General features: G+C 30.1%; 51 protein-coding genes and 2 pseudogenes (2 of these 53 running past the window's edge). 30 read left to right on the top strand and 23 right to left on the bottom strand.

Annotated elements, in window-relative coordinates; all coding sequences use genetic code 11:
• Both N456_RS13580 and N456_RS25415 read right to left on the bottom strand, forming a co-directional pair.
• Positions 1-2,333: the 5' portion of a M14 family zinc carboxypeptidase gene (locus N456_RS13580; protein ID WP_062058118.1), read on the bottom strand. It extends 919 nt beyond the left edge of the window; 2,333 of the gene's 3,252 nt are visible here — the first part of the coding sequence; it begins with the start codon at positions 2,331-2,333; its stop codon lies off the left edge, out of view.
• Positions 2,334-2,465: 132 nt separating this feature from the next.
• Positions 2,466-3,201 (bottom strand): annotated as a pseudogene (locus N456_RS25415) (sterol desaturase family protein).
• A 195-nt stretch (positions 3,202-3,396) separates the two neighbouring features.
• Between N456_RS25415 and N456_RS13570 the strand changes: the two are divergent.
• Positions 3,397-3,825: an SRPBCC family protein gene (locus N456_RS13570; RefSeq protein ID WP_062058114.1), complete on the top strand. Its 429-nt coding sequence runs from the start codon at positions 3,397-3,399 to the stop codon at positions 3,823-3,825.
• A complete protein-coding gene (locus N456_RS13565) occupies positions 3,815-4,138 on the top strand; it encodes an ArsR/SmtB family transcription factor (protein WP_062058111.1) in 324 nt (107 codons plus the stop codon). The genes N456_RS13570 and N456_RS13565 overlap by 11 nt, the downstream gene beginning before the upstream one ends.
• Before the next feature lie 91 nt (positions 4,139-4,229).
• On the opposite strand, the gene N456_RS13560 is transcribed toward N456_RS13565, so the two are convergent.
• Positions 4,230-5,762 carry a bifunctional ADP-dependent NAD(P)H-hydrate dehydratase/NAD(P)H-hydrate epimerase gene (locus tag N456_RS13560; RefSeq protein ID WP_062058108.1) on the bottom strand — a complete coding sequence of 511 codons (1,533 nt, stop codon included), beginning with the start codon at positions 5,760-5,762 and terminating at the stop codon, positions 4,230-4,232.
• A gap of 441 nt (positions 5,763-6,203) precedes the next feature.
• Here N456_RS13560 and thrA point away from each other — a divergent pair, with 441 nt between their 5' ends.
• Genes thrA through thrC form a run of 3 tightly spaced genes read left to right on the top strand, consistent with a single transcriptional unit; the run spans position 6,204 to position 10,926 of the window.
• Positions 6,204-8,648 (top strand): bifunctional aspartate kinase/homoserine dehydrogenase I, encoded by a 2,445-nt coding sequence (gene thrA / locus N456_RS13555; protein ID WP_062058105.1) that lies wholly within the window; start codon positions 6,204-6,206, stop codon positions 8,646-8,648.
• A gap of 54 nt (positions 8,649-8,702) precedes the next feature.
• The gene (locus tag N456_RS13550) at positions 8,703-9,632 is read left to right on the top strand and encodes a homoserine kinase (protein WP_062058102.1); all 930 of its coding nucleotides are present in this window, start codon (positions 8,703-8,705) and stop codon (positions 9,630-9,632) included.
• Between the two features lie 4 nt (positions 9,633-9,636).
• On the top strand, positions 9,637-10,926 hold the full coding sequence (gene thrC / locus N456_RS13545; protein ID WP_062058099.1) for a threonine synthase: 1,290 nt from the start codon (positions 9,637-9,639) through the stop codon (positions 10,924-10,926).
• A 110-nt stretch (positions 10,927-11,036) separates the two neighbouring features.
• On the opposite strand, the gene N456_RS13540 is transcribed toward thrC, so the two are convergent.
• On the bottom strand, positions 11,037-11,924 hold the full coding sequence (locus N456_RS13540) for a M28 family metallopeptidase (protein WP_062058096.1): 888 nt from the start codon (positions 11,922-11,924) through the stop codon (positions 11,037-11,039).
• Between the two features lie 100 nt (positions 11,925-12,024).
• Here N456_RS13540 and N456_RS13535 point away from each other — a divergent pair, with 100 nt between their 5' ends.
• Complete coding sequence (locus tag N456_RS13535; protein WP_062058093.1) at positions 12,025-12,612, top strand: hypothetical protein; 588 nt, start codon at positions 12,025-12,027, stop codon at positions 12,610-12,612.
• A gap of 61 nt (positions 12,613-12,673) precedes the next feature.
• Here N456_RS13535 and N456_RS13530 read toward each other — a convergent pair whose 3' ends face one another.
• The 3 genes from N456_RS13530 to N456_RS13520 form a co-directional block, all read right to left on the bottom strand.
• A complete protein-coding gene (locus tag N456_RS13530) occupies positions 12,674-13,261 on the bottom strand; it encodes an NUDIX domain-containing protein (RefSeq protein WP_062058090.1) in 588 nt (195 codons plus the stop codon).
• Between the two features lie 83 nt (positions 13,262-13,344).
• On the bottom strand, positions 13,345-14,739 hold the full coding sequence (locus N456_RS13525) for a RagB/SusD family nutrient uptake outer membrane protein (RefSeq protein ID WP_062058087.1): 1,395 nt from the start codon (positions 14,737-14,739) through the stop codon (positions 13,345-13,347).
• 10 nt (positions 14,740-14,749) lie between these two features.
• Positions 14,750-17,845 (bottom strand): SusC/RagA family TonB-linked outer membrane protein, encoded by a 3,096-nt coding sequence (locus N456_RS13520; protein WP_062058084.1) that lies wholly within the window; start codon positions 17,843-17,845, stop codon positions 14,750-14,752.
• Positions 17,846-18,149: 304 nt separating this feature from the next.
• On the opposite strand from N456_RS13520, the gene gcvT reads away from it, so the two are divergent.
• The 3 genes from gcvT (at position 18,150) to N456_RS13505 (ending at position 20,595) form a co-directional block, all read left to right on the top strand.
• Positions 18,150-19,232 carry a glycine cleavage system aminomethyltransferase GcvT gene (gene gcvT, locus N456_RS13515; RefSeq protein WP_062058081.1) on the top strand — a complete coding sequence of 361 codons (1,083 nt, stop codon included), beginning with the start codon at positions 18,150-18,152 and terminating at the stop codon, positions 19,230-19,232.
• Between the two features lie 76 nt (positions 19,233-19,308).
• The gene (locus tag N456_RS13510) at positions 19,309-20,124 is read left to right on the top strand and encodes a sugar nucleotide-binding protein (RefSeq protein ID WP_062058078.1); all 816 of its coding nucleotides are present in this window, start codon (positions 19,309-19,311) and stop codon (positions 20,122-20,124) included.
• 54 nt (positions 20,125-20,178) lie between these two features.
• On the top strand, positions 20,179-20,595 hold the full coding sequence (locus tag N456_RS13505; RefSeq protein WP_062058074.1) for a thiol-disulfide oxidoreductase DCC family protein: 417 nt from the start codon (positions 20,179-20,181) through the stop codon (positions 20,593-20,595).
• A gap of 19 nt (positions 20,596-20,614) precedes the next feature.
• Here the strand turns inward: N456_RS13505 and N456_RS24500 are convergent, their stop codons facing one another.
• Positions 20,615-20,788 (bottom strand): hypothetical protein, encoded by a 174-nt coding sequence (locus N456_RS24500; protein WP_158447891.1) that lies wholly within the window; start codon positions 20,786-20,788, stop codon positions 20,615-20,617.
• A gap of 133 nt (positions 20,789-20,921) precedes the next feature.
• On the bottom strand, positions 20,922-21,308 hold the full coding sequence (locus tag N456_RS13500) for a hypothetical protein (protein WP_148639326.1): 387 nt from the start codon (positions 21,306-21,308) through the stop codon (positions 20,922-20,924).
• A gap of 319 nt (positions 21,309-21,627) precedes the next feature.
• On the opposite strand from N456_RS13500, the gene N456_RS13495 reads away from it, so the two are divergent.
• Positions 21,628-22,473, top strand: coding sequence for a M57 family metalloprotease (locus tag N456_RS13495; protein ID WP_082422532.1), 846 nt, complete (start codon positions 21,628-21,630; stop codon positions 22,471-22,473).
• A gap of 74 nt (positions 22,474-22,547) precedes the next feature.
• Here N456_RS13495 and N456_RS13490 read toward each other — a convergent pair whose 3' ends face one another.
• The 5 genes from N456_RS13490 to menA form a co-directional block, all read right to left on the bottom strand.
• Positions 22,548-23,663, bottom strand: coding sequence for an AMP-binding protein (locus tag N456_RS13490; RefSeq protein WP_062058066.1), 1,116 nt, complete (start codon positions 23,661-23,663; stop codon positions 22,548-22,550).
• 55 nt (positions 23,664-23,718) lie between these two features.
• Positions 23,719-24,642, bottom strand: coding sequence for a CPBP family intramembrane glutamic endopeptidase (locus tag N456_RS13485; RefSeq protein ID WP_062058063.1), 924 nt, complete (start codon positions 24,640-24,642; stop codon positions 23,719-23,721).
• A 13-nt stretch (positions 24,643-24,655) separates the two neighbouring features.
• On the bottom strand, positions 24,656-25,696 hold the full coding sequence (locus N456_RS13480) for an o-succinylbenzoate synthase (RefSeq protein WP_062058060.1): 1,041 nt from the start codon (positions 25,694-25,696) through the stop codon (positions 24,656-24,658).
• Positions 25,696-26,376, bottom strand: coding sequence for a metal-dependent hydrolase (locus N456_RS13475; RefSeq protein WP_062058057.1), 681 nt, complete (start codon positions 26,374-26,376; stop codon positions 25,696-25,698). Before N456_RS13475 ends, N456_RS13480 begins: the two co-directional genes overlap by 1 nt.
• A gap of 189 nt (positions 26,377-26,565) precedes the next feature.
• Positions 26,566-27,465: a 1,4-dihydroxy-2-naphthoate octaprenyltransferase gene (gene menA, locus N456_RS13470; RefSeq protein WP_062058053.1), complete on the bottom strand. Its 900-nt coding sequence runs from the start codon at positions 27,463-27,465 to the stop codon at positions 26,566-26,568.
• Between the two features lie 198 nt (positions 27,466-27,663).
• Here menA and N456_RS13465 point away from each other — a divergent pair, with 198 nt between their 5' ends.
• Together N456_RS13465 and N456_RS13455 are read left to right on the top strand one after the other, a co-directional pair.
• Positions 27,664-29,364, top strand: coding sequence for an alpha-amylase family glycosyl hydrolase (locus N456_RS13465; RefSeq protein ID WP_062058050.1), 1,701 nt, complete (start codon positions 27,664-27,666; stop codon positions 29,362-29,364).
• Positions 29,365-30,257: 893 nt separating this feature from the next.
• On the top strand, positions 30,258-30,635 hold the full coding sequence (locus tag N456_RS13455; protein ID WP_062058045.1) for a hypothetical protein: 378 nt from the start codon (positions 30,258-30,260) through the stop codon (positions 30,633-30,635).
• A gap of 89 nt (positions 30,636-30,724) precedes the next feature.
• Here the strand turns inward: N456_RS13455 and N456_RS13450 are convergent, their stop codons facing one another.
• A complete protein-coding gene (locus N456_RS13450; RefSeq protein ID WP_062058042.1) occupies positions 30,725-31,360 on the bottom strand; it encodes an outer membrane beta-barrel protein in 636 nt (211 codons plus the stop codon).
• Between the two features lie 125 nt (positions 31,361-31,485).
• Positions 31,486-31,833: a 4Fe-4S dicluster domain-containing protein gene (locus N456_RS13445; RefSeq protein WP_062058038.1), complete on the bottom strand. Its 348-nt coding sequence runs from the start codon at positions 31,831-31,833 to the stop codon at positions 31,486-31,488.
• 66 nt (positions 31,834-31,899) lie between these two features.
• Here N456_RS13445 and N456_RS13440 point away from each other — a divergent pair, with 66 nt between their 5' ends.
• The 8 genes from N456_RS13440 (at position 31,900) to N456_RS13405 (ending at position 38,605) form a co-directional block, all read left to right on the top strand.
• Positions 31,900-32,961 carry an acyl-CoA reductase gene (locus N456_RS13440; RefSeq protein ID WP_062058035.1) on the top strand — a complete coding sequence of 354 codons (1,062 nt, stop codon included), beginning with the start codon at positions 31,900-31,902 and terminating at the stop codon, positions 32,959-32,961.
• Positions 32,962-33,190: 229 nt separating this feature from the next.
• A complete protein-coding gene (serC, locus tag N456_RS13435; protein ID WP_062058032.1) occupies positions 33,191-34,255 on the top strand; it encodes a 3-phosphoserine/phosphohydroxythreonine transaminase in 1,065 nt (354 codons plus the stop codon).
• A gap of 44 nt (positions 34,256-34,299) precedes the next feature.
• Positions 34,300-35,250: a D-2-hydroxyacid dehydrogenase gene (locus N456_RS13430; protein WP_062058029.1), complete on the top strand. Its 951-nt coding sequence runs from the start codon at positions 34,300-34,302 to the stop codon at positions 35,248-35,250.
• 200 nt (positions 35,251-35,450) lie between these two features.
• Entirely contained in the window at positions 35,451-36,086 is a 636-nt protein-coding gene (locus tag N456_RS13425) for a DUF937 domain-containing protein (protein WP_062058026.1), read from the top strand.
• A gap of 86 nt (positions 36,087-36,172) precedes the next feature.
• Positions 36,173-36,685, top strand: coding sequence for a hypothetical protein (locus N456_RS13420; protein ID WP_062058023.1), 513 nt, complete (start codon positions 36,173-36,175; stop codon positions 36,683-36,685).
• Positions 36,686-36,689: 4 nt separating this feature from the next.
• Positions 36,690-37,583 (top strand): arabinofuranosidase catalytic domain-containing protein, encoded by an 894-nt coding sequence (locus N456_RS13415; RefSeq protein WP_062058020.1) that lies wholly within the window; start codon positions 36,690-36,692, stop codon positions 37,581-37,583.
• A 46-nt stretch (positions 37,584-37,629) separates the two neighbouring features.
• A complete protein-coding gene (locus N456_RS13410; protein ID WP_062058017.1) occupies positions 37,630-38,058 on the top strand; it encodes a DUF6146 family protein in 429 nt (142 codons plus the stop codon).
• Between the two features lie 31 nt (positions 38,059-38,089).
• Positions 38,090-38,605 carry a DUF6787 family protein gene (locus tag N456_RS13405; protein ID WP_062058014.1) on the top strand — a complete coding sequence of 172 codons (516 nt, stop codon included), beginning with the start codon at positions 38,090-38,092 and terminating at the stop codon, positions 38,603-38,605.
• Here the strand turns inward: N456_RS13405 and N456_RS13400 are convergent.
• The 3 genes from N456_RS13400 to msrA all read right to left on the bottom strand — a co-directional run bounded on the left by N456_RS13400 (position 38,602) and on the right by msrA (position 40,128).
• Positions 38,602-38,901 (bottom strand): hypothetical protein, encoded by a 300-nt coding sequence (locus N456_RS13400; RefSeq protein WP_062058011.1) that lies wholly within the window; start codon positions 38,899-38,901, stop codon positions 38,602-38,604. The two genes, N456_RS13405 and N456_RS13400, sit on opposite strands and share 4 nt — an antisense overlap.
• A gap of 67 nt (positions 38,902-38,968) precedes the next feature.
• Positions 38,969-39,565 carry a GTP cyclohydrolase I FolE gene (folE, locus tag N456_RS13395; RefSeq protein WP_062058008.1) on the bottom strand — a complete coding sequence of 199 codons (597 nt, stop codon included), beginning with the start codon at positions 39,563-39,565 and terminating at the stop codon, positions 38,969-38,971.
• Between the two features lie 5 nt (positions 39,566-39,570).
• Complete coding sequence (gene msrA, locus N456_RS13390; protein WP_062058005.1) at positions 39,571-40,128, bottom strand: peptide-methionine (S)-S-oxide reductase MsrA; 558 nt, start codon at positions 40,126-40,128, stop codon at positions 39,571-39,573.
• Positions 40,129-40,413: 285 nt separating this feature from the next.
• Here msrA and N456_RS13385 point away from each other — a divergent pair, with 285 nt between their 5' ends.
• On the top strand, positions 40,414-41,076 hold the full coding sequence (locus tag N456_RS13385) for an ABC transporter ATP-binding protein (RefSeq protein WP_062058002.1): 663 nt from the start codon (positions 40,414-40,416) through the stop codon (positions 41,074-41,076).
• A 103-nt stretch (positions 41,077-41,179) separates the two neighbouring features.
• On the opposite strand, the gene N456_RS13380 is transcribed toward N456_RS13385, so the two are convergent.
• Together N456_RS13380 and N456_RS24495 are read right to left on the bottom strand one after the other, a co-directional pair.
• Positions 41,180-42,034 (bottom strand): M57 family metalloprotease, encoded by an 855-nt coding sequence (locus tag N456_RS13380; RefSeq protein ID WP_062057999.1) that lies wholly within the window; start codon positions 42,032-42,034, stop codon positions 41,180-41,182.
• Between the two features lie 452 nt (positions 42,035-42,486).
• Complete coding sequence (locus N456_RS24495; protein WP_158447890.1) at positions 42,487-42,876, bottom strand: helix-turn-helix domain-containing protein; 390 nt, start codon at positions 42,874-42,876, stop codon at positions 42,487-42,489.
• An 899-nt stretch (positions 42,877-43,775) separates the two neighbouring features.
• Here N456_RS24495 and N456_RS13370 point away from each other — a divergent pair.
• The 4 genes from N456_RS13370 to N456_RS13355 all read left to right on the top strand — a co-directional run bounded on the left by N456_RS13370 (position 43,776) and on the right by N456_RS13355 (position 49,508).
• The gene (locus tag N456_RS13370) at positions 43,776-44,549 is read left to right on the top strand and encodes a TIGR02757 family protein (protein WP_062057993.1); all 774 of its coding nucleotides are present in this window, start codon (positions 43,776-43,778) and stop codon (positions 44,547-44,549) included.
• Positions 44,550-44,696: 147 nt separating this feature from the next.
• The gene (locus N456_RS13365; RefSeq protein ID WP_062057991.1) at positions 44,697-46,163 is read left to right on the top strand and encodes a hypothetical protein; all 1,467 of its coding nucleotides are present in this window, start codon (positions 44,697-44,699) and stop codon (positions 46,161-46,163) included.
• A gap of 131 nt (positions 46,164-46,294) precedes the next feature.
• Complete coding sequence (locus N456_RS13360) at positions 46,295-47,971, top strand: cytochrome-c peroxidase (RefSeq protein WP_240315532.1); 1,677 nt, start codon at positions 46,295-46,297, stop codon at positions 47,969-47,971.
• Between the two features lie 334 nt (positions 47,972-48,305).
• Complete coding sequence (locus N456_RS13355; RefSeq protein ID WP_062057984.1) at positions 48,306-49,508, top strand: sensor histidine kinase; 1,203 nt, start codon at positions 48,306-48,308, stop codon at positions 49,506-49,508.
• A 53-nt stretch (positions 49,509-49,561) separates the two neighbouring features.
• On the opposite strand, the gene N456_RS13350 is transcribed toward N456_RS13355, so the two are convergent.
• Positions 49,562-51,118, bottom strand: coding sequence for an NAD(P)/FAD-dependent oxidoreductase (locus N456_RS13350; protein WP_062057981.1), 1,557 nt, complete (start codon positions 51,116-51,118; stop codon positions 49,562-49,564).
• A 170-nt stretch (positions 51,119-51,288) separates the two neighbouring features.
• Here N456_RS13350 and N456_RS13345 point away from each other — a divergent pair, with 170 nt between their 5' ends.
• Entirely contained in the window at positions 51,289-51,834 is a 546-nt protein-coding gene (locus N456_RS13345) for a porin family protein (RefSeq protein ID WP_062057979.1), read from the top strand.
• 63 nt (positions 51,835-51,897) lie between these two features.
• Here N456_RS13345 and N456_RS13340 read toward each other — a convergent pair.
• Positions 51,898-53,131, bottom strand: a pseudogene (locus N456_RS13340) (DEAD/DEAH box helicase).
• 854 nt (positions 53,132-53,985) lie between these two features.
• Here N456_RS13340 and N456_RS13335 point away from each other — a divergent pair.
• The 4 genes in view from N456_RS13335 to N456_RS13320 are tightly spaced (at most 33 nt apart) and all read left to right on the top strand, a layout consistent with a single transcriptional unit that may run on beyond the window.
• The gene (locus N456_RS13335; RefSeq protein WP_062057976.1) at positions 53,986-55,911 is read left to right on the top strand and encodes a vWA domain-containing protein; all 1,926 of its coding nucleotides are present in this window, start codon (positions 53,986-53,988) and stop codon (positions 55,909-55,911) included.
• Positions 55,908-57,161 (top strand): dihydroorotase, encoded by a 1,254-nt coding sequence (locus N456_RS13330; RefSeq protein WP_062057973.1) that lies wholly within the window; start codon positions 55,908-55,910, stop codon positions 57,159-57,161. Before N456_RS13335 ends, N456_RS13330 begins: the two co-directional genes overlap by 4 nt.
• Positions 57,162-57,194: 33 nt before the next feature.
• Positions 57,195-57,524, top strand: coding sequence for a DUF4870 domain-containing protein (locus N456_RS13325; protein ID WP_062057970.1), 330 nt, complete (start codon positions 57,195-57,197; stop codon positions 57,522-57,524).
• A 31-nt stretch (positions 57,525-57,555) separates the two neighbouring features.
• Positions 57,556-57,671: the start of a hypothetical protein gene (locus tag N456_RS13320; protein WP_148639325.1), read on the top strand. It continues 685 nt past the right edge of the window; the window shows 116 of its 801 coding nt (coding positions 1-116); its start codon is at positions 57,556-57,558; the stop codon falls past the right edge of the window.

The following is a 57,671-nucleotide window of genomic DNA, read 5'->3' as shown; positions in this document are numbered from 1 at the left end:
AGACTTGTTGAAGTAACTGATGCTATAGTAAGATTGGCTGGTATGGATGGAGCTTCAGTATCTGGAGTAACAGATTTTATTCTAATATTATCTATTGCCATATCACTTCTATAACTTGTTCCTGTAACTCCTTTAAACTGTAATTTGATTACAGTACCAGCATATGCTGTAAGATCAATAGTCTTTTGCTTCCAACTATTTCCAAGATTTCCACTCTTTGTCCATAATGAAGTATAACTGGCACCATCATCAGCACTTACTAAAACCTCCATTGTCCCCATATGAGATCCATACATATGATATCCAAATTTTAAAGAAACACCAGAAAGAGTTGTTAGATCAATACATGGGCTATTGAGAAGTGCTGTTTTATTAGGGCTCCCTGCAGGGGTTACATTCGTTGAAGCTTCTGTATAGAGGTAATAACTTCCTTTTTGCCCTGTTGAAGGACCTGTCGATGATGAAGGTGTTCCTCCAGAATCACGAGTCCAATCAATATTATCTCCAGCGGCATTAGTCCAAAGCCCTAAATTAGTCTCGAAACTTTCTTTATAAGGAAAACTAGTTATTCCTGTACACGCTTGGGGATCTGCTGTTGTAAAGTTTACTGATGTACTATACGGAGAACTTGCTGCTCCTATACAATTACTTCTTACCTGAGCTTCATATGCAGTAGCTGCTGTTAAACCTGTTACATTAATTGTATTAATATTCGAAGATACTGTAGTCCAATTTGTATCTCCAATCATACGATATCGAATATCATATGCAGTAGCAGAATTAGTATCCCAGTTTAAGGTTAGTGTTGTTGCTTTTATATCAGATGCTACTAGTCCAGAAGGTGCTATGCCTGTTATTGGATTTAATTGTACATTTTTAACTACAGATGTATAATCTGCAATAGTTACTCCTGTTAGTGTTACTGATTCATAACATTCTGCTTCGTATAAAATATCATAAGTCCCTGCCTTTATTGGTCTGTAATAATCTCCTTCTGGTAATTCTGTTGGAGTCCATGATTCATAACTCTCGCGACCAATAACAGTTATTTTAGCTTCTATAGGTGTATTTGTTATAGCATCAGTTACCACTCCTCTTATTCCATAATTTATTTGTTTTAAAAATGCAATTAGTGCATCTCTATTATAATCCCAAAAGTTCACTAATTGATTAGCAGCAGGTGTTTTATTAGTTGATAATTCTACTGTTACCTCTCTTCCTTTTTGGTTGTATATCTGGTAATCTTGTCGCCCTCCTTGTACTTCATACCATGCATAACCATTTGTGATTCCATTGTTTCTGTCATCAAAATATCCAGATGGGCTGTTTGCTTGGCACAAATCTCTATATTCTTCAGAGATATGAACAAAATAATCTTTATCAGGATGTGCCCCTGCGTATGTATCCCAAGGATAATTAATCAATTCAATTCCTCCATGGAAATTTGCTGATAATACAAAATGTTTAGAATCTGCAAAATTCATAAATGCAATTGTTTCTGTCTGGTATATATTACCATCAGGATGTGCTCCATCATCAGGATCGGGGTAGTTTCTATTTAAATCTACATTATTAGCATTTCCTCTTGTAGCATTAGCAACAGATGTATTATCTGCACTATTACGAAAAGTACCGTCTGGATTTGCTAATGGATTAATCCAAACTTCATTATTATCTAATAGATTCTTGATTTCGGCATGTTTTGGATGACTGGTAGTAGTATATGCTTTTAATAAGTAATCAATCAGATTAAGCATCATAGGATATCCTGCTATCTCATCTCCATGCATCGAAGATGTATACATTACTCTTGGTTCTTGTTCATTAAGATTAACGTTATCTGATAATTTCACAAACAGTATTGATTTATCCCCTTCGCCAGTAGTTCCTATATTTTCTACTTTACATAAAGATGGATTATTGGCTGCAAACGTATTCATCATAGATTCATAATCTGCGTATGTTGGATATGCAGTGAGAGGAAAAGTAGTGAGAGAAAGAGTTCCTGCTTTACTAGTTAAACCAGAGGTCATTTTTCTTTCTCCTACTATATTATCCTCTGGTAAAACAGTAAAAGGTTTTCCTTTTTTCAAAAAAGAAGAAAATTGAGATTTATTAGCCATTACTTTTACTTTTCGAGTAGTTTCATCGTAATGTACAATAGCCAGTTCTTTTGTAATACTTCCTAAATCAGATTTGTTTTTTATATTAAAACTGAATATTACTTCTCCTTTAAGATTTAAGTATTCATTAGCTAGTTTTTTACTTCTCTTTTGTCCAAAAAGAGAAATACTTATGGTGCATAGCACCAATAATAAGATTTTTTTTTTCATAGTTTTAAGAGTAATTTATAATCAAATTAATTATTAGGTTTTAACATATTATTAATAATATATATTAAATATATCACAATTTTTTGTATAAATAAACAATAATTAATATAAATTATTTTAATTATATAATTTTTAAATTATATGTTTTCTTGAATCAGGAATTTCACCTGTAGTTTTTTTGTATTTGTAAAAAAGAAGTTTTAACAACTTGATAATATGCGTATTACAATCTATATATGGATGTGTATCTAATCCATATTCTAAATTATTATTCTTAATTTTAGAAAAAGTACCAAAAGCTCTATCCCAAACAGAAAAGATATTTCCATAATTAGTGTCTGTATATGGTAACTTATAATGGTGATGTACTTTATGCATATCTGGTAAAACAATACCCCATCTTATTATATGATCTATATTTTTGGCAAAGAAATGTTAGCATGATTAAATTGAGAAAACACCACTGATAAAGATTGATATATCATCAGTATAGAAATTGGAGTACCCAAAATAAATACAGCCAATGTTGTAAATATAAAACGAATAACACTCTCTACTGGATGATGCCTATTTGCTGTAGTGGTATCTACATAATTATCTGTATTATCCTCATAGCTAATGGTATATTGAACCATTGTAGTATTCCAAATTTATTATATATCGCCCAATCACTTGTTCTAAGTAAAATTAATGCAAAAACAAAATTAATGCCAATGGTAGTTAGTGTTTAAAAAAATTAGGCAAAGTATGCTTTAACTTTTTATAGTTATATCTTAAATAGAGGTCTTGCATATTCTAATAACCAAAAAAAGGTAATCCCTCCTATCAAAATAATACTTCTGTGAGATGAAGGTATTGTTTCAAAAATAAATAAGTATACTTTCTGTAGTTTTAAACTATTTTATTTTTGATAATTAACTCCTAAATTTTTCTTAAAAAAACTGATAAGGAGGTTTTTTTTAAAAAAAAGCAACCAAATAGCTGCATATATAAATCAATATGTTTAAATTAGCAACCATAAAGTTGCATATTAATGTATATTGTTTAACATAAAACTATTAAAATGAAAAATGTAATTCGTAAAGAACAGGTATTAAATCATCCTATTGATACTATATGGAATGCCATTACTATACAAGAAGAAATCTCTACTTGGTTTATTAATGCTGATTTTAAGGCAGAAGTTGGGTATAAATATACTTTTACTGCTCCAAAAGAACAAAACTGCCCTCAAATCACTGGAGAAGTAAAAAAGGCCGATCCATATACTCTTATTTATACATGGATTGTTGCTAATACCAATGTAGAGACGGTAGTAAAATGGGAATTAGAAAAAACAGAAACAGGTACTAAGTTGTATTTAGAACACTCAGGAATTGCTAATTATTCTGGTGATACTGCTGTTTCTATGTTTACTAGTTTTAATAGCGGATGGGATAATTGTATATTAGGTCTATTAGAATACCTAAAAAATACAGTACATGCAAGATAGAATTACCAAAATATTAAAAGCTATAGCAGATCCTACCAGACGTGAAATTTTTCATGCGTTGGTAGTAGCTGCAACAGCTTTACCTATTACTCAAATATCAGGTCAGTTCGATATTAGTCGTCAGGGGGTTACTAAGCACCTAAAAAATTTAGAAGATGCTGGTTTAGTTAAAATAAATACTAAAGGAAGAGAGCGCTTTTGTTATGCTAATACTAACCCCCTAAAAGAAATTAACCAATGGCTAAAATTCTATGAACAATTCTGGGGTGATACTTTAGATAGTTTAAGTAATTATCTAGATAAAAATAAATAGAAATAAATCCATTTAGACTTTTGTTTTGAGTTAAAAGTCAGAGTTTAAATACAAAAGTCTAAATGAATTATATAATGGATTATTAATTTAATCACTTTTTGGGTTGTTCATTACTTGGTCTTTTAAATAACTCTAAAAATGAAGGTCCAATATGAGAAATAATCTCACTAGCTATTAGTCCCTCAAAACCAGTTTTTTGGATTGCTATATCTGCTGAGTTACCATGTAAAAAGACACCAAAAACAGCAGCATGTAAAGGAGGGTATCCTTGCGAAAGTAAAGCAGTAATCATTCCTGTGAGTACATCTCCGCTTCCTGCTGTTGCCATTCCTGGATTCCCTGTTGTATTTACATATAATTGATCTTCAAAAACAGTTATAGAGTTAGCTCCTTTAATAATTATAATACAGTTATGTTTTTTAGAAAACTCTTGTGTTTTTTTGATTTTATCAAAATCATCTTCCCACTCCCCTATTAATCGTTTTAATTCTTTAGGGTGTGGTGTAAGAATAGTCCTCTTAGGTATTATCTTTAGGAAATCAGGGTTTTTGGCAAGGATATTAATTCCGTCAGCATCTATTACAAGAGAAGACTCGTTTTCTTTGATAAACTCTCCAAAAGCTTTTACTGTTTTTTCGCTAGTTCCAATACCAATTCCTATTCCTATAGCTGCAGGTTTAAAATTAAGGGTAATTTCTTCTAACTCATCATCACTATCTGCTATTACCATAGCTTCGGGCACTGCTATTTGTACTACTTCATATCCACACTCTGGTATATATGCAGTCGCTAAACCTACCCCTGTTCTTAATGCCGCTTTAGTTGCCAAAACAACACTTCCGATTTTACCATAACTCCCCCCTATAATAACACAATGCCCATACGTTCCTTTATGACTAAACTTATGCCTAGGTCGATATAATGATACAATTTCATTTTTACTCATTAGGATACCAATACCTCTATTCTGAATTAAAAAATCACGGTCTAATCCTATATCAATAACTTCTAGGTCTTGAGTATATCCTCCTGTTTCTGGTAAAAAGAAAACCAATTTTGGTAATTGAAATGTAACTGTTACATCTGCAAAAATTACTCCCTCTGGATCATCAGGTCCTTTATCTGTATATAACCCCGAAGGGATATCAATAGAGAGTGTAAAACACCCCGTAGTATTAAGATGCTTAATTAATGAAACGACCCAAGGTACAATAGGTCTGTTAAGTCCTATACCAAAAATTGCATCAATAATCATATCTTCACGTTGCAATTGTGGAAAATCTTCTTCACATTTAAGCTGTGTAGGCCATTCACTAGCTATTTCTTTTAATCTGTCATAGTTAACAAGAAAATCTTTTGACCTATCATCGCTAAAATTTACAATATATGTCTTTACATTATATCCATGTTCTAATAATAATCGAGAGATTACTAAACCATCGCCTCCATTATTTCCTATACCACAAAAAACGTGTATTAAAATTGGAGACCCTTGTAGTCTTTCATGAATTAAATTAAAAATTTGTGAAGCTGCTCTTTCCATCAACTCTAATGATGTCATCTTTTCTGATAGCATAGTAGCTTCATCTGCCATACGCATCTGTTCTGCAGAAAATATTTTCATAAGTATATAGTTATTATAATAATCATCTAACAATAAATTAAACTAATGACCTTGTTTTAAAAATCGAGTTCAATATAATTAAATCAAACATCAATTATTTTTTTATATATTCATTTATGAATTTCGTAATTAAATAATTCTTAAAATATAGAATTAATAAAAGTTTAAGATTTCGATTAATTTAATTTTCTCTAAAAGTAAAAAAGTATACATTTGAGTTCACAAAGTAAAGCAAACAAAATGTTTCATACAGTTTTTATTTCGGCTTTATTACCTTCTCTAGGAATGATTATCATATCTAGGGTTTCTTCTATCATTTCTATTACAACAATTATTACCCTTAGGGGTTAATCTATCTATATATCACCACGTAAAAATTTGTAATTCAAAAAAGAATTACTAAAAAAACCTTTTAATATTAATTTCAATTAATTAAATACTATGAACGTTCTAAAATTTGGAGGTTCTTCTGTTGCAAATGCAACTACTATAGAAAATGTTATACAAATCATAAAACAGCAATCCAAAAAACAACCACTTTATGTCGTTGTTTCTGCAATGGGAGGTATTACCGATCTTTTATTACAAGCTGGTGAAGAGGCTTCTGCAAATAACGAGAATTATAAAAATACATTAGTAGAGATAGAAAAAAGACATTTAGATGCTGTAAAAGCTCTTATTCCAATTGTATCTCAGAGTGCAATAATTAGTAAAGTTAAAGCTCAACTAAACATTTTAGAATCATTATGCGAAGGTGTTTATCTATTAAAAGAACTTTCTGTAAAAACTACTGCTGTTATTTCGAGTTTTGGTGAATTACTATCTTCATATATTATTACTGAAGCAGCCAAAATAAAAGAATTGGATATCACTTTAAAAGATTCTCGTGATATTATTATTAAAACTACAAATTCTAAGGTTACTATAGATTACAATGAAACGAATCATAGAATCAAAGAACTTAAAAATACTAATACGCATAGAATATGTCTTTTCCCCGGTTTTATAGCTAGTACACAAGATGGAGAACCTACAACATTAGGAAGAGGTGGTTCTGATTTTACCGCAGCTATTCTTGCAGCATCTATTAATGCTAATGAGTTACAAATATGGACAGATGTCAGTGGTATGTATACAGCACATCCAAAATTAGTTAAACAAGCTAAACCAGTACATCATATTTCGTACCAAGAAGCTATGGAATTATCTCATTTTGGAGCTAAAGTTATCTACCCTCCTACAATACACCCTGTATTAGAAAAAGATATTCCTATAGTTATTAAAAACACTTTTAAGCCTCTCGATAAAGGTACTTTGATTACTAGAAAAGTTGATGATAGAAAAAAAGCTGTTACAGGAATTAGTCATATTGATAGCATAACAGTTATCTCATTAGAAGGAAGTGGTATGGTAGGAATTCCCGGATTCTCTAAACGCCTCTTTGAAGCTTTGTTTTTAGAAAATATAAATATTATTCTAATTACACAGGCCTCTTCTGAACATTCTATCTGCTTGGCTGTTAATACTAATGAAGCTGAAAAAGCTAAAAACATACTAGATGTAGCTTTTGAATTTGAAATTTCTAAACATAAACTAGATCCTGTAAAAATAGAAAATGGAGTAGCTATTGTAGCATTAGTTGGTGATAATATGTATCATCATCAAGGATTAAGTGGAAAAATGTTTAGTACTCTTGGTAAAAATAATGTGAATATTAGAGCAATTGCCCAAGGAGCTTCAGAAAAAAATATCTCGGTAGTCATAGCCAAAAAGGATATTAAAAAAGCTCTAAATATATTACATGAAGAGTTTTTTGAAGTAAAAACTAAGCAACTTAACCTTTTTATCACTGGCGTAGGAAATGTAGGTGGAAAATTGATTGAACAACTTAAACAACAAAATAAATATCTTAAAGATAAATTAAGATTAAAAATACGAATTACAGGAATTTCTAATTCTAGAATGATGGTTTTTGACGAAACCGGAATAGACCTTGATTCTTGGCAAGAAGTATTATCAAAAGGAGAAAAAGCAAATGCAGAATTATTCTTTACCAAAGTAAAAGAAATGAATCTACGTAATTCTATATTTGTAGACAATACTGCTAATCCTGATATAGCCAAAATATACAAACACTACCTAGCAGAAAGTATGGCTGTCGTAACTTGTAATAAAATTGCCTGTGCTGATGACTATAACAATTATCAGGAGCTACAGGATTTATCAAGAAAATTTAATGCCTCATTTTTATATGAGACTAATGTTGGAGCAGGCTTACCGATTATTGATACTCTAAATAATCTAATCGCTTCTGGAGATAATGTACACAAAATACAAGCAGTGTTATCTGGTAGTCTTAATTTTGTCTTTAATAATTATATAGAAGGTGTTACTTTTCATGATATTGTAAAACAAGCACAACAACAAGGATATACAGAGCCTGACCCCAAAATTGATTTGAGTGGTGTAGATGTAGCTCGTAAAATTCTGATTCTTGCTCGAGAGAGTGGAAATATTATGGAATTAGAGGACATAGAGAATGATGCTTTTCTTCCTAAAGAAAGTGTAGAATCATCAACAGTAAATGATTTTTTAGAATCTTTAAAAGAAAATGAAGCACATTTTAAAAAAATCCTAACAGAAGCTAATACAAAAGAATGTCGCTTAAAGTATGTTGCACAATATGAATCTGGTAAAGCAAAAGTAGGGTTACAACATATTCCAAAAGATCATCCTTTTTATAATCTTGAGGGAAGTGATAACATCGTACTTTTTTATACAGATAGATATCCTAAACAGCCTCTAATTATTAAAGGTGCTGGTGCTGGTGCTGAGGTTACTGCATCTGGTATTTTTGCAGATATCATTAGGATTGGTAAGAAATAAACCTCTCTATTTTAAAAAAAGTATTGTGTACAAATCAGATAAAAAAGAATTTAAATGAAATCCATTAAAATATTTGCTCCAGCTACAGTTGCCAACCTTTCTTGCGGTTTTGATGTTCTAGGATGCTGTTTAGATACTATTGGTGATGAAATGGTAATCTCATTAACTGAAAAACCTGGTATAAAAATCACTAAAATAGATGGTGCTGATCTCCCTCTAGAAACCCATAAAAATGTTGCTGGTGTTGCTATTGAAGCTCTCCTAGCCGCATATGGAAAAGATATTGGTATTACTATAGAGATTTATAAAAAAATTAAAGCCGGTAGTGGCATAGGAAGTAGTGCAGCCAGTAGTGCTGGTGCAGTTTGGGCTGTAAATCATCTGTTAGGTACTCCATATACTCCACAAGAGCTGGTTAAGTTCGCTATGGAAGGTGAAAAACTAGCAAGTGGCAATGCTCATGCTGATAATGTAGCTCCTGCCCTACTTGGTGGATTTACTCTAGTACGTAGTTATGATCCTTTGGATATTATAAAATTACATTCTCCAACAGATCTTGTTATGACAGTAATTCATCCACAAATTGAAGTAAAAACATCAGATTCTCGATCTGTAATCAAACATAAAATCACCTTAAAAAAGGCTATTCATCAATGGGGGAATGTTGGTGGATTAATAGCTGGATTATATAAAGAGGACTATGATCTTATCGGTAGAAGCTTAGAAGATGTTATTATAGAGCCGCTACGATCCATCTTAATTCCCGAATTTGACACTGTTAAAGCTGTTGCTACCGAACAAGGAGCATTAGGATCAGGTATATCTGGTTCTGGACCTTCGATTTTTGCTTTAAACAGAGGTCTCGAGACTGCCAATAATGTTGCTGATGCAATACATGAAGTATATCGTAAAACAGGACTTGATTTTGATATTCATATCTCAAGAATCAACAATAAAGGAATTAAAATAATAGAAGAAATATAAAATAATGCAATACTATAGTTTAAACAATAATGCTCCTAAAGTAAGCTTTTCTGAAGCTGTTATAAAAGGTTTAGCACCTGATAGAGGTTTATATTTTCCCGAAAATATAACGCCATTACCTAAATCATTTTTCGAAAATATAGAAAGCTTAGACAATATAGAAATAGCGTATCAAGCAATACAGCAATTCGTAGGAGAAGAAATCCCTGAAACAGAATTAAGAGATATACTCTCTGATGTACTAAGTTTTGATTTTCCTGTTGTAGAAATTGAAAATACTATAGGAACATTAGAGTTATTCCACGGACCAACAATGGCTTTTAAAGATGTTGGAGCACGTTTTATGGCAAGATGTTTAGGGTATTTTAATAGAAATAATAAAAATCAAGTAACTGTACTCGTTGCTACTTCTGGAGATACTGGTGGTGCTGTAGCAAATGGTTTTTTAGGAGTTAAAGGAGTAGATGTAGTTATCCTCTATCCTACAGGAAAAGTAAGTGATATACAAGAAAAACAGCTAACTACTCTTGGGCAAAATATAATAGCTTTAGAGGTTGATGGTGTTTTTGATGATTGCCAAGATATGGTAAAAACAGCCTTCTTAGATACTAGTATTACAAATCATAAACAATTAACTTCTGCTAATTCTATAAATGTAGCGCGATGGCTACCCCAATTACTATATTTCTTATTTGCTTACAAGCAAGTAAAACATAAAAATAAAGATATTATATTTTCTGTACCTAGTGGTAATTTTGGGAATATCTGCGCAGGAATTGTAGCGTATAAATTAGGGCTTCCTGTAAAACATTTTGTAGCATCTACTAATAGTAATGATACCGTTGTGAGATATTTAGAAACTAATGAATATACTCCTAAACCTTCTATAGCTACAATCTCTAATGCAATGGATGTAGGAAATCCTAGTAATTTTATTAGAATACAAAAGCTGTTCAATGATAGTTTTACAACTCTAAAAAATAATTTCTCTGCTTATAGTTTTAATGACCAACAAACTAAAGAAGCTATGAAAACAATACATGATCAATCTGGATATATCGCAGATCCACATGGTTCTATTGGATATTTAGGGCTTAAAAAACATAAACTAGGCACTAATGATTATGGTATATTTTTAGAAACAGCTCATCCTGTAAAATTTTTAGATGTTGTGGAAGAAACATTGGATACAACAATAACAATACCTCCACAAATCCAAAAGGTAATGGATAAAGAAAAGAAAAGTATTCTTATAAAGAATTATAAATCATTAAAAGAGTTTTTACTAAGGTAAAAACTCTTTTAATGATTACATAGAGGATTTTATTATACCTAGATTCGTTTCAAAAAATAAAATATATTTTTTGAAACGTATATTTTGTGAGTTTTCTCCGAGGTTGTTGATTAATTTATAGCAAGAGCTAAAGATTTCATAACTTTATATACGATATTAGTAGTCGAAGCTAAATACTTAAAATTAACAGTTGTATATTTATCTTCACTCTGTCGTATATATGGCGAATTATCAGCATTTTTTAATTCTGCTGTGAGTGTAACTGTTTCGAAACCAAAATTAGCAAAAAACCTACTCTCAGGAGTAGCAACTGTTCTTTTATATATTGGTACAGGAGATTCTATACGATACAATGATTCTAAACTAAGGCTAGATGCTAACATTTCAATAGCTCTATCTTCATCATTATCCCATCCCATATAATCGGATCGATGCATTGAATGAATTTTATACTCTTTATCTTTTAGCATTTTAGTAAATACTCGGGCACCTACCATATTATTTTTCCAATGATCAAAAAATACGATCATAAAATTCTTATTACGAGCTTTAAGTTCTGTTAGTTTTTTAGCAACATAATATGCTATTGCAATCCCTGTAGCATTATGCAGTGCTCCAGGGCTATTCTCTACAGTATCGTAATGTGCTGCAATTACAACATACTCATCACTACCATTAGTAGAAGGAATCTCTGCATAAACATTAACTCCACTAAAAATATTTCCTTTTTTATTTTTTACATTATAGACATGTCTTTCTGGTTTTACACCAATGTCTTTTAGTGAATTAAATAAAAAATCCGCAGAGGTTTTCCTATCGGCTTTACTTGCTCTACTCGTTAATTTTTTTTTCCCTTTTATAGGTTCATGTCCTGTCAATTTTGCTACAATAGTACGTTGGACATTAATAATTTCGGCTTCTATTCGATCTTGTTCAGTTTGAGCTGGGGCTACCTGAATTACGAATACTAATAGTAAAAGTGTTCTATAATAATTCATTTTTGTAGGTTTTGTATTCTTTTTTTCCTGTATTACAAATTTATTAAAAATATGTAATTATACAATTTCGTACTTTTGTCGTTTAAAATACTACTTTATTATGTCAATTGCAAAAACCATACCTTTAATAATTATAATACTTCTATTTTCTCAATGTAAGGATCAAAATAAGGTTGAAAATTTATTATATATTCCTAACCACTGGGGCAATAAAATCAGTAAGTTTCCTTTAAAATTCGCCCCATCATTACAATATTCTGGTAACGAATATATTTGCTATACTCCAGAATGGAAAAAAGAAGCTTCTTCTGATTATTTTTCTTACGTGTTTTTATGGGATCTAAATCAAGATCCTCAATTATCTGCCACAAAACTAGAATCTGAACTGGAAATTTATTTTGATGGGGTTATAAATACAATGTCCCAAAATAATAAAACATCTTTAAAAGAAATTTCTAAATCTAAAGCTTTTTTTGAAAAAGTGAATGACTCTGTATACATTGGTAAGATATTAACTTATGATCTTTTGGCTACAAAAAAACAAATTCATCTAAATAGTATTGTAGAATATAGACAATGTAAAGAGACAAATAGACATTTAGTGTTATTTAATATATCACCGAAATCCCCTGAGCACCAAATCTGGAAAAAATTAAAAAAGGTTAGGGTTACTCTTGATTGTTGGTAACATCAATTCTTTATTAAAATATTGCGTAGTATTCTGTACTATAAAAACGTAAGTTTCGTATCTAAATATCTTTGATTAAAGGCAATTTTTTCATTTTAAACCACTGAAGTGCTATAATAGTTTTTGCATCATTAATTCCTTCTGGTTGTAATAACGAATCTAATTCTGATAGATGGTATTTACATACTTTAATATCTTCATCTTCTGTTTGTAAACCTCCTCCTAGATATATCTTATCTTTTTTTGTGACTACTCCAAAATACAAATACATTTGTTCAGAAGAACTTCCTGGACTAGCATAAAATGTAGTTATATGTTCTAAATTATCTACCTGATACCCTGTTTCTTCTTCAACTTCTCTGATAGCACACACTACTGGTTCTTCATTTTCTTCTAAACTTCCTGCTGGGATTTCTAAAAACCAACCACTACCACTTTTTATCGTTGGATAACGAAATTGATTAATTAAAATAAAACACTCTGTATCTTTTTCGTATACTAAAACAGCAACACATCCTGTACAATCTAACACCTCTCTAAAACATGTTACTGGTTCTTGTTTATGAAAACAATCATGTGTAATCATAGCTTTTTTTATTTTTAAGAAGCCTTTGTATACTAAATTTTCATTCAAAATTTTATAATTCATCCATTACAAATTTGATTGTTAGTAATATATGTACTTAAAAAAGTAACGTTTTTAATAAACTACTACTTCTTCCCTTTTTGTTTTCAATACCCAGGATTTTGTTGATTCGCAATATTAGGATTTACATTAATTTCTTTAATTGGTATCGGTAATATTGTCTTGTTAGATGGAGCTACAATTGAAATGGGGGCTGTATCCTGTTTAAATTTATTAAAAGTAATACCATAACGGGTAAGATCAAAAAGCCTAAAACCTTCATAAGCCAGTTCTTTTCTCCTTTCTACTAAAATCTTATCTAATAGTGCTTGTCCTGTTTCTGTTGATGGTGGTATAGTATTAGAATCTGCTCGTTGAATAATCACATCTAGTGCTTGTTGAGCATCTACCGTTTCATTCAATTGAGCATGTGCTTCTGCTTTTATTAAATACATTTCTGAAAGGCGTAAAACCTGTATATTATCATCTTTTGTAACTGTACGAGGAAATTTTTTCACTAAATTAACAACATCTTTAGTTGGGTAAAGTTCTTTTCTTATATCTGTATCAGATAAAATATCTTTAAAATTATCTGTGGCAAAAGCATCTCTATAGGTTAGGTAAAAATACCCTATTGAACTTTTTCTAGTACTATCAGTTTCTTTGTTCGAAATTGTAAATAGCGTTTCTACATTTGAATCTTCTGCCCAACTTGCAAGGTATGCCTCTCTTGTAAGTAATTTTTTACCACTATTATCAATTACTGCAGCTGCCATATCTCTTGCTTCTTTCCAGTTCTGCATATGCAAATATACTCTTGCTAATAATGCTTTAGCTGCATTACGATCCATCTTAGCTGGGTTTGTCCCTACTCGCATTAAATTAATAGCCTCTAACAGATCATTAGTGATTTGTTTATATACATTAGCTGTTGTACTTCTTGCTAGTTCTTGAATATTTGCTCCATTACCTAATAATTCAAAATCTGGTATTGGAACACCTAAATGAGAGGCATCTGTTGTAAAGTTATAAGGCTGTGCATATAACAATTGAAAATTATGAAACGCTAAACCTCTTAAAGCATACATTTCGCCTATATACTGGTCAACATCTTCTGTTACAGTTTCAGGAAAAGATACTTTATTTGCCTCTCTAATAACAATTGAAGTTGTCGTTATAATACGAGACATCATATTCCAAGTTTCATTTACACGAACATTATTTGCTGTTAAAGTATAATTATCAAAATCAAGGTATCTACCTGTGTTATCAAAAGCATCTATAAATGCATTATCTGACATAATTTCGGGAAATAACACAAAACTTCTATTATAGTGGGCAGGGTTTGCTAATAAAGCATAAGCTCCGTTTGTTGCTAGTTTTAAAGAATTTATGTCGGTAATTGCTTCTCGTGCATCTACGGAGTCAGAAAAACGTTGTTCTAGAGTATCTTCACAAGATAGTATAGTCATAACAGCAAGTAGTAGTATATACTTTTTCATTATAAATTATTTAAAATGTAATATCTAATCCTAAGAATAATGTGCTCGAAATTGGGATTTCTTGATTTAATCTGCCTTTAGATCCTGCTTCTGGATCTTTCTCTAATCGATCGTCTTTAATGTAGGTATACAAATTATTTCCTTTGATATACACACGTGCATTAGAAAGACCTAATTTTTGTATTGAAACAGTTGGTAAATCATAAGATAATGTGACTTCTCTTAATCGTATATAACTCCCATCATACACAAATCTACTAGATCGTTGAGAAGAACTTCCTGATTGTCTGTTTCCATATATAAAAGCGGGCACATCTGTAACATCTCCAGGTTTTTGCCACCGTCTTTCATAAGTTCCACGACTTACATTTCCTGTAGACGAAAGCTTTCTAGATCCATCACTATTAGTAAATGTACTCCAAGGATCATATACCAACCCTCCCCATGCTGTATAAAACTGAAAATCTAGTGTAACTCCTCTATATGAAAATGTATTTCTAAGACCTGCATAAAAATCAGGAGTGGCATTACCTATAATTACTTGTTTTGCTTCTTTATAATTAGACGTTACCTGAGTTCTACTATCATCTATATACCATAATGCTTTTCCATTTGTAGGATCAACTCCTGCATATTTAGGGAGGTAAAACGTTCTTATATCTTCTCCCTCTGTAATTATGCTAGTCGCTCTTATAATGGGTTTCCCTGTACTATTTAACTTTTTGATTTCATTCTTATTGGTCGAAAAATTAAAGTTTGTTGTCCAATTAACCCCTCTTTTACTAGAAACCACATTCCGTGTTGTAATATTGATTTCTATTCCTGTATTTTGCATAGAACCTATATTTTCTGCTATAGTATTCCCTCCATCTCCATTAGCTGCAGGAATGGGTTTTTCTCTTAAAAGATCTGTTGTTTTTCTGATATACCAATCAATACTACCATGTATCCTATTAGTAAAGAAGGCATAATCTAGACCAATATTAAATGCTTTATTTAACTCCCATTTAATATTAGGATTTCCTACGGATTCAAAAAACAATCCTGGATCTCCATCATAAGTATTAACTTTAAATAAATCAAATACTCCTGTTTCGGGGTCATTACCGTTTATCCCATAACTAGATCTTATTTTTAGAGTATTTATAAAACCTATTGAATTCATAAAAGATTCATTGGCAATATTCCATCCTAAGCCAAAGGACCAAAATATTCCATATTTATTACTATCGCTAAATTTCGAAGAACCATCACGACGTATTGATGCACTCATCAAATAGGTATTATCATATGAATATTCTGCATTAAGAAATATAGAATTTAGACCGTTTTGTTTCTTTTTAGTTTTTGCTACAGTAGGTGTACTACCATTAGCTAAATCTTCTAATCCGTCAGGAATATTCTCTACAGTAAGGTCACTAAATTTATTTCTGGTTTTTTGTAACTCATATCCTCCAAAAGCATTTAAACTACTCTTTTTCTTATCTATAGAATATCGCACTAAGTTTCTAAACAACCATGAAAATAAAAAATCAGAATCTTGCTCTCCTCTACCTGTAGGCATACCATCTCCAAACCCAGAAGGTAATCGTGTAAATTCATCTTGGAATGCTTGATTCATATTAATCAAAGATTCTAAAGAGAACTGTTCTGTTAATTTATATGATAATCCTGCTCCGGCTAATATTCTATAGGTACTATTTTTTCTGATCTCTTCTTTTGCTTGTGCAACTGGGTTATGAGTTGAGTTAAAGCTAAAATTAAATGTGCCATCCTTATTAAAAGGGGATATATCAGGGCGAATTCTATATATAGCTCGTACAGGATTCGCAAACTTACCTGCACCTGGTCGTACTTTAGCTATTGATTTGGTATATGCAATAGTAGCATCAAACTTTATCTTATCAGTAAACTCATGATCTATCTTTAGCCTAGTATTCATACGTTCTAACTGAGTATTCTTGATAATCCCTTCTTGATTAAAATATCCTCCTGAAAGATAGAATCTTGTCTTATCAGAACCTCCTTTTATAGAAATATTATGTTGTTGATATATCCCATTTTGAGTATTTAAATCATACCAATCAGTATTAATATTAGGGTTAAAACCTCTATCAACTAAATAATTAAGAGCATTTTTATTATTATTTTCAATACCAGCATTTAAAACTCCTTCTATTAATAATTCTTGTAACTCTGAAGTATTAAGGGGTTTAAAACGTTTTGCAATTGTGGAAGAAGAAAATCCTGATTGTGTACTATAAGATATTTGAGTTTTACCAGACACTCCTGATTTGGTTTCAATAACAATCACTCCATTAGCTCCTCTTACTCCATAAATCGAAGTAGCTGAAGCATCTTTTAGTACAGAGATTGCTTTAATATCATTTGGATTAAGCGAAGTAATAACTTTTCCATCTGTAGTTTGAAAGCCATCTATTACATATAATGGAAATGCAGATTCGAATGAGCCAATACCACGTATTCTTACATCTGGAGATGCTCCTGGTTGCCCACTATTAGAAGCTACTTGTACTCCTGCTATATTTCCTTGAAGGCTTTCTTGTAGATCTGCTCTTGGTACTGCTGTAATTACTTTTAATTTCAAATTTTGAGCTGCTCCTGTTAATCTTTCCTTTTTTTGAGTTCCGTAACCTGTTATAATAACCTCTTCTAAAGTATTAATATCTTCTTTTAAGACTAGATTTATAGTTGTAGTATTAGAAATTATAATTTCTTTGGTTTCAAAACCAACATATGAAAAAACTAAAACATCTCCTTGGCTTGCTTTTATTTCATAATTCCCATCAAAATCTGTCAAAGAGCCTATATTAGAGTTTTTAACTAATACAGTAACTCCAGGTAAAACAGAACCATCTTCACTTTTAATATTACCTCTAATAGAATTTTGTACCAGATTATCCAATGATAGAAAGAGTTCTTTTGATAATCTTTTATTATTAGACTTAATATACAAACTTTTCTTTTTGTTAGTATTAATAACTACATCAAGGTTTTTTTCTGTTTTAAAAGTTATATTATTACATATATCAAAAGGAAATAATTTATAGGTTATAATAAAAATAAGAAAAGAGTAATATTTCATAATGATTTGTGAATGTAATTATTACAATACAATAATTAAAATAAACAATATGCATTACAGCAAATATTATGATTTTGTTGTACTATTATTGTTATGTAAAAATACTGATATACCTATATTAAATTAGTGAGTGGCAAATATCATAATATTATTTGATAATTGGAAGTAATCAAACTTGATATCGTATGTATTATTGTGAATCTATAGGCTTATTTTCTTCTTTTATTATACAAAAGCATTGTATACCAGAATAAAGTTTTTTACATTCGGCATCAATTTGATAACACTTATAAATATCTCATTTATGCAAAATACTGCTCTAACCGAAACTCACACCTCTTTGGGAGCCAAAATGGTTCCTTTTGCAGGATTTAATATGCCTGTGTCTTACGAAGGTGTTAATATAGAACATGAAACAGTCCGAAAAGGTGTTGGTGTTTTTGATGTATCGCACATGGGTGAATTCCTTATAACAGGTGCTAATGCATTGGATCTTATACAAAAGGTTACCTCTAATGACGCTTCTAAATTAATAAATGGAAAAGCACAATATAGTTATTTACCAAATGATAAAGGAGGAATTGTAGATGACTTAATTGTTTATAAAATTGAAGATGAGAAGTATCTTCTGGTTGTAAATGCATCTAATATACAAAAGGATTGGGACTGGATCAGTAGTCACAATACAATGAATGCAGACATGCGCGATTTATCCGCAGAATATTCTCTATTAGCTATTCAAGGTCCTAAAGCTTCGGCTGCGATGCAATCATTAACTTCTGTTGATTTAGAAGCTATGAAATTTTACACTTTTGAAGTCTCTGATTTTGCAGGTATAGATAATGTCATTATTTCTGCAACAGGATATACAGGTAGTGGTGGTTTTGAGATTTACTGCAAAAATTCTGAAGTACAACAAATTTGGAATAACGTACTCAAAGCTGGAGCAGCATACGATATTAAACCAGTTGGCTTAGCAGCTAGAGACACATTACGTTTAGAGATGGGATATTGCCTTTATGGTAATGACATAAATGATACTACTTCTCCGATTGAAGCTGGGTTAGGATGGGTTACTAAGTTTTCAAAAGATTTTATTAACGCAGAAGCTTTAGCAAAAGAAAAAGAGCGTGGTATAGAACGAAAATTGATAGGTTTTGAATTAGATGAACGAGGTATTCCCCGTCATGATTATGATATAGTGGATGGTAACGGCAATACTATAGGAGTTGTAACATCAGGTACAATGTCTCCTTCTTTAGGAAAAGGAATTGGATTAGGATATGTTCCTGCTATTTTTGCAAAACCCGGAAGTAAAATAAATATACAGGTTCGTAAAAAGGCTGTTCCTGCAACTGTCATAAAATTGCCTTTCTATAAAGGATAGTTTTACAATAAAAATAGTATCATTAAGTTTCAGTATTATCATCGTACTGAAACTTAACTTTTTTATATAATTAATTTTGAAAAAAATTTTAATCATAGGAGCGAGTGGCTTTATAGGTAATGCACTATATAAAGAACTTAATTCATATTTTGATACCTATGGAACATATTGTACTGATAATACCTTCTTTGAAAAAAATCAAAAATTTTTTCAATATGATATGCAATTGGAAGATATTTCTATTCTATTAGATAATTTAAAACCTACTATTATAATTACAGCACTTAGAGGTAATTTTAATTCTCAATTAGATGCACATCACCGAGTAATACAATGGATTCAAAAACATAAATGTAGACTTATTTTTATCTCTAGTGCAAATGTATTTGATTCTTTTAGTAATTATCCATCATATGAATATGATAAAACATTTAGCGATAGTGTTTTTGGGAGATTTAAAATCAAAATTGAAAATGCATTGATGAGACTCCCTACAAATAAATATGTTATAGCTCGAGTACCAATGATATACGGTGCTGCAACTCCCAGATTGCAAGAAATTAAAAACCTCTATAACCTTAAAGTTCCTATCGAAGTTTTCCCTAATGTAATTATCAATATAACATCTATATTAAAACTAACACAACAGCTACACTATATCATTAATAGAAATAAAAAAGGGATTTTTCATTTAGGAAGTACTGATTTAATTTATCATATGGATTTAATAAAAGAGATTTGCGATACTTTAGAACTAGATGATCCTATTTTAAAACAGGTTTATGATTCTAATAATGATCGTTATTTAGCCGTTTTACCTAAGGATAATAAACTACCTAAAAATCTGCAGATCACAACGCAAGAAGTCATTAATTCTGTAATAGCAAAATAATTCTTTTATCACACTCTTTATTTACATATCATAATTCATTATTATCTTTGTATTATGATTGAAGAAGGAAAAAAAATTATACTGTTTGATGGTGTTTGTAATTTATGTAATAGTGCCATTAATTTTATCATTAGACATGATAAAAAAGATATTTTCAGATATGCTTCATTGCAAAGTAAAATTGGTCAAAAACTAATTTCTGAAAGAAATATAGATTCCTCAAAATTAGATTCTATAGTATTGATAGACCCAAAAATTGCATATTTTTATAAATCAACAGCCGCTCTGCATATTGCAAAACAGCTGTCTGGCATGTATCCCTTACTTTCTGTTTTCTTAATTTTTCCTGTTTTTTTCAGAGATTGGATTTACGATATTATTGCTAAAAATAGATACAAATGGTTTGGTAAAAAAGAAAGCTGTATGATACCAACTCCAGAACTTAAAACTCTTTTTATTGATCAACCCTAAGTGAATCTTTTTTTGCTCTTCATTTTGTTTTTGGAACAATCATTAAAGAACCATTAGATTGTTTTTCTATGTTATGTTTTTTTCTTAATTTATTTGATTGAGCATCTAGTTTATTAACATTATCGATGTGAACAATCCCTAGACATATCACAGCAAAAGAAATAAGTGCTATAGGTAATATAAATTGTTTCATAATAGTGAGTGTGTTTTGTGCGATATCAAAGGTATTGATAAGAACAATACACTATCAGGGGATTTTAACTAAAACTTATAGGGGGTTTTTCCCCTATACTATTACAGAGTTAGCATACACATAAAAAAGACTATCAACGTTCAAATATATATCTAAAACCATCAATTGGTTCTTCATCAATTATAAACTTACTAGTAGTAACACGCTTAAAATAACTTATAATCATATCATTGATTACTAATTCTTCTTTATCTTCTTTTTTAACCATTTTATAGGTATAAGTTCCTGGTGATAATAGACCATATTGGTTGTCTAGGTCTTTATTCGTAATTTTTACAGTTTTATTAGCTTCATTAAAATCCCAAGTAATAATACCTTTTTTAAAATCTTTATTAATACCTACAAATCCTCCTGAAATATTTGTTAAGTTCCATACTCCTTCTAGATTAGATGAGATCAGAACAGTATCATCATCTCCACTACAACTTAAAATTGTAAATAAAACTAATATGTAAACCAAATGCCTCATGTCTTTATATTAATAGTTAATATGGTAAGTAGATGCTATAATACTAATAATAGTTGCGTCAAAAACACCTAATATATAGTTAAATCATCCTTTTCACCTATTTTATAGTTTTAATAAATAAAACTTGAAGAGATTTATTCACCAATCTTCATCTCATCATTAGAAAAACAACGTAAAAACTAATTGTAATATTTCATTATGATAATAGGTTGAATTAATACTATAAAATATTTTTAAAAAAAAGGTTACAACACGCCTTTTTATCAATCTTACTTATACCAAACTTATATATTCACACAAAATTATTATTATGAGAAAATCATTCTTAAATGTCATTAGAATTTCCTCGTTATTGATTTTAACTTTCGTCACTTCTTTTTGTGAAAAAAATCTTCAATCAAGCAGTACACAAGAAGCATCTATACTACATAAAGTTAAAGTTTTTGGGTTAAATGAAGGCAATATCAGTATTACTAATAAAACGATACAGGTCGACGATATGATTTTTGATAAAAATCAGTTATTATCGACTATCAAAAATATCGAAAACATGAAAGGGTTTGAAAAAAAGGAATATAAGGCTTTGTATTTGGTAAAAAAACCTATAATACATGTATATGGAGATAATCTTATTCCTTTTGTTGAAGATGGATTAAATTTTGCTATTAATGAATATAATACTTTAGACCTCAATATAAAGTTTAAAAGAGTTTATAATCCTTCAATAGCAGATATTACTGTATATATGAAATCAGGGATTAATGGTTTAGGACAAGCTCAATTTCCTGATGGCTATGGAAACCCTGGAAGTATAATCCAAATAAATACTGATGTTTTAAATAAGTCAGGCACATCCAACAACCTTATTAAATCACTGATATTACATGAATTAGGACACACCATAGGTCTAAGACACTCTGATTGGAAAAACAGAAAAAGCTGCATTACTTTTGGGGAAGAAGACTCTAGAAAAGATTGGAATGTTAACACTAATACCAATCTTAATTCTGATACTGCAAACTATGGAACATATTACATATGGAAAACTCCGACCTCTACTGATGATGATTCATTTATGAGAGCATGTATAGATGGAAGAACTCCTAGATTTACTGGTGATGATGTTGCTACTTTAAATCAACTATACGGACAGTAGGATAAGTACTCTTTATTGAGTGAATTATGCTACAGAATAGTTATTAATTTGATGGTACATGATTTATAAAAAAACTAATGTGTAGAACTCATAGCTAGTTCTAATGTTTTAATTCTCTGTATTTTACCATTGTCCGTAACGATAAATTGAGGTAAGAAATAAATTTCTTTAGGAATTTCATATTTATCCAAAGTTGCTAAACTATGTATACCTTCATTAAGAGTTAAAGCTGCAGTTTCATCATAGTCTCGTTCGATAATCAAAATTACTTTATCTCCAAGAGCATCATCTGGAATACTAGTAATAAAAAAGCGATGTCCTATCAATAATTGTAATTTAATTTCTATCTCTTCTGGATACAGTTTGATCCCCCCACTATTAATCACATTATCATAGCGACCTTTCCATATAAATTTTTTGTAAGTCTTAAGCTCTACAACATCATTTGTAATAATCGTTTCATCGTTTAATTGAGGTGCTTTAATAACTAAACAATTCCTACTATCTACACTTAATGTTATATTGGGTAATGCTTTAAAATAACGAGCATCTTTTTTATCTTTCTTTTTTGGGTTTATTCTTCTGGCAGCAATATGAGATACTGTTTCTGTCATCCCATAAGTTTCAAAAATTTTGGTTTTAAAGCCTTGCACCATTTCTTTCAAATTTTCAGAAACCGCTCCTCCTCCTACTATCAATTTTTTGATTAAATGAAGTCTATTTAGAGAATTGTCTAATTGTAAAGGTACCATTGCACAAAAATCATATTGCTTATACACTGTATCTAAAGGGTTCGTCTTAGGAGGCACTAAATCTATTTTCCAACCTAACACCATAGCTCTTACAAGCATCATTTTTCCTGCAATATAATTAGCTGGCACGCATAAAAGTGCTGTAGTATTTTCGTCTAACTTAAAGAATTTTCCTGTAGCTATTGCACTATTAATCATGTGTTTCTTAAACACTTTTATTTTTTTTGGTTTACCTGTAGAACCAGAAGTTTGTACTACTATATAATCTTTTTCATCTACCCAATCTAATAAAAAACTCCCTGCTTCTTGTTCATACACTTCCCCTTCCTTAATGAAATTATAGGCAAAATATTTTACTCCTTCTTTATCCAAAGTGTTCTTGTTTATAGAAAAACTTTGGTGTATTTCGGGAATAGAAAATGTATTAGTAGTTTGCATATTCAAATTTCAATTTTCTATCATATTCATAGGTTATCCATATGTAAAGACTCTATTATTCTTTTGTTATCTCTTTCTTATTTTCATGAATCACTATAGTTCCAAAAAGTTTTTTATTCCATTCAACCCATTGATATTTTTTTGCTAAAATGAATAGAAAAATAGGAAAAATAACAAATACTGGTATTAATATTTCATACCCTGCACTTGGGTCTGAAACGTCAATAAATATAGAGTTGGTTTGAAGTGCTGTCCAATCTGCTGTTACCAAAAGTACCGTTATTAAGTTATTAGCTGCATGAAAACCAAGAGCTAATTCCATTCCCTCATCCATTAAAGTAAGTATTCCTAAAAAAAAACCAGTACCTATATAATATACCATAAGTAGTGGTCCTAATTTTTCAACCTCAGGATTTGCCGCATGCATTACCCCAAAAAGTATTGATGTCACAACCAAAGGAAGCCACTTATTCTTAATCGCTAATCCTAGTCCTTGCATAAGATATCCTCTAAATAAATATTCTTCAAAACTCGTCTGTATAGGAACTAATATTAGCGCTATAATTGCAAGAATCAAAAATGGAATAGGTTTAAAATTAATTTGATAATTCTCAGGAGTTACAAAATAACCTATTAGTGTAGAGATTATAATAAATGAAGCCATTAAAGAAAATACAAAAAATACACGTCCCCAATCTATTTTTTTTCTACTAGTGGTCAGGGATAAAAGGCTCTGTTTATGTATATAACGTACCCAAAACAGCAACCCTGCTAATAAAAAAACAAAAAGCGCCATATTTTCTGCAAAAACACGGTTCTTTCCTTTATTTAGAATTTCTTCCTTCATAAGCGCACTAACATCAATTTCTAATGTTTTTATTAGTAAATAATTAGCTAGCATTAATCCAATAAACATTATTGGAATTGGCAAGTACTTCCACATTCCTAATTTTCCTTGTTTCCCTTGTATAATATACATCTATATCTTTATATTAATTTAAATAATCAACTACCCATTCTTGTTTTGAATCATATATTAAGCTTCCTTGTCTAACTAGTAAAGGAGAATCATAATTATTAGTATACAATCCTCCTGTCCCCAAACCTTGAGGCATTTCATTTTGTAATGTATAGGTGTATTGTGCAATAGCGTTCAAACCTACATTACTCTCTAATGCACTAGTAATCCACCATCCTATATCTAATGATTCTGCAATATCAATCCATTCTTTAGTTCCCTTAAAACCTCCTATTAAACTTGGTTTTAAAATTATAAATTGTGGTTGTATGGTTTGTAGTAATTTTTTCTTATCCGTTACATTAAAAACACCTATTAACTCTTCATCTAATGCTATAGGCAGTGGAGTGTTTTTACATAATTTTGTCATTTCTACGTATTGACCTTGTCGTATGGGTTGTTCTATGCTATGCAAGTCATAGGCAGAAAGACTTTTTAATTTAGATATTGCATCTTCAGAAGTAAAAGCACCATTAGCATCAACTCTTAATTCGACAATATCAGAAGAGAACTGAGACCTTATATAAGATAATAATTCTAATTCTGTTTTAAAATCAATAGCTCCAATTTTCATTTTTATACAATTGAAACCTTCATTTAATTTATCTGCTATTTGTACTCTCATAAATTCTTTATCTCCCATCCATATCAATCCATTAATTGCAATACTTTTTTTGCCCTCAGTAAAATTAGATGGAAACAATAAAAAAGGAGAAACGCTATCCAAAGATTTAAATGCCATTTCTACTCCAAATTGAATACTAGGAAATGCTATAAGTTCATCCCATAATTTATCAACTCCTAAATGTATATTCTCACAAGTCCATTTTAATTTTTCTTCATAATCTGGGCGATCATCTATGCTTAATGTTCTAAGAATACCACATTCTCCTATTCCTTTCTTATCTTGATCAAAAATTACAATAAACCATGTTTCTTTAGTTTTTAATACTCCTCTAGAGGTACCACTTGGTCTTTTAAATTTTAAAATATGCTTATAATATTTGGCATTCATTATATTATTATATTTTGACCTATTTCTAATAATATAAGATCTTTACCCTTATCAAGAAATTTTTGTTTAGCCTCATTATGATCAATTTCAATATACCCAAAAGTATCATAATGTACTCCTAATACTTTATTACATACTACAAAATCACTTGCTATAATAGCATCATCGACTCCCATTGTAAAGTTATCACCTATAGGTAAAATAGCAAGATCTATAGTATTTCTTAATGGTATTAGTTTCATATCCATTGTTAATGCTGTATCTCCTGCAATATAGATAGTTTTATCATCTCCTTCAATAATAAATCCTCCTGGTTGACCTCCATAAGTTCCATCAGCAAAACTACTGGTGTGTATCGCATTGACATATTTTACTTTTCCAAATTTAAAATCCCAAGCTCCTCCATGATTCATTGGATGTACTTCTATACCTAGATTCTGATAATGCATAGCTATTTCATAATTAGAAACAAGTATTGCTTTATTATTTTTGGCTATAGCTTCTGCATCAAGAACATGATCTTGATGTGCATGAGTAAGTAAAATATAATCTGCTTTAATAGTATCTATAGTTATTTTATCCTTTGATAAAGGGTTTCCTGAAATGAAAGGATCTACCAAAACATAAACACCTCTAGTTTCAATTAACAAAGTATTATGTCCGTAAAAAGTAATTTTCATGTTAAAATATAATTTAGGAGTTAATCATTAAACAAAAATAAGGTGCAATAAAGATATACAATTCAAAAAAAAATAAAACATCTATTATAAAAGTCAATATTCAATTCTTTCTATATATTTATAACATAGTACTTATCTAATCATTTTTTTTATAATATCATCCGATCTAGAAAATAATAGTGTCCTAAACTATAATACCTGACCAATACAAAATAAAATAGATAATAAAAATGTGGTTAAAGCTACTTTTTTAAGTTCTGGATCTAATAATTCAGGAATATTAATTTTAAGAACGTTTCTAATATGTAAAACTAACGGTATATATGCTACTAAAAACAATAAATTTATAGGGCTTTTATATGTAAAAAAAAGATAAACCAGCATGGATGTCATAGCGATTATCAATAGAGAAAAATGATATATTCTAGCTTTAAGAATTCCTAATTTTACCACAAGCGTATTCTTTCCTGAATTTTTATCATTATTATGATCTCTCATGTTATTAAGGTTTAATACCGTAGCACTTAGCAATCCTATTGTTATTGCTGGAAAAAAAACAATGAAATCTAATTTCTTTGTAAACAAAAAGTAACATCCTATAACGCTAACTAATCCAAAAAATATAAATACGAATATATCTCCTAATCCTCGATATCCATAAGCAGAGCTACCCATAGTATATTTAATTGCCGCAATAATAGCTGCTAAACCTAAGATAAAGAATGCTACAGAATATAAAAAATACTCTCTTCCAAAAGAAGTATATATTAAAGCTATTGCAAATAGCAATGTTAATACTGCTGTAAATACAATCCCTATAAACATTTCTTTTTTAGAAATAATTCCGCTTTGTAAAGCTCGTTGTGGCCCTACTCTATCCTCATTATCTGTTCCTTTTACTCCATCACCATAATCATTAGCAAAATTAGATAAAATTTGTAAACCTAAAGTAGTTACAATAGCCAACCAAAAAATAGTTGTTGTTAAAAAATCTTGATAACCCTGAGCTGATCCAACCAATATTCCTGAAACAGATAAAGGTAATGTACGCAAACGTGCTGCAGAAATCCAAGCTCTAAATTTAATCATTTGTATAATTTTGACCTCAAAGGAACATTATTTTTACAAAAGAATAAAAAAATAAGTGCATCAATTCTTTATTGTTAAGTTATAGTAGAAATAAAAGTAATTTTATAGTAGGATTATTTTTACAGATTTAGGAATTTCTTATACTTCTATTAAGAAGACTTTTTATAGATTTACTCTATTTAAAATCTTTAGATTTTTATGAAAAGTGCTCTTAAAACCTATATGCTTTTACTCATATTCATAACGATTTCATGCAAAAATGAATCAAAAACAGATCAAGAGAACTTACATGAATATAATAGTAAAAAGCCAAGTACTATAGATGATAGCCTATTTACTTGGGAAGCGGCTAATCTATATTTTTTACTAATCGATAGATTCAAAAATGGAGATCCTAATAATGATATTGTTTTAGGTAGAACTAAAAAAACACCGAAATTAAAAGGTTTTGAAGGCGGAGATATAAAAGGTATTATTCAGAAAATAGAAGATGGATATTTTAAAAAATTAGGTGTAAATGCTATAGGCTTTAATCCTGTAGTAGAACAAATACACGAAAACATAAAAGAAGGAACAGAAAACACCTATGCTTTTCATGGATATTGGATCAAAGACTGGACAAAAGTAGATCCTAATTTTGGTACTTATAATGATTTTAAACAATTGATAGAAACTGCTCATAATAATGGCATCCGAATTATTATGGATGTTGTAATGAATCATACGGGTCCAGTAACAAGTAAAGACCCCGTTTGGCCGGATAGTTGGGTGCGAACTTCTCAAGAATGCAATCAAAAAGATTATACCAATACTATTTCTTGCTCTTTAGGAAAAAAATTACCTGATATAAAAACCGAAAGTAATGAAAATGTAGCTCTCCCAAAAATACTACTTGATAAATGGAAGTCTGAAGAGAGATTAGAAATTGAGCTTGCAGAAATTGATACTTTTTTTAACAAAACAAGACTAAAAAGGTCTCCAAAAAATTATATCATTAAATGGCTAACAGATTATATAAGAGAACTAGGAATCGATGGATATAGAATAAAGAATGTAAAACATGTTGAAGAAAGTAGCTGGAATACTCTTGCTGAACAATCAAAATTGGCTTTTATAGAATGGAAATCAAAAAACGCTGATAAAGTACTTGATGATAATGAATTTTATATTCTCGGTGAACTATATGGATATAGTATTAAGAATAAACGATATTATAATTTTGAAGATCGTAAAATAGATTATTTTGCTTACGGTATTGACAGTATGGTTAATTTTCAGTTTAAATATGATGCCACACAATATGATTATGAAAAATTATTTAGCAAATATAGTACGGTTTTATATACAAATTTAATCGGTAAAAGTGTTGTAAATTATATAAGTTACCATAATGATAGAGCTCTTTTTGATAAAAACCGGAGCAAAGCGTATGAGTCTGCTATCAAACTAATATTGACTCCTGGTATATCACAAATATACTATGGAAATGAAGTCGGTAGGCTTTTAGATAGTAAAGAAGCAAAAGAGCCTCCTACCCTAATATCTAATATGGATTGGAACACATCGCATAATAATGACACTAAACTTTTATTAAGTCATTGGCAAAAATTAGGAGTTTTTAGAAAGAATCACATTTCTATAGGAGCTGGAAGACATCAAATACTATCAGAAAAACCATATATATTTTCAAGAGAATATGATCGAAATGGAATTTTTGATAAAGTAATCATAGGATTAAACCTTCCCAAGGGAAAAAAAAGCATTAAGGTTAAACCTATTTTTTCTGAGGGTACTATATTAATAGATCAATATTCAGGTAGCGAAACCAAAGTACATAATGATTCCATAACTATCAGTTCTGATTATGAAATTGTATTATTAGCTAATAAAGATAACTAGCATTCTTTTTATAGGAATCATAAATCACAACTACTTTTTATATCTAAAATAACCCTATACGCACCTATAAACTAAGTGTATACTATGACAGTTTGCATTTTTAGGTTATAAAAGTAAGTATCAAATAGTAAACAAAATGAAATTACAGTATTATATTAGAAGAACTTACCTCCTTAATATTAAGGAGGTAAGTGTTGGGGAAAACAAAAAAAGTAAGGGAAAAATTGTAATTGGAATACTTTTCAAAGATAAAGAGGTTTTGGGCATATGCGGTTACGGTTTTACCTCAAACTTTAGCCGGAATACTATCAAAAACATACCTAACACACTATAAACAGCTGAAAAACAAATAATTATTATTAAAAACACATAATTGTTAAATTATGCTAAATACAATCCAAAACTACTATATCTTAATACCTAAAAAATCCAAAAACCCTTATAAACAGGGGTGATTTTATGTCTTTTAAAAAAAATATTACTAACATTCACTAAAAGAAATAAAACAGCTTCTTTTAGTAAAATAAGTCATTTTATAATACTTTTTTCATGATCTATTGAGGAAATATCCCCATATTTATCTCATTATATACTCTATAATTTCTTTAATTATTTTAATTTTTCTGTAATATTCATGTATAAATGGTCATTGTAAAATATTTTTATTCCCCTTCTTATTTATCTATTAATATTTTATAGCATCTTATTAAAATCAAAATAGAAACAATACTTTTAACAAGTGCTAAATAAATGTCTTAAAGTCTTTAGTTTTACTTAAATTTGGAATCATTCTTTTTTTATAAAAATAAATAACCTTAATTGATTTTTAATAATTCAAGAAAAAATTAAATTTGCAATAATTACAAGTTAATCATCCATATAATATTACCCTTTTGGAAAATAAAAAAGCAATAAAATTAGTCGATAAAATTCTGGAAGATCTGGAAAAAACAGGTATCAATACAGATATATTAATTGAAGATATCAAAACATTAAGATCTTATGCTCTAGAAGAGCAAATCCCCCTAGTTGTTAAAGTTCTTAGGTATACTTATGAACATATAGAAAAAAACAATTCGTTTCTTATACCTATCCCTGATGATGAACCTATAGATGATGAGGAGAATACAGAGTTAACAACTAACAATGAAGTTGCTGTAGATCCTATAGAAAGCCTTAAATATTTAATTTCGCTTACAAAAAGCTTAAAAAATAGAATGAATATATCTGATTTAAAAGAGTATCGAGATGCTTTAATGGAATACAAATAGAATAATTTAAGTGTATATATTCCGCTTATAAAAAAATCCTGCTATACTACAGCAGGATTTTTTTTAGTAAAGTATATTTGATACGTTTATTACCTTCGAGAATCGTATATCCTAAATCGAATACCTACTCGCGCATATATATCAAAAAATTTACTATCAATATTATTAATATTATCTACAAAATCATTCATAACTCCAACTTCTGCCATTATATCAAACATTTCTCCTATCATCTGAGAAAAACCAGCACCGTATACTCCTCCTACAATTAACTTTTCGTAGGCATCTCCTTTTAACTCTACCTCTCCTACTTCAAATTTTGTATTCACTCTAAAAGAAGGACCTACATTAACAAAACCTCGAAATCTATCTTTTCCTTCACCCGTTAAATACCTAAATTTTGGAGTAAAACCTATTTGTAATGTTTTGATATCTACTTTAGAATTACTCCCAAAAGTCTGATCACCAACGCTAAACACTTTTCCCTCATCTATTTTACTAGTACGTTGTAAAAGATCTACAGAAAAAACAATACTTGTTCTTGCTCTAACTCCTAAAACATAACCATATCCAGCATTCACAAAAAAACCAGCTCCTCCGGTAGTTTCAACATTATCAAGATTTAGTTTAGAAAAAGTAGCCCCTGCTGAGACTTCCCAGCGATATTGCCCATAAGATGCAATAGAAAGTATTGCAAAAAGAATAAAAAACACATTTTTTTTCATCATTCAATAGTTTAAATTTGAGGTTGTATGTAAAGCGAAAATACTAAATTTTAAAAAAGGAGCATAAAAAAGACCGCCTTTTCAAGCAGTCTCTATTTTATATTACATATAGTATTACTATCCTACTATTTATGCATAAAAGCTTGCTTTTCTAATAAAAATTCTTCTGTTTCCACAATATCTTCATCAGGGACACAACAATCTACAGGACATACAGCTGCACATTGTGGTTCTTCATGAAAACCTTTACACTCAGTACATTTATCTGGTACAATATAATATACTTCATCACTAATAGGCTCCTGAGCCTCATCTGCATTTGCTTCTTTACCTCCAGGAAGAATCACTCCTCCCTCTAAATCTGTACCATCTGAATATCTCCAATCATCAGCACCCTCATAAATAGCAGTATTTGGACATTCTGGTTCACAAGCACCACAGTTTATACATTCATCGGTTATTATAATTGCCATAGCTCTTTTTTATTCTAAATTTGCGGTACAAAAATAACTCCTAAACTAGTGATAAACAAATAAGAAATGTTATTAAATGATCGTATTAAAGCTTTTTCTAAATTAGGAAAGTTCCTGAGCCAATTCAAAAACACTGGTTATGAGAAAGTTAACACTATAGAATATACTGATGATTTTTTTGATAAAATGATTCAAAAGATGAGTACTGCAGTACATTATAATGGTTGGTTTACAGAAGAAAATGTAATTTTTTCAATACAACAATGGAGCAATGCTCTTACTGAAAAAAACCTAATTGATTGGTTATCTCCATATTCATTAGAAAAAACTCAAGCCAAAACTATTGGTATCATTATGGCAGGAAATATCCCTTTAGTCGGGTTTCATGATTTTTTGTCTGTATTAATTTCTGGGCATTTTGTTTTGATAAAACAATCTTCTGATGATAACCAATTGTTACCATTTTTAGCTTCATATCTAATAGCTATAGAACCTCGATTTAAGAATCGAATTACATTTACTTCAGAAAGATTTAAAAACTTTGATGCAATAATTGCTACAGGTAGTAATAACACTTCTAGATATTTTGAATATTATTTTGGTAAAGTGCCCAATATTATTCGCAAAAATAGAAACTCTATTGCTGTATTAACAGGAAATGAGACTACAGAGCAACTTGAAGCTCTAGGAGAAGATATTTTTAGATATTACGGTTTAGGATGTAGAAGTGTATCCAAGATAATGATACCTAAAGATTATAATTTCGAATCATTTTTTAAAGCTATGTACCCCTATCATGATATTATGAATAGTGCAAAATATGCTAATAATTATGATTATAATAAAGCTGTATATCTAATGAGTAATTATAAACTGTTAGAAAACGGTTTTTTAATACTTAAAGAAGATCAAAGCTACGCTTCTCCAATTGCCTCACTATTTTATGAAACGTATGATTCTATAACTACTCTGTCTGAAAAATTAGAAAGTGACAAAGAAAAAATTCAATGTATTGTTGGAGATCTTTTTATACCAGAATGTATTGAATTTGGTCAAACTCAAAACCCTCAACTTTCAGATTATGCAGATGGTATAGACATTATTAAGTTTTTAGCAAAAATTAATTAAATATTTTATCATTTTGACAATATATTTGTATGAGATTATTAGCACCTTTGTGTTGTCTTTCTTTCACTTTTTATAAAGGAAGAAAACAATAAAGTATATTATTATATTTAACAATAAAACTACTGATGAAACTTACATGATTAAGATGGCTTATAACATAAGTATATGAGATTAGTTTTAATTATTAAAGATTCCATGAGAGCATTAAAAAACAATAAATAGTAGCACAATGAAAAAGCATAATTTTAGCGCTGGACCTTGTATTTTACCGCAAGAGGTATTTAAAGAAGCATCACAAGCAATATTAGATTTTAACAACTCTGGACTTTCTATTCTAGAAATCTCACATCGTAGTAAAGATTTTGTTGATGTTATGGAAGAAGCTCGCACCCTAGCTTTAGAATTATTAGGGCTTGAAGGCAAAGGATATAAAGCTTTATTTCTTCAAGGAGGTGCTAGTTCTCAATTTTTAATGGTTGCTTATAATTTATTACAAACTAAAGCAGGATATTTAAATACAGGTGCTTGGAGTGATAAAGCTATCAAGGAAGCTAAATTTTTTGGAGAAGTAATCGAAGTTGCTTCTTCTAAAGATGCTAATTTTAATTTTATCCCTAAAGATCTTGATATCCCTAAAGGTTTAGATTACTTACATCTTACTAGCAATAATACAATTTATGGAACACAATTAAAAAACTTTCCTTCTACCACTACTAACTTAGTATGTGACATGAGTAGTGATATATTTTCTAGACAATTAGATTTTTCAAAATTTAGTTTGATCTATGCTGGAGCTCAAAAAAATATGGGACCTGCAGGTACTACTCTTGTCGTTATAAAAGAAGATATCCTAGGTAAAATAGAACGACAAATTCCTTCTATGTTAGATTATCAAGTTCATATCAATAAAGCAAGTATGTTTAATACTCCTCCTGTTTTTCCAGTTTATACTTCTATGCTAACATTAAGATGGCTAAAAAAGTATGGCGGAATTACTGCTATAGAAGAATTGAATGAAAAAAAGGCTAATCTTATTTATTCTGAAATTGATCTAAATCCTCTATTCAAAGGATTTGCTGCTAAAGAAGACCGTTCTAATATGAATGCTACTTTTACTTTAGTTAATGAAGATCTTAAAGAAACTTTTGATGCTATGTGGAAAGAGGCAGGTATTAATGGAATTAATGGTCACCGCAGTGTTGGAGGATATAGAGCCAGTATGTATAATGCATTAAGCTTAGAAAGTGTTGCAACTCTTGTAGATGTAATGAGTGATTTAGAACGAAAAGCATAACTCCATAGAGGATTTAAAATTAAAACTTAAGATTTATTTACACAATGAAAGTATTAGCAAACGACGGGGTATCCCAAAGCGGAATTGAAGCTTTAGAAAAAAAAGGATTCGAAGTTTTGACAACTACAGTTGCACAAGATCAGTTAGTCAATTATATTAATGAAAATGAAATTTCTGTACTATTAGTCCGTAGTGCTACCAAGGTGAGAACTGATATCATTGATAACTGCCCTTCTCTTAAGATCATTGGTCGTGGTGGTGTAGGGATGGATAATATTGATGTTGCTTATGCTCGTGAAAAAGGATTGCATGTAATTAATACTCCTGCCGCATCCTCTGGATCTGTAGCAGAACTTGTTTTTGCTCATTTATATGGTAGCGTACGTTTTTTACATGACTCCAATCGTAATATGCCTTTAGAAGGAGATAGTAAATTTAAAAACCTGAAAAAAGCATACGGAAGTGGTATCGAGTTAAGAGGTAAAACCCTTGGAGTAATTGGTATCGGACGTATAGGACAAGCTACTGCAAAAATTGCTATTGGAGTTGGTATGAATGTTATTGCATATGATCCGTTTATCGATGAAATAGAAATTCCTTTAGAATTCTTTGACGGACAATCACTTAATTTCAAAATTAAAACAATATCTAAAGAAGAAGTTCTTAAAAATTCAGACTTCTTCACATTACATGTCCCTGCACAAAAAGAGTATGTAATAGGAAAACCTGAAATTGAACAGATGAAAGATGGTGCAGGAGTTATTAATGCTGCTCGTGGTGGTGTAATTGACGAAGTAGCACTAGTAGAAGCTTTAGAAAATGGAAAATTAGGATTTGCAGGTCTTGATGTATTCGAAAATGAACCTAATCCTGCAATCAAAGTACTGATGAATAATAAAATATCGCTAACACCTCACATTGGTGCTGCTACAGGAGAAGCTCAAGATCGTATAGGTCAAGAACTAGCTGAACAGATTATTCAAATACTAAACTAATTAATAATTCTAAAATATAGTAGTGTAAGTATTACCAAATACTTCTTAAACTCCATTTTAATGATTTAAAATGGAGTTTTTTTTGCTTTTCATCCTACTAAATGGTTTTTCACCTTTTTTTTACTAAAATAAAATTATTTTAGAGTTTAAATTCTAGTATTAAAAATGTAAATTTAGGTTCATAAAAAATAATATTAGCTATGTCTGGAATTTTAGATCTATTAAATAGCCCAATGGGTAAACAAATTATTAACGGCGTAAGCTCACAAACAGGGCAATCTACCGATAAAACTGGTAGTTTATTAAGTATGGCAATGCCTGTATTAATGGGAGCTATGCAGCGTAATGCATCTACACCAGAAGGTGCTTCTGGATTATTAGGAGCAATAACAGGAAAACATAATGGAGGGATTCTAGATAACTTAGGAGGTTTATTTGAAGGAGGAGTTGATCAAAGTGTTACTAATGATGGAGCAGGTATTTTAGGTCATATTCTTGGAGGTAAACAACCTGCAGTAGAAAATGCTCTAAGTCAAAAATCAGGAATTGATGCAAGCTCTGTTGCACAAATCCTTAAAGTTGCCGCTCCTATATTAATGGGAGTCTTAGGAAAACAAGCTTCACAAAACAATGTAAATGATACTAATGGATTATCAGACTTATTAGGAACAATGTCTGGAGGAGCTAAAGGTTCACAACAGCAATCACTAATAGAATCTTTTTTAGATGCTGATGGAGATGGAAGTATACTTGATGATGTTGCAGGAATGTTATTAAGTGGTAGTGGTAAAAAAGGAGGACTTGGTGGTCTATTAGGAGGTTTATTTGGAAAATAAAATAACTTTTATTAACTTTAGATTTAAGTTCAACAAAAGCTTACTAAAAATTTAGTAAGCTTTTGTTTTAACCAACTATCCCCATTATGAAAAACCTACTAATCTTAGTACTATTTCTATATACTACTGCTACTATTGCTCAAATTGATGCCAATGCCCTACTAGGATTACCAGAGGCAACAACTACAAACATAAATAGTATTCCAACAGCTACAATAAAAGAAGGTGTTTTGATATTTGATACGGTCAAAAAAAAAGTATTTCAATTTAATGGAACTGAATGGAAAGAACTACTTGAATCTCCATCTGTATTACCCAAAATAGGAAACTATACTCTTATAGAGTCTGACAACAGAAATATTTTAACTTTCGATAGTACTACAGATATTACCTTAACAGTTCCTGCAGGACTTCCTATAGGTTTTAATGTTAGTATATATCAAATTGGAAATGGAAAAGTAACAATATCTGGTGCTGGAGGAGTAATTATTAAAAATAGGTTACTTAGATTTAAAACAGCTGGATTAGACGCAGGAGTTGGAATTGTATCAACAGATACCAACATTTTTCATATAACAGGGGACCTAAAAAGAAACTAAAATCATGAAAAAAATAGTCTTTTATATACCTATTTTTTTTTCATGCCTTTGTTATGGTCAAATAGATCAATACAATCATTTTCCAACCATGAGGCCTTCTCATATTCTGGATGCTAAATTAACTACGATCAGTTTTGCTCTTTCTTTTCGAGTATTAGAATCTGATTATAATGGACCTCTCGTTCGCCTAAGAAGAAGCAGTGATAATGCTGAGCAGGATTTTGGGTGGTCAGATAATGATATTGTAGATGTAGCAGCAATTGATACATGGAGAAGTGGTTCAGATGTATTTGTAGTCATTTGGTACGATCAAAGTGGATTAGGTAGAAATGCAATTCAAAATACCAATAGTTTTCAGCCTCGTTTTATAACAGATCTTACTAGACCATATTTCTTTGGAGATGGTATTGATGATCGGTTAGATATTAACACGAGTATACAGGTTTTAACAAATGCTGGAATTAATGGCTCTGTTTTCACTATTATATATACTACTTCTAAAGGACAGTTTTCATTTGGAACCAGACAACCCGGTGTTAATCGTAATAGATGGTCTACTCATATCAATTGGAGCAACAATAACATGTACTTTGATTCCGGAATTTGCTGTGATGGAGTTCGTTCAGTAGCTAATACTAACAATCAATGGCAACAATTATCCTTTATCCGAGCTAACATCGTACAAACTATTAGAAGATCTGGCACAATACTTAGAACCGGTAATTATACAAATGGTCCATGTACTGCTACTAATGGTTTTGGGATACTGTATACTAATGGAAATAATTCACAATTTGCAACAAATAGATTTACAGAATTAATTATGTATCAAATGGATATTAGTCTTTCTGATATTCAAGAAATTGAAAATAATCAAATTGATTTTTGGAATTTATAATTTCTACAACATTATTATATATATTTTTTAAATATCTTTAAAAAATATGAAAAACTTCATTTACATATTTATTCTAGGAATTTTTATCATTAGTTGTGCTACGACAAAAACAAAAAATATGGATACAGCCTCTACTGATGCTGATACAGATACTATAAGAATAGCAAATGACAGTCTGGAGTACGAAATTATGATTATTGAGCCAGGGTTTAATTCATGGCTTGTAACTCAAAGACCTAGAGGTTTTTATGGAGAGGCTTTTCTAGAAAATAGAAATCGAATATATGTTACAGAATATAATCAACGTGTGTTACAACCACAACGATTTGATCCGCTGCTATATGAACAACAAATTAACTATGATCCTGCTATTCATTATGGTTATGAAGTAAATTATCTCCTTTATAATTATTTTATATATTTTGAACGACAATATCGACAACGATTTATTGCTACAAGAGGGCAACGATATTGATTTAAATTCTTTTTAATTGTATTTTTACCACATGCAAAAATTCAAGGAACGTTGGGAGATAAAACATAATTGGCAACTACTATTCCCTATATTAGGAATAGCAAGCCTATTATTTTCTTCATATTTAATTAGTAAATACCTCTTAAATTCAATATATCAACCTGTTGATAGTATATATATAGGTTTATTATCTGCTATAATACTATTTCTTACTTTCCTATTCCTATTCATTACTCTAAAACTTTTTAGTGTTTTAGAAACCAAATGGAATGTTAGCTATAGATGGGAACTCATTGCAATTTTTATAGTTTTTGCTATAACTGGTTCTACTGCTGCACGTATCTCTGATCCTATACTTTCTATCTTAGGTTTACATAAGGGAATTAACAGTTGGATTTACTGGCCTATAAGAATATTACTTATATTCCCTATATATCAAGTACTACTCCTTATAGTAGGGTGGATATTTGGTCAATTTAAATTTTTCTGGAATTTTGAAAAAAAGATGTTACGTAGAATGGGATTCGCTCGTTTTTTAAAAGATTAAGAAGCATCCACTTCAATAGTATCTTTTACATTCTCTTTTTTAAAAACATAGGTATATACCCACATTATAGTAAATGTCGGAATAACATCTAATCCTGGTAATGCTTCTTCTACAAGTGTAAATACTCCCGCTGCTTTTCCAACATTTCCTTTATACATTTTGGTCATTAACCAAGCTGCCAAAGGAGCCCATATTACATCTGCAAATTCTAGAATTCCGGGAATTACATAAGTAAGCATCCCTAATCCGTCAAAAAGTAAACTTAATCCAAGCTTTTTGTATTTATCTTTAATCATATTTTAATAGTAATAGTTTTATTATTAATATACTAAAAAATAATACAAAGAGTATTCCAAAAATTTATTATCCTAGGTCAGCTGTAATTAGTCTCAAAAACTCTGTACGTGTTTCAATCTTTTCAAACTGGCCTCTAAAACCTGAAGTTGTTGTAACAGAATTTTGCTTTTGTACTCCACGCATCATCATACACATATGAGAAGCTTCAATTACTACGGCAACGCCTTTTGGCTTTAAGGTAGTATTAATACATTCTAAAATATCATGAGTAAGTCGTTCTTGTACTTGTAGTCGTCTAGCAAATACATCGACAACTCTAGGTAATTTACTTAATCCTACAATATGACCATTAGGAATATAGGCTATATGTGCTTTCCCAAAAAATGGTAACATATGATGCTCACATAATGAATATAGTTCTATATCTTTTACAATAACCATATCATCATATTCTTCTTTAAACATAGCTCCTTTTAGAATTTCTGCGGGATCCTGATGATATCCTTGAGTAAGAAACTGCATCGCTTTTGCTGCTCGTTCTGGAGTTTTTATAATACCTTCTCTCTTTACATCTTCACCTAGATCTTCTATAATAGATTCAAATTTTTCTTTTATTTCTTCAGTGACTTTTATATTATATTCTTCTAAGTTTTTATATAGCATAGTAATTAATCCTGTATTTCTTTTCTCAATTTATTTTTAAAGGTACTATTTAATTTATTAAGTTTTGGGTTTATCACAAATTGACAGTACCCTTGACTACTGTTTTGATTATAATAATTCTGATGATATGGTTCTGCACTATAAAATGGTCCTAATTCTGTTATCTCAGTAACAATAGAATTATCAAAAATACGGTCATTTTTAAGTTCTTCGATAATTTGTTCTGCTATTTTCTTTTGTTCATCATTTAAATAAAAAATAGCACTTCTATATTGTGTACCACGATCTGCTCCCTGACGATTTAATGTAGTGGGATCATGTGTAGCAAAAAATACTTCTAATAGTTCTTTATAAGTAATCTTCTTAGAGTCATATTGAACTTTAATCGCTTCGGCATGCCCTGTTCTTCCGGTAGTTATTTCTCGATATGCTGGATTTTTAATAGTGCCCCCAGTATACCCAGACTCTACCTCATAGACCCCTTCTAAGCGCTGAAAGACAGCTTCTGTACACCAAAAACAACCCCCTGCAAATACTGCAATTTCATTAGTATCTTTATTCATAATATTATTTTATACAACTAAAAAAACATAGATAGTGACTTCTTAGCTCGTATTAGTCTTTATATAGTAACAAAACTTACTTTTTTACAAGTAACTAAACATAAAATACTCATAATAAGATCAGCATGCAAATTTAGGAAATTCAACTATTTATTCACTAAAACTTAGTTATATAAATATATCATTTAAATAGCTAAATGGTTAAAAAAACAGTCTTCTTTAGTGATAATCTTGGGGGTTTTGACGATATTGATTACTTTCACTTTTTTTAAGCTGAAAAAACAAATGATCATAGCAGATAATATTCATAAATACTATGGAGATCTTCATGTATTAAAAGGAGTTAATCTTCATATCGAAAAAGGAGAAATTGTTTCTATTGTAGGAGCTTCCGGAGCAGGAAAAACTACTTTATTACAAATTTTAGGTACACTGGATCATATCAGTGAATCAAAGAATAGTAATTTATCAATTAATAAGACCAATATTAATGGATTATCACAGAAACAGCTTTCAAAATTCAGAAATGAACTATTAGGTTTTATTTTTCAGTTTCATCAATTATTGCCTGAGTTTACTGCTTTAGAAAATGTATGTATTCCTGCTTTTATAAAAAAAACGCCTAAAGCTCAAGTAGAAAAAAGAGCTAAAGAACTTCTTGATTTCTTAGGTCTTTCACATCGATATCATCACAGACCGAAAGAATTATCTGGGGGAGAGCAACAACGTGTTGCTGTAGCCCGAGCTTTAATCAATAACCCTAGGGTGATTTATGCAGATGAGCCATCAGGAAACCTAGATAGTGAAGCTGCAGAAAATCTACATCAATTATTTTTTAAACTTAGGGATGAATTTGGTCAAACTTTTGTAATCGTAACACACAATCAAGATTTGGCAAATATGGCAGATAGAAAATTGGTTATGGTAGATGGGAAGACTTTAGGATAAATAATAACAATTATATCTGTTTAATTATATAACATTAAATTAGAGCATTAAAAAAGCTGCCAAAAAAGGCAGCTTTTATTATTTTCAAAGTTCTTAAAGATTTTTACCTGCTATATAAATATCGTATAGCAGTTTTATCATTGCTGTTAAAAACTCCATTCTCATAACCTGTAGAGCAAGAAATCATTATCGAAGTCCTATCAATATTACGTGGAGTTCCTGGAACATGAATAGCTCCAATATAATTATTATTCTCATCATATTCTCCTTCATTGTTTCCATCACATGATCTTGCAAACCAATCTGTATGACGTAAACCAATGCAATGCCCCATCTCATGAGTTATTACATGTGTGGTATATATAACTCCTCGCCTAGCTACATCAGGTCCTATTTGCGCCCATTTATAAGCTCTCCCTCCTGATGGAAAACCTGCTAATCCTCCAGAACCTAGATCTTCACGAACATATACTACTAAATCAGCAGCTCTGTGATTAGTACCAAACGTAAGCCTCATATTAAGTGTTGTATTTAAGTTATTAAAATTGGCAACAGCTCTCTGTAATGCTTGTCTTCCTGTATTTGACAGAGCATTACGACCACCTGTATATCCTAATACATCAATAGTACGATTATTTCTAGAAATAAGAGCTTGAGTATGATACTGTTTGGCTCTATTACTTCCTGATTCTAAACTTTGCTGACTTAAAAGGTCTGTTACTGGTATCACTAGATCAGTACCATTAACAAAATAGTCTTCTACACTACCATCTAGATTTTCTATAGTCTTAATAGAAACACTTTTTGTATTAACTCCCATTTCTGATAATTTAAGAAGTTGCTCTTTTGTAGGAGTAGTATCAACTTCATTCACTTCTGTAGTAACTTCTTCTTTTTGGCAGGAAATAATACATCCTGCTACGATTGCGCTTAGCGCTAATAATTTGATAGTTTTCATAATTATTTATTGTTGAGTTTGTGCTAATTATAGAAATCAAAACAGCTTCTATAATTTTAATTAAAAAATTTAGATCATAAGAACTTTGAAAATCTTATTTTTTCTATACTGTTTCTGATATAAAACTTTAAAAGAGAAATTAAAAATATCAGATCATCTAAAAAATTTGTTTTTTTTATATGTAATCATTCGATATAGTAATCGCTAAACTTATAATTACATTTTAAAAAATTTATAAAAAAATGATATCTGGTAGACCGTATTTTGATAGACTGTTTTTTTTACCAAAAATGGAATTTGGTGTAATAGGAAGAATATTTTCATGGCTTAGTGAGTTTGTGTTAATAATGCTAAATTGAATAAAAAAAATGCTGTAATCAACAATTCAATGTCCATTTACATGATTTAAGATGTCATAAATCATTTTCATAAACACAGTAAAACAATATTTATCAAGTATTTAATCCTTTAGCATATAATGATGGAGACACTCCTACAATTTCTTTAAAATTTTTATAGAAGGAAGCTCTAGAATTAAAACCAACTTCATTAGCTATTGCAGAAATGCTAAATTTCTCATGCCTATTCATAGACATTAATTTCTTAAACTCTTCTATTCTATAATGATTAATATAGTTATTAAAGTTCTTATGAGTTACTTTGTTTATTGCTTTAGAAATTAACCGTTCTGATAATTTAATATCTTTTGCTAAAATTTTTAAACTAATTGAAGGGTTTACATACGCTTTAGTTTCTAATAAGTATTTTTCGAGAATGGTCATCACCTTCTCTAACTCTTGCATAGTCTCTTTTTCCTCTATCTTTGATGAAACTATATTCATGATATTAATCTGTATTAAACTAGCTATAGTAATATAATACAGTGACAATAAATAGGTAGTTATAAAAATAGTACGTATGTACTGGTTTTCAGGAAACACTTTTAATACATATGATTGTATATTGAAAAAAATACATATGACACAAAAAACCGTTAACCAATTTAATGATTTAAACTTGGTTACTTTATAAAAATATGGTAGTGCCTTTTTATGTTTTATATTTATCTTAATTATCAAAATTGAAAATATGATAATATATAGTGATGAAATGATGTCAATTATTTTTAAAAAACTTATTTTTTGTAAAGTAATATGTATTTCAGGATTATATATCACTAGAATAAAAAATACTGATAACAGTAGAAATTCTAAAATTGCAGGAATATAATAATAAAGTCTCTTTCTTATAGTAATCCCTGTAACCTCTATAGCGTAGAAAAACAAGAAATTCATACTTAAAAAATCAAAGCGTAATGGTATATAATACACCATAGGGTGCTTAATAAATTTACTTATAAAATATAAAATCACTTCAACAAATAAAGTGGCAAAAAAATAAGATAAATATCTATTAACTCTTATCTTATGAGATCGATAAAAATATAAAACAAGACAGATAACAAACGTTTGTAAGCCACTTATCAAGAATAAATAATCTAAAATTTTCATTTTATATACCTTTAAAATCACTAACAGACTAAGCGCCTTTATAGATAGTTCAATAATAATGTTAATTTAATCCCTAATGTATAAATTTAATACCGCATGATGACAAGTATGTTAATTTTTTAACACATTAAAGCATTCTGTTAAAAAAAATAAAATTATTATTACTTATATTAAGTAATAATTAAAGACCTTTATTCTACTATAAAAATATTACGTAATAGTATTCTACTGTGAAAAAACTTAGTAAAACTGAACTCAAAGAATTTTTAGACGAAAAAGCTTTTTTATACGAACATCCTAAATTCATTGAAACAGACCCTATACAAATCCCACATTTGTATACTCAAAAAAAAGATATTGAAATTTCTGGATTTCTAACAGCTATTATTTCTTGGGGAAATCGAAAAAGTATTCTAAATAATGCACACAAGTTGATGAATCTTTTAGAAAATACTCCTTATGATTTTATAATGAATCATACTACAAAAGATCTTCAAAACTTAGAAGGTTTTGTACACAGAACATTTAATAGTATTGATCTCATCTATTTCATAACTGCATTACAACATCTATATATAAAATATGATAATCTAGAGGCTTTTTTTACTCCCTATAAAATGGAACATACATTACAGACAGCTATTCATGATTTTAAAAAAGAATTCTTTTGTCTATCACATCAAGTTAGAACAGAAAAACACATTAGTGATCCTCATAAAAATTCAGCTGCCAAGAGAATTAACATGTTTCTAAGATGGATGGTTAGAGGTCCTAAAGGAGGAGTAGATTTAGGAATCTGGAGTCACTTATCCCCTGCTCAACTATCGTGTCCATTAGATGTACATTCTGGAAATGTAGCTAGAAAATTAGGACTACTTAAACGAAAGCAAAATGATGGGAAAGCATTATTAGAACTTGATACTAAATTAAGGTTGTTAGATGCTAATGATCCAGTCAAATATGATTATGCTTTATTTGGTCTTGGGGTTTTTGAAAAATTCTAAACGTAGAACAATTCTAAATAATAACACTAGATTTACATTAAAAATATTTAAATAACCTTTCGCTAACAAATATAAAATACCTTCATAAGATTGTTGAGGCATGTCATAAGCTAAATTTGCGAAAACACATTTTAAATCCACACAATCATGAAAAATTACTTTTTAATTGCTGCTTCAGCATTTGCTCTTATTTTGTCTTCATGTGATCTAGATGATAACACAGGAAACCCAACACCTCCTAATGACAAAATCAAATTAAAAAATCATTCTGTTTCCCCTGTTTTATTAAAAAAGACTTCTGAATTTTCAGATATAGATATATATAATTTACTTTCCTCTGAGGATACCTATATTCCTAATTTTACTTATGGGTCTATGGCAGATGGTGCAGGATTACTTAGTAATCAAGACGGAACATATACTTTAATAAATAATATAGAAGCTGATTATTCTATTGCCAGAATCACATTAGATGAAACTTTTAAACCTGTAAAAGGAGAACATATTCTTAATGCTGTAGCTACAGCAAATACAGCTCAATGTTCAGGATCTTTAATTACTCCATCAGTACATGGTTTTGGTCCTTTATATCTTTCTGGTGGTGAATGGGGAGGAACTTCTAAAGGAGTTTTTGCTACTGATCCATATAAGGATGCATCAGCAGCTTCTGCTCCAAGGATGCTATCAGCTTTAGGACAATGGTCTACTGAAAATGCTGTAGCATTGAGTAAACGTGCATATTCTAATAAAACTGTAGTATTTATAGGGGATGATAATAGTAATAACGAAGTACCTTCTGGACAATTAGGAATGTATGTAGGTGAAAAAGGAGATTTAGAAAATGGTAAATTATATGGTCTAAAAGTTACTGCTGCTAATGTAACTTATGAAATGGATATGGAAGAAGGAGTTGCTTACGATATGGAGTTTGTAGAATTAACTGAAAAAGATATTGATTTACTAGATGCTGAAGCTAAAGAAAAAGGAGTGATGGGATTTTCTAGATTAGAAGATATCGATTGGAGAAGAGGAAATAAGGAAAGTAATAGTAGAGAGGTATATTTTGCTGTAACTGGTAGAGATAAACCAGGATTAGTAGGAAAAGGAACACGCTCTGGAAGAATCTACAAAGTAGAGTTAAACAAAACAAACCCTTATGGAGCTGGTAAAATAACATGTATACTAGATGGAGATAAAGTAGGTGGTACAGCCGAAGCTTTTCATAGTCCTGATAATATTTTAGTTACCGAAAACTATGCTTACATCCAAGAAGATCCTAATGGAATAGAAGATTTTAAACCTGCCGCAGATCATTACTCTAGATTATATCAATATAATTTAAATACTGGAGCATTAAAAGTTGTATTAGAATGTGATCAGGCTAAAGCTGCTACAGCTGGATATGGAAATACTAATAAAATATGGGAAATAACAGGTATGATTGATATCTCAGATGTTATTGGTGTAGACGAAACATTCTTAATGATTACACAAAATCATGGATGGGAAAGAGCCAATGGAGTACCATTTACAGATCCTACAGCAAATCCTGATATTGCAAATAGTAGAAAAGAAGGAAGTATGCTTTATATCATCAAAGGATTAGATCGATAGATAGTATGATTTCAATTTTATTAAAACATAACAAAGAGGCTTATTTTATGATAAGCCTCTTTATCATATCGATCATTTTTTCTTCTTGCTCTAAAGAAGTTAAAACAGAAAAAACACCATTCAATATCCTTATGAAAGAACAATTCACAGAGGATATTTCTATGGCTATTACTTTTTTGGACAGTGCAAAAAATAATACTACCAATATCAGAGAATTTTTTTTAGAATCTCGTAAGTTTTTTAAAAAAATAGAACCCATCTTAGCTTCACTGGATATTGAAAATTATAGATTCTTAAATCAACCAAACATTTTAAAAGTCGAAGAAGAAGATTATACTGATATTAAAATAAATAAGCCTAGCGGATATCAGGTTTTAGAAGAAGAAATATTTACTGATAGTATTGATACTACTACTATAATCAAACATTTAGAATTAGTATCTAATCGACTAAAATTAATTAAGAAGAATGCTAGTTTTAAACACCTAAAAACATATCATTTCTTATGGCTTTTTAGAAAATCTGTAATTCAGATAGCATTAACAGGAGTAACTGGTTTTGATTCTCCCGTATTAGAAAACTCATTAGAAGAATCTAAAATAGTTTATCAAAGTTTAAAAACATATCTATCTATTTTTGAAAATGAATTTAAAGACCCAGATCTTTTAAAAAAATGGAATGATGAAATAGATACATCGATTAAAGATTTAACAGCCAATTTTAATACATTCGATCGCTATAATTTTATTAAAAATCATACTCACAAACAACTAACCCTTTGGAATCAGACTGTTTCTGATTGGCATGTAAGTTTTCCTTTCGAACTAGCTATTAAAAACAATGCAACATCACTTTTTTCTGCTAACACCTATAATCATACATATTTCTCTGATAAAAATTCTGGAGAAATGACTCCTGAAAAAGTAGTATTAGGGAAAAAGCTGTTTTATGATAAAAATTTATCATCAGGTAAAAAAATGAGTTGTGCTACATGTCATCATCCCGATAAAGCATTTACTGATGGTTTAAAAATTGGTATGGGAGTAACTCGTAATACCCCTACTATGCTATATGCTGGTCTACAAAAATCTTTTTTTTATGATAAAAGAGCAGGAAGTTTAGAAGGTCAAATCATTGCCGTAGTAGAAAATAAAAATGAATTTCATACAGATCTAGAATCTTTAGTAAAAACAGTATTACAAGATACATTATATATTAAAAATTTTAAAGACGTTTTTAAAAATAATACAATTGATAATTCTAAAATCAGAAATGCTATAGCAAGCTATATAAGAAGTTTAGCGCCTTTTAATTCTAAATTTGATCGTAATATCAATTCTATAGAAAATACACTTACCCAAAGTGAGATTAATGGCTTTAACCTTTTTAATGGAAAAGCTAAGTGCGCTACATGTCATTTTGCTCCTGTATTTAATGGTACAGTCCCCCCTAACTATCGAGAATCAGAAATCGAATTAATTGGAGTACCAGAAAAAAATGATACTATTAACGCAACCATTAGTAAAGACTTAGGAAGATACAATGTATATAAAACTCCTGAGAGGAAGCATTTTTTTAAAACTTCGACTGTTAGAAATGCTAGTAAAACAGCTCCGTATATGCATAATGGAGTATATACTACATTACAAGAAGTTATGGATTTTTATAATCGCGGAGGTGGAGCTGGTATTGGTATTGATAGTAAATATCAAACCTTACCTCCCGATCAATTAAACCTTACGAAAAAAGAAATAAAAGATATCATTGCTTTTATTGAAGCTCTAGAAGATAATCTCTCAGAATATTGATTAATCCTATATAACCATATTATTTTTTAAGTTACTATTAGGACTATGCATTTTTTATTAAAGTTCAGCAAATAACTATTTGTTGAACTTTTTTTGATATATCAGTTTTTATTTTGAATCATATGTAACTAAGAACCGGTTTTGAAGTTTTTGTTAATTATATTAATAAAACTAAATTTAGTTAATCATTAAATTGATATACTAGTATATTTAACAAACAATATTATGGTTATACCGTAAAAAAACTATATAATGACAATTAATTCATTGTATGTAACATATTTTTGTTAATTTTATTAAGAATTGTTTTAAATAAATCGATTCATCAAGTAGAATGAAATCAAATGTCGTACCCATAAATGAAAATTTTAGACTAGAAGCTCTAAAATCATTAGATATTCTAGATACTAAATCTGAGAAAGAATTTGATGAAATTACAGCTTTAGCTAATTTTATATGCGATACTACTATTGCTTTGATTTCATTAGTAGATTATGATCGTCAATGGTTTAAATCAAAAAATGGGACTAATATCTGTGAAATCCCTCGTCATAACTCTCTATGTTCTTATGCGATTTTACATCCTCATACTCCATTAATAGTTAAAGATGTCCGTGAAGATGATCGTTTTAATAATGATCCTATTTATTTAGAAGAAACACCAATTATTTTTTACACAGGAATTCCATTAGTAGATAAAGATGGTTTTGCTCTGGGAACCTTATGTGTAATGGATAGTAAGCCTAGAGAAATTTCTGAAAAACAGCTAGAGTCCCTTAACTCTTTAGCCAAACAAGTAATCATTCTTTTTGAACTTAATAAAAAAAATACTGATCTCGAAAAGGTACAACAAAAACTAAAAAAAAGGAATGAATCTCTTAGAGAATTTGCTAGAGTTATTTCTCATGATCTCAAAATGCCTTTGGCTAATATTATTACCTCTACTGATCTATTAAAATTAAAGCTTGGTGATAAACTTGATCAAGAAAGTTTGGAATATTTTGAATACATAAAAATTTCTTCATTTTCTATGAGTAATTATATAAATGATGTTTTGGATCATTATGAAAGTGAAAGCTTAATCAATAATATACCTGAGAAATTTAACTTAAATAGTTTATTACAAGGGATTATTGATTTACTTAGTATAAAACCTAATGTTATCATTCATTTACCCGAAGAAAACCCTACATTAGAGTGTAATAAACTTGCTCTAAAACAAGTTTTCTTTAATCTTATAGCTAACAGTATCAAATATAATGATAAAGAAAAAATTATTATATCGATAGATGCTAGTTCTGATGATATCTTCTATTATTTTAGAATAACTGATAATGGAATGGGGATTCCTAATGATAAATTAGACACTATTTTTAAACTGTTTACTACAGCTAATATTACTGATCGAAACGGAAATAAAGGTAACGGAATTGGGCTATCTACTGTAAAAAAGATTATCAAAAGCTTAAATGGATCTATAAGCGTAACTTCTGAAGAAAAATTAAGTACTACATTCAGTTTTTCTATTAAGAGGTAGAGGTAATAACTACACTTTTTGACACTAAAGGCACTAAAACACGAAGTATGTAATTATCGACATACTTTTATACATGCTTCTGCACATTTTTCGCCATCTATAGCAGCAGAAATTATACCTCCTGCATATCCGGCTCCTTCTCCACAAGGGTATAACCCTTTAATCTGTATATGTTCCAACGTTTTCCAATCTCTAGGAATACGTACTGGAGAAGATGTTCTAGATTCTGGAGCATGAACTACAGCTTCGTTAGTAAGATATCCTTTCATACTTTTACCAAACGCTATAAAGCCATCCTGCAATGTCTTATGAATAAATTCTGGAAATACCGTCAGCATATCAACTGCTGTTAAACCTGGTTTATACGATGTAACAGGGAGGTTTGAAGATACCCTTCCCTTAATCATATCATTAAGCCTCTGAGCAGGCACCCGTTGAGACTCTCCTCCTACTCGCCATGCCTGTTGTTCAATACTTTTTTGAAAATACATACCTGATAGAGGACCATACTTAGAAAATGATTTAAAATCTTCTAATCGTAATTCTATAACAATACCACTATTGGCTGTAGGTTGGTCTCTTTTTGATGGAGACCAGCCATTTGTTACAACTTCTCCTAGGCTTGTCGCACAGGGAGCTATTACTCCTCCAGGGCACATACAAAAAGAATACATTCCTCTCCCTCTTACTTGTTTTACAATACTATATGGCGATGGAGGTAAATATGGACTTCTTACATCACATTTATATTGAATTTGGTCTATCAAATGTTGTGGATGCTCTACTCGTACTCCTAAAGCAAATGGTTTTGCTTCGATTTCAATTTTCTTACGATATAAAAGTTCAAATATATCTCTTGCAGAATGCCCTGTTGCCAAAATCACTTTATTAGTTACAATAGTGCTTCCATCAAGTAAGGTTACCCCTCTGATTTCAGAATTTTTTATTTCAAAATCGGTTACTCTTGTACCAAAATATATCTCTCCTCCTCTTTCAATTATCTTCTCTCTTATTTCTGCAATAATACGAGGTAATTTATTTGTACCGATATGTGGGTGTGCTTCTACCAAAATTTGATCTGTTGCTCCAAACCCTACCAAAAGTTTTAAAATACGATGTACATCACCTCTTTTTTTAGATCTTGTATATAATTTCCCATCACTATATGTTCCTGCTCCTCCTTCTCCAAAACAATAGTTTGAATCTGGATCAACAGTATGATCTCTATTAATAGCTTTAAGATCCCTACGACGTGCCTGTACATCTTTTCCGCGTTCCAAAACAATAGGTTTACATCCCAGTTCTATACAACGAAGTGCTGCAAATAAACCTGCAGGACCTGCTCCTATAATAATAACTTCTGAAGCATTAGAAACATCTGGGTATTCTGGTAATTCGATAGGTTTATTTATAAAATCTTCTTGTACAAATACAATAAGCTTCAAGTTTATTTTAACAGCGCGTTGTCTAGCATCTATAGAACGTTTTAGAATCTGTATATGACTAATCTCTTCTAATGGAATACCATTATTGCGTGCTACTATATTTTTTAATTCATTAGGATCTGCGGCAACCTCTGGAGAGACCTGTATTGTAAACTCGTATTGCAATGTTGAATTTCCTTTTGGATTTTTAGCGAAGATACAATATTCTTTGATTCATAAAAGATTCATAAAATATCAAAACAGTATTTTAAAACTATTTACTCTTTCTAATTTTAACCTTTTATTAAGGTTTTAGTTCCTATCTTTGACAGTAAACAAACCTTAAAATTACAATTATGAAAAAGCTATTTTTATTAGCAATTACCGTAATCAGTTTTTCTTTTTATTCAAATGCACAAGACATCAAATTTGGTGTTAAAGGAGGTCTAAATTTTTCAGAATTAAGTGGGGACGATGTTAAAAGCAAAAATACAGACGGAAGAACAGGGTACCATATTGGTGCTGTACTTCAAGTAAGTTTAGCAGAAACTATCGCGCTTCAACCAGAGGTTTTATATTCTGCACAAGGGCTTAAAGATATTGATGTTGATTATATAAATATTCCTATTCTTGCAAAACTTAAATTCGCAAAGTTTTTTAGTGTAGAAGCAGGACCTCAATTTGGTTTTGTTGTACAAGATGATATTGAAAAAGCATTTAAAAGTGTAAATGCAGATGCTAAAGCTAAAAACTTTGACCTTAGTGGAGCTGTAGGAGCTGGAGTAGAATTTGGTGGTTTTTTCGGTCAGTTACGATATAACTTCGGTTTTACAGATGTAATAGACAAAGTAAAAGCTAAAAACTCTGCATTTCAGGTTTCTGTAGGATATTATATATTCTAGTATTAAGAATAACATATAAAAAAACAAAAAGCGGAAGTAAAACTCCGCTTTTTGTTTTTTTAGTTATCTCCTTGTTCTTCTGTTATAATTCTTAGTGTTTTTAGGCTTTGGTTTTCTATAATTCTTAGTGTTATTTTTAGGTTTTGATCCTATGTTTTCAGAATTAGTAGTTGGTTCAAAACCTTCTATTATTTCACTTTGTAATTTTTCTCCCAATAACTTTTCTATTCCTCTAACATAAGCTATTTCATCCATACTGACCAAAGAAATTGCTTCTCCACTTGCTCCTGCCCTACCTGTACGACCAATCCTATGCACATAATCCTCAGATATATTGGGTAATTCAAAATTTATGACATGTGGCAATAAAGGAATGTCTAACCCACGTGCTGCTATGTCTGTTGCTACTAATACCCGTATTGTTCCTTTTTTAAACCCACTTAGAGCTTTTGTTCTGGCTCCCTGACTTTTATTACCATGTATAGCTGCAGCAGTAATATCATTTTTCATCATTTTCTCACTCAATCGATTAGCTCCATGTTTTGTTCTAGTAAAAACTAATACTTGTTTCCAATTTCCTTCTGAAATAAGTTTAATGATCAATTCTGTTTTTCTTTTCTGATCAACTCGATATAATTTTTGCTTAATTTTTTCTGCGGTAGTATTCTCTGGTGTAGCCTCAACCCAAACAGGATGATCCAAAATATCATTTGCTAACTTCTTAATTTCTTTAGAAAATGTAGCCGAAAATAATAAATTTTGTCTTTTAGCTGGTAGCAAATTTAGAATCTTATTGATATCTCTTTGAAATCCCATATCAAGCATACGATCTGCTTCATCCAAAACTAAAATTTCAATAGTGGATAAAGAAAGTGCTTTTTGATTATGCAGATCTAATAAACGACCTGGAGTGGCAACTAATATATCTACTCCATTTCTTAATGCTCTGATCTGAGGATTTGCATTCACTCCTCCAAATATTACCATTGACCGAAGGTCTAAAAACTCACTATATGCTTTCACATTATCCAATACCTGAGCTGCCAGTTCTCGTGTGGGAGTTAATACTAAAGCTCGCACAGGTCTTCTTCTTAATTTCTGACCCTGAGATAAGAGTTGTAATAGTGGTAAGGTAAATCCTGCTGTTTTTCCTGTTCCTGTCTGTGCTGATGCTAAAACCTTTGCCTTCTATAATTGGCGGAATCGCTTTTTGTTGAATTGGTGAAGGTACTGTATAGCCTTTCTGATCGATTGCACGTAATAATGCATCGGATAATCCTAATGTGTTAAATGACATATAAATTGTTTAAGAAATAACAATTTATATGAAATGCCATTTCTGAATATCTTGACAAAGGTACACCTTATTTTAATGATACTCTTTGCCTCGTATAACGTTATCCAATAATTTTAAAGCGTTTTGTAAGATTTCTATATAGATTTTTATCATTTCTAGGAGCAAATATCATTTTATCCTGTTCCTTCTATACTGTCGTTGGGCAAAATTCTGAAATTTATTCTAGTGAGAAAAACGAGCCCACTAAGTTTTTACTCCCTAAGTGAGATTTTAATACTCCGTATTCTATGATTAAAACAAACTTTATACGGATATTTTGTTTATCTATTATGCTGCTGCGTATTTTATAAAATCCACGTAGGCTTGCCTCGATACCAAAAATGTTTTTCAAACGAATGCCTTATGAGCTTGCCCCGAGGTAGTTTACTTAATTTTAAAATACTAGTTAATAAAAATATATTCTCATAAAAAAAACTTTCTACATTAGGGAAAATTTTAACAAAAACAGAATAATAACAAGTAATAGCATCAGAATCTACAAATTATCAAAACCAATTTGGGATTGACTAGTTTAATTGTATGTGGTATGAAAAATCAAACAGTCAATGGTTGACAGTTAGGAATACTTGTTTAAGAAACTGTAGCTAAACTAATATTTTATAGAGGTCTTTTAAAAACATTTAGAGTAGCCTTTTATTAGTAATCTTAGCTCATATTTTAGAACAAGATTGATTTTTGAATCAGGATCAATCACTGAATTAGATCAGATGCATTTATTACAGATAAAAAATACCTTTTCATAAATCTTTATTCTCAAATCTTATAGTATATTTGAAGAATAATATTACTAAGGAATGCAGTTTAAACATCCAGAATTTCTTTATGCTCTTTTTGCGTTAATTATTCCTATACTAGTTCATTTATTTCAGCTAAGGCGTTTCCAAAAAATTAATTTCACAAATGTTGAATTTCTTAAAGCGGTTACTTTACAGACTCGTAAAAGTTCACAAATTAAAAAATGGCTTACACTTTTATTTCGTTTATTAGCTCTAGCAGCTATTATTATAGCATTTGCTCAACCATTTTTGGCATTAGAAGAAATTGTTGGTAAAAAAAATAAAACAGTAATATATCTTGATAATTCCTTTAGTATGCAAGCTAAAGGATCTAAAGGACCTCTTTTAAAAAGAGCTGTACAAGAAATTCTTAGTGATCTTCCTAAAGATGAGGCTATCTCTCTTTTCACCAATACACAGACATTTATTGAGGCTTCAAAAAAAGACCTTAAAAATGATCTACTACAAATAGAGTATTCATCAAATCAATTATCATATCATGCGGCTTATCTTAAGGCTAAGAAATTATTAGGATCATCCCCTGAGGCTATTAAACGAATTATTATGGTTTCTGATTTTCAGCAAAAAGAAAATACGTTTATTTTACCCGAAGATCCCAAAACAAAAATACATCTCGTGCAATTGCAACCTGTCACTAAAAAAAATATTGCGATAGACAGTTTATCTTTAGAACATGATATAAATAATGACTTAATGCTTCATGTAATTGTTAGCAGTATCGATATCGCTACAGAAAACACATCAATTGCACTCTATAATAATGATAAACTAATTGCCAAAACAACTACTTCTATTCCTAAAAATGGTTCTTCTAAAATTAAGTTTCGTTTAGATAAAGATACCAAAATCAATGGAAAAGTTACTTTAGAAGATCCTGCAATTACATTTGATAACACAAGGTATTTTACAATAAATGCCCCCGAAAAAATAAAAGTAGTAGCAATCAATGAAGCCAATGATAATTTTTTAAAAAAGATTTTCACTCTAGATGAATTTACTTTACTAAGCAGTTCTATAGAAGAACTTAACTACAATAGTATTAGCAATGCTAATTTAATCGTAATTAACGAACTAAAACAAATCCCTTTATCACTTATTAATGCTCTTAAATCTTTTTCTGATAATGGGGGGAGTATTTGTTTTATCCCTGCTATTAATGGAGATTTAGTCTCATACCAACAATTTATTAATGGAGGAATAACTTCAGGATTAATTGCAGAAAAAGTGCAAGAAAAAAAAATCACTTCAATACATCTTTCCCACCCATTATATCGAGGTGTATTTGATAAAAAAATTACAAATTTTCAATACCCAAAAGTTAATAGTTATTATCAAACCAATGCTAGTAATACCATATTATCTTTTGAAGACAATAGCTCTTTTTTATACAAGACTAATTCTCTGTATGTTTTTACTGCGGCTATAAATAAAGACAATTCTAATTTTCAGAATTCTCCTTTAATTGTTCCTACATTATATAATATTGGAAAACAAAGCTTACAAGTTACCGATATATCATATACTATAGGGCAAACGAATACTTATGATGTGCCTGTATCTCTTGGACAAGATGGAATAGTATCTCTAGTTTCTGATCAGGAAAAAATTATCCCATTACAGCAAAGTTTTTCTACAAAAATACGAGTTACTACAGATGAAGTTCCTACGCAAGCAGGAATTTATAGTGTACAGGATAAGAATACAAATATCCAACATGTAAGTTATAATTATGATAGTGATGAGAGTAATTTACAGTATTATAACTTACGCACTACAGAAAATTATCAGGTAAGCACATCCGTAACAGAGCTTATTGATCAAATAAAAGATGAGACTAGTGTTAATGAACTTTGGAAATGGTTTATTATTTTTGCGCTACTGTTCTTATTAATTGAAATATTACTATTAAAATATCTAAAATGAATTTTTTACTAAAGGCTGCTACTGTAATTGATCCTAAGTCACCTTTTCATAATCAAACTGTTGATATTTTGATTGAAAACGGAATTATTACAGATATACAAATGATAATCAAAGCCTCTGGTGATGTAGAAGAAATAAAATTAGATAATCTACATGTTTCACAAGGATGGTTTGATAGCAGTATCAGTTTTGGAGAACCTGGATATGAAGAACGAGAAACGATTGATCACGGATTACAAGTAGCTGCAAAAAGCGGTTTTACAGCCATTGGATTACACCCTAACACTTTTCCTGTAGCAGATAATAGTACTGCTATTGCTTTTCTTAAAGGAAAATCCCTAAATACTTCAGTATCACTATTTCCAATTGGAGCATTAACTATGCAATCCAAAGGAATAGATATGGCGGAGTTATATGACATGCAACAAGCTGGTGCTATTGCCTTCGGAGACTATAAAAAAGGAATTCAGAATCCTAATTTACTAAAAATAGCATTACTCTATTCTCAAAACTTTGATGGAGTAGTACTATCATATCCACAAGAAGATGCTATTGCAGGGAAAGGAATGGTTAATGAAGAAGAGCAAAGCACCTTATTAGGATTAAAAGGAATCCCAGCTCTGGCAGAAGAATTACAAATCTCTCGTGATTTGTTTTTACTAGAATATACAGGAGGAACATTACACATCCCTACAATCTCGACAGCAAAATCAGTTAATTTAATCCGAGAAGCTAAAGCTAAAGGGTTAAATGTAAGTTGCTCTACAACTACTCATCACTTAGTACTCACAGATAAAGAACTCATAACATTCGATACAAATTATAAAGTACTACCTCCTTTACGAACTCAAAAAGATATAGACGCTTTATTAAAAGGTATTGAAGATGGTACTATAGATATGGTTACAAGTGATCATCGACCTATTAATATAGAACACAAAAGAGTAGAATTTGATAATGCAAAATATGGTATAATAGGACTAGAAAGTACTTTTGGGACGCTTAATACGATATTAGGTATAGAAAAGACAATAACAATGCTTACTCAGGGAAAATCAATCTTTGGGATAGAAAATATGACTATTGACAAAGGAAGTAATGCAGACTTGTCACTATTTAATCCTAAAGGGACTACTACTTTTACAGAAGAACATATCCTATCAACATCAAAGAACAGCCCTTTTATAGGAAAATTAATAAAAGGTATGGCTTATGGTATTATAGCTAATGGTAAAATGACACTAAAATAGAGAATAACAACTTTATAAATTACTAAAAAAGAGATGCAATCAAACTACGCTAAACAAGGTAAAACAGCAGCTATAGTTGCCTATATAACTATTATAGGAACAATCATTGCTTATTTTATGAATCAAGACGATAAAAATCAATTTGCAAATTTTCATATTCGACAAGCACTCGGGATTAATATCAGTTTTTATCTTTTAGGTGCTTTAATCAGTATTTTTGATTCTTGGGCCATTTCATCTGCTTTTTACATCTTTATTTTTGTATTATGGGTTTTTGGTCTTCTAAAAGCTATACAAGAAGAACAAAAGTTAATTCCTATTCTCGGATCTCATTTTCAGAAATGGTTTAATTTTATTAAATAAAAAGCTTAATTCTAAGTTTATGTTAAAAAAGATGAGTAAACTAATTTGTAAGATTTTAGTATTCATTTTATTAACGATTACAACTCAAATAGGAGGTATTTTATACATTCTTGTAGAATTTAGCACTAGAAGATCTATACACAAAAA

This window comes from Aquimarina longa SW024, from assembly GCF_001401755.1.
Lineage (GTDB): Bacteria > Bacteroidota > Bacteroidia > Flavobacteriales > Flavobacteriaceae > Aquimarina > Aquimarina longa.
Note: the sequence above shows the minus strand (reverse complement) of the source record. Positions and strands in the feature narration are given on the sequence as shown.

Excerpts from the sequence above, each read along its gene's own strand:
- N456_RS13570 (WP_062058114.1), top strand. The coding sequence starts at position 3,397 with ATGAAAAATGTAATTCGTAAAGAACAGGTATTAAATCATCCTATTGAT.
- N456_RS13565 (WP_062058111.1), top strand. The coding sequence starts at position 3,815 with ATGCAAGATAGAATTACCAAAATATTAAAAGCTATAGCAGATCCTACC.
- N456_RS13560 (WP_062058108.1), bottom strand. The coding sequence starts at position 5,762 with ATGAAAATATTTTCTGCAGAACAGATGCGTATGGCAGATGAAGCTACT.
- thrA (WP_062058105.1), top strand. The coding sequence starts at position 6,204 with ATGAACGTTCTAAAATTTGGAGGTTCTTCTGTTGCAAATGCAACTACT.
- N456_RS13550 (WP_062058102.1), top strand. The coding sequence starts at position 8,703 with ATGAAATCCATTAAAATATTTGCTCCAGCTACAGTTGCCAACCTTTCT.
- thrC (WP_062058099.1), top strand. The coding sequence starts at position 9,637 with ATGCAATACTATAGTTTAAACAATAATGCTCCTAAAGTAAGCTTTTCT.
- N456_RS13540 (WP_062058096.1), bottom strand. The coding sequence starts at position 11,924 with ATGAATTATTATAGAACACTTTTACTATTAGTATTCGTAATTCAGGTA.
- N456_RS13535 (WP_062058093.1), top strand. The coding sequence starts at position 12,025 with ATGTCAATTGCAAAAACCATACCTTTAATAATTATAATACTTCTATTT.
- N456_RS13530 (WP_062058090.1), bottom strand. The coding sequence starts at position 13,261 with ATGAATTATAAAATTTTGAATGAAAATTTAGTATACAAAGGCTTCTTA.
- N456_RS13525 (WP_062058087.1), bottom strand. The coding sequence starts at position 14,739 with ATGAAAAAGTATATACTACTACTTGCTGTTATGACTATACTATCTTGT.
- N456_RS13520 (WP_062058084.1), bottom strand. The coding sequence starts at position 17,845 with ATGAAATATTACTCTTTTCTTATTTTTATTATAACCTATAAATTATTT.
- gcvT (WP_062058081.1), top strand. The coding sequence starts at position 18,150 with ATGCAAAATACTGCTCTAACCGAAACTCACACCTCTTTGGGAGCCAAA.
- N456_RS13505 (WP_062058074.1), top strand. The coding sequence starts at position 20,179 with ATGATTGAAGAAGGAAAAAAAATTATACTGTTTGATGGTGTTTGTAAT.
- N456_RS24500 (WP_158447891.1), bottom strand. The coding sequence starts at position 20,788 with ATGAAACAATTTATATTACCTATAGCACTTATTTCTTTTGCTGTGATA.
- N456_RS13495 (WP_082422532.1), top strand. The coding sequence starts at position 21,628 with ATGAGAAAATCATTCTTAAATGTCATTAGAATTTCCTCGTTATTGATT.
- N456_RS13490 (WP_062058066.1), bottom strand. The coding sequence starts at position 23,663 with ATGCAAACTACTAATACATTTTCTATTCCCGAAATACACCAAAGTTTT.
- N456_RS13485 (WP_062058063.1), bottom strand. The coding sequence starts at position 24,642 with ATGTATATTATACAAGGGAAACAAGGAAAATTAGGAATGTGGAAGTAC.
- N456_RS13480 (WP_062058060.1), bottom strand. The coding sequence starts at position 25,696 with ATGAATGCCAAATATTATAAGCATATTTTAAAATTTAAAAGACCAAGT.
- N456_RS13475 (WP_062058057.1), bottom strand. The coding sequence starts at position 26,376 with ATGAAAATTACTTTTTACGGACATAATACTTTGTTAATTGAAACTAGA.
- menA (WP_062058053.1), bottom strand. The coding sequence starts at position 27,465 with ATGATTAAATTTAGAGCTTGGATTTCTGCAGCACGTTTGCGTACATTA.
- N456_RS13465 (WP_062058050.1), top strand. The coding sequence starts at position 27,664 with ATGAAAAGTGCTCTTAAAACCTATATGCTTTTACTCATATTCATAACG.
- N456_RS13450 (WP_062058042.1), bottom strand. The coding sequence starts at position 31,360 with ATGAAAAAAAATGTGTTTTTTATTCTTTTTGCAATACTTTCTATTGCA.
- N456_RS13445 (WP_062058038.1), bottom strand. The coding sequence starts at position 31,833 with ATGGCAATTATAATAACCGATGAATGTATAAACTGTGGTGCTTGTGAA.
- N456_RS13440 (WP_062058035.1), top strand. The coding sequence starts at position 31,900 with ATGTTATTAAATGATCGTATTAAAGCTTTTTCTAAATTAGGAAAGTTC.
- serC (WP_062058032.1), top strand. The coding sequence starts at position 33,191 with ATGAAAAAGCATAATTTTAGCGCTGGACCTTGTATTTTACCGCAAGAG.
- N456_RS13430 (WP_062058029.1), top strand. The coding sequence starts at position 34,300 with ATGAAAGTATTAGCAAACGACGGGGTATCCCAAAGCGGAATTGAAGCT.
- N456_RS13425 (WP_062058026.1), top strand. The coding sequence starts at position 35,451 with ATGTCTGGAATTTTAGATCTATTAAATAGCCCAATGGGTAAACAAATT.
- N456_RS13420 (WP_062058023.1), top strand. The coding sequence starts at position 36,173 with ATGAAAAACCTACTAATCTTAGTACTATTTCTATATACTACTGCTACT.
- N456_RS13415 (WP_062058020.1), top strand. The coding sequence starts at position 36,690 with ATGAAAAAAATAGTCTTTTATATACCTATTTTTTTTTCATGCCTTTGT.
- N456_RS13410 (WP_062058017.1), top strand. The coding sequence starts at position 37,630 with ATGAAAAACTTCATTTACATATTTATTCTAGGAATTTTTATCATTAGT.
- N456_RS13405 (WP_062058014.1), top strand. The coding sequence starts at position 38,090 with ATGCAAAAATTCAAGGAACGTTGGGAGATAAAACATAATTGGCAACTA.
- N456_RS13400 (WP_062058011.1), bottom strand. The coding sequence starts at position 38,901 with ATGATTAAAGATAAATACAAAAAGCTTGGATTAAGTTTACTTTTTGAC.
- folE (WP_062058008.1), bottom strand. The coding sequence starts at position 39,565 with ATGCTATATAAAAACTTAGAAGAATATAATATAAAAGTCACTGAAGAA.
- msrA (WP_062058005.1), bottom strand. The coding sequence starts at position 40,128 with ATGAATAAAGATACTAATGAAATTGCAGTATTTGCAGGGGGTTGTTTT.
- N456_RS13385 (WP_062058002.1), top strand. The coding sequence starts at position 40,414 with ATGATCATAGCAGATAATATTCATAAATACTATGGAGATCTTCATGTA.
- N456_RS13380 (WP_062057999.1), bottom strand. The coding sequence starts at position 42,034 with ATGAAAACTATCAAATTATTAGCGCTAAGCGCAATCGTAGCAGGATGT.
- N456_RS24495 (WP_158447890.1), bottom strand. The coding sequence starts at position 42,876 with ATGAATATAGTTTCATCAAAGATAGAGGAAAAAGAGACTATGCAAGAG.
- N456_RS13365 (WP_062057991.1), top strand. The coding sequence starts at position 44,697 with ATGAAAAATTACTTTTTAATTGCTGCTTCAGCATTTGCTCTTATTTTG.
- N456_RS13360 (WP_240315532.1), top strand. The coding sequence starts at position 46,295 with ATGAAAGAACAATTCACAGAGGATATTTCTATGGCTATTACTTTTTTG.
- N456_RS13355 (WP_062057984.1), top strand. The coding sequence starts at position 48,306 with ATGAAATCAAATGTCGTACCCATAAATGAAAATTTTAGACTAGAAGCT.
- N456_RS13345 (WP_062057979.1), top strand. The coding sequence starts at position 51,289 with ATGAAAAAGCTATTTTTATTAGCAATTACCGTAATCAGTTTTTCTTTT.
- N456_RS13335 (WP_062057976.1), top strand. The coding sequence starts at position 53,986 with ATGCAGTTTAAACATCCAGAATTTCTTTATGCTCTTTTTGCGTTAATT.
- N456_RS13330 (WP_062057973.1), top strand. The coding sequence starts at position 55,908 with ATGAATTTTTTACTAAAGGCTGCTACTGTAATTGATCCTAAGTCACCT.
- N456_RS13325 (WP_062057970.1), top strand. The coding sequence starts at position 57,195 with ATGCAATCAAACTACGCTAAACAAGGTAAAACAGCAGCTATAGTTGCC.